Genomic DNA, 56,081 nt, shown 5'->3' on the forward strand with positions numbered 1-56,081 from the left:
CGCGCGCAATGCTGGAAGCGCACGGAGAGGTCAGTGCGATATATCCGCTGCTGAAAATGGCGTCGATGGTTGGGTCATACCTGCCCGGTGCGCCGGGTGGCCTGTTCGCACCGTCACTTGCGATCGGCGCTGGCATTGGCAATACGCTGCATCTCGCGTTAGGTCAGATGGAGCTGCCGATGCTGATCGCGCTCGGCATGGTGGGTTACCTTGCCGCTGTTACGCAAAGTCCGATTACTGCATTCGTTATCGTGATCGAGATGATCAACGGACACGAACTGGTCCTTTCGCTGATGGCGACAGCGCTGATCGCGAGCCAGGTGTCCAGACTTTTTGCACCGCCGCTGTACGAGGCGCTATCGGAACGCTACGACGCCACAGCAGCCTGACCCCAGGTCTCAGGCGGATGCGCCGACCTCCGGACTCAGGGTTCTGAACGTAAGGAGGGATATAAAGGACTTTTACCTTCAGATGAGTGCGCCCGGCAGGGCGCACAAGAAAAGAGGGCCAGCAGATGGCTGCCGGCCCGAAAGATTCCAGGCAATCCGAGGGCCTACTTTGCGCCTAAGAACCTGAGATGATCATAGCATGCCATATTTTCCCTAAGGAAGGCTTAAGTGCAATAAAAAATAGCCAAGGCGCGCACGATGCACCCAAAAAGCCATGAACGATCGTAAAACAGGGCATCGCAGGCGCATCTCGTCATCAGAGAAATCCACGAGAAGAATGAAGCTGTAATAGTGTTGAATGAGCATGTAATCGTCGATCAGGATCGGTGTGAGTTTGTATGCAAGATGTTTTATGAAGTATCTTTTTCATATGGAATGCAAACGAAATCCTGTCGTGATAAAGAAAACGATTACCTATCAAATAGGCATGCTTCAACGACGAATTCTCTCGACGATTCTGTTGCGCAACGACTGTCGTCAATGTAAATTATCGGCGCATCATCCGGCTGATGTTATGTTCCATTAGCAATCCAAATTCCATGATGATTGTTCATCGCTCAGCAACGTCGGCTGAGTGTCGAACAAGAGGCATGTAAATGTCTGAGAATATGGCTGAACTAAAGTAGAAGTCCGTCAAAGCAAAGCTGAGCGAGTTCCGTTTTTCGACAACGACCTCGTCGCGACAGGGGTTTTCCGGGTATCAGAGGGACTTGATCGGTGTAGCTAAAAAAGTCGCTTCAGCGACGACAGGCTGGTCAGAGGGAGTTTTTTCATCGTGCCGGGATAGAGGCGTCCTTGGGAGGGCATTCAGCTTGCCCTTTGGCGATGAAGTCGCCGCCGGGGCATGCGCGGTGTCTGCTGTACGAACGTTTCATTGAATCTGCTGTTGTGCCGGTTTGGTTGTTTGGGCGGCGCTGCAATACGTGTGGCACATGCGGAGTGACGTCCCTTTGTATTGCACTACGTGCATTGAGTGCTTCTCGTCATATGTCTGAAATCCGATGTGTGTCGTATGCAGCATCGGCAAAGGCGAGCGCCGTCCTGAACGATCTTTCGTGTACGACTGTAGTCACGGGCGTCGGCTGCTGGCCGGCAAACCCAGGTGTCAAGCAAATACGAAAAAAGTACTTGTGCGCCGATGGCCGTTCATGCCGTCGCGCACATGGACCACGGGCCAGTAGAGATCATGAAAATCGGGTATGCGAGGGTATCAACGGATGAGCAATGCGTGGATTTGCAGATTGCCGCACTGGAAGCGGTCCGCTGTGACTGCATCTTCAAGGACGAGGGCATTTCAGGCACCCGCTTTTCCAGACCCGGGCTGGATAGCGCACTGAAAACCTTGAAGAAAGGCGACACGCTCGTGGTATGGCGGCTGGACCGCCTCGGGCGTTCGCTGTCGAAGCTCGTCGAGCTCGTCGACGAACTCGGCAGGCAAGGTGTGCAATTCGCATCGTTGACCGAATCCATCGACACGTCATCGTCGGGGGGGACGCTGCTGTTTCACATCATGGCCGCATTGGCGCAGTTCGAGCGCACGCTGATCGGCGAGCGCACGCGTGCCGGCATGCATGCGGCACGGGCACGCGGCAAGCATGTCGGGCGCAAGCGTACATTGACCGAGGAACAATGTGTCGAGGCGCTGGAACTGCTGTGCTCGAATCCGACCGCACACGTCGCCGAGCGTTTCAACATCCATCCGAGGACGCTGCAGCGCAGCCTGCGCAGAATGAGCGACACGCTGTCGGAGGCAGGCGAAGCGGGGTTCTGAGTCGAGTCATATTATTCGTGATAGATCTCGATCCGGTTACGCCCCCATTCTTTCGCGAGATAAAGCGCCTTGTCTGCACGCGCAAGAGCCTGGTAAGCACCCACATCCGTCACTCGCATATTGTCGATGCCGATGCTGACGGCGATAGCGACGCGATTGTCGCCGTCAATCAGTGGGGTCTCCGTGGCGCGCCTTTGTACACGCTGCCCGAACGCAACCGCTGCCTCAATATCCGTGCTGGGCAGTACAACCGCGAACTCTTCGCCGCCGAGCCGCCCTACAATGTCGGCCGGCCGCACCTCCAGACATAGCAGTTTAGCAAAGTGAATGAGCGCGAGGTCGCCAAGCGCGTGTCCCCAACGATCGTTGATCGCCTTGAAATGATCGAGGTCGAACATCAGGACTGCTGCATCCTGGCTTTCCCTACGCTGGACCCGGACAAGCTCCGCTTCGCTTTGATTCATGAAGTGGCGGCGGTTAGGGAGTTGTGTCAGATGATCGATCGTTGCCAGTTCGTGTAGCTCCGCCTCAATGCGTTTGCGTTCGGTCAAATCCATAATAAATCCATGCCACAGCGTGCTGCCGTCAGGCAGCCGACGCGGCCGAGCATCGCCCTGCCGCCATTGCAGGCCTTGCCGAGGCAGTCTTACACGATATTCCAGGTGCCATGGCGTCAATTTTGTGGCCGACTCGAGCAACGATTGCCGATACATGGCGAGATCGCGCGGGTCGATCCGCGCTTCAACTGGGTGAGAACTGTGCGCGACCTGTTCCGGCATCAGCTCATAAATATCTCGAATACCATCGCTTGCATATGAAAAGAAACCGCGCCCGTCGAGCGATTCCTCATATTGAAAAACAAGACCCGGAACCTGATCGGTCAGATTCGTGATCAGGCCAACACTCTTCTGCAATTGTGTGGCTATTTCGCGTGCAGCGGTAATGTCTGTGGTCGTACCGACCATGCGTCGAGCCCGCCCATCGAGATCACGGCTGACTACCTTGCCGCGGCTACAGATCCACTTGTAGGTACCGTCCTTGCATCGAATGCGGTGCTCGACTGAATAGCTATCTGTCCTGCTTTCAAAGTGCGCCTGCATCGTCGCTTTCACATGCTCGAGATCATCGGGATGCAGACGCAGATACGCATCCTCAACCTGGTTGCTAAGCTCGTGCGGCTCGTAGCCAAGTATCGCCTTCCATGCGGATGAATAATGAATCTCGCCAGTGACGACATTGCGGTCCCAGATACCAGTTCCACTTCCTGTCATCGCTAGCGTAGCCAGTTCCTGAGCCGCCTCCAGTTCGGCTATGCGATTGCACAACGCGGTCTCCTCCTGGGCTCGGACAAGCGCCTGCGCAGCCAGCACCGCCAGGTCGCGTAAAAAGGCGCGTCCGAGTTCGTCGAGAGTCAGAAATACGTCATCGAGCAGGTACAGAGCGCCCAGATAGTTTCCACTGGCGTCGCCGAGCGCGCAGGCGGCGAGAAAGCGTGGCAATCTCACCGGGACGCCCTGCCAGTCGATGCAAAACCTCTGGTCGGTAAGTGTGTCCAGGACGACGATAGTGTCAAGCCCGGTTCCCATTTGAAGGCTCGAAGCGAACAGGTCGGGCGGAAGCGCATCGGGCAACGTACCGTCGGCTGCCAATAGACACTGCCCCTGAGAATCGGACAATGTGATCAGCACGGTAGCAACGCGAAAGTGTGCCCGCGCGAGGCGAGCAAGTACGTCACATGCCGGGCTTGCCATCAGCGGCGGCATGTTGCAGGCGGAGCGTCTATGGGATGCAACCGTGTCGCAGTTGGAATCGATTGTCAGCATACGAAACTGTCATTCCGTGATGATCATGGACAAACACAGCCGTTCAATTCATGACTGCGCGGTAAGGCAGGTTGAGGTATGGAATCGCCTTTGCCGTCTGTAGCGCACGAGAAGGCCGCCAGATCGGCTTTTCGCTACGCCGATTGTGACAAAAAATAATGGCGAGTGCCAATTGCATGCCCCTGCATCGGCTTTACGCGGTCACCCCCTTTGTGGGTCGTTAGTTGTCCATTGCCGAGCAATATCTACGAACCGTCGTGCGATCAATCCCGAAGTTACGGACGAGCTGACTCCGGTTCTCACCAGCGTCGAAACGTTGCCTTAACTCGGCCTGCTGTTCAGCCGTGATTGGGTTTGCGTCCCTGATACTTACCGCCTTCAAGGCGCGCTCGGGCGATCCCCTCCCGTTGCCGTGCCTGACGGGTACCATTTTCGAACTCGGCGAACGCCGCAAACATCGTCAGCGCCAGCTTGCCCGCCAGCGTGCCGGTATTGAACTGCTGCTGAAGGATCACAAGCCGCTCGTCGCCGCGTCGGCGAACTCTTTTTCAACCCTGTAACCGGCCGCGGCGATAGCCTGCCGCTGGTTTTCAACCGTCTGCGCGGCAGTGGATACCCTCAAATATACGATGACGTTCATACGCTGCCTTCCCGTGAGGTAGTTTCCGAAGCGCTCACGAAAATAGAGAAACAGATGCACTGGTCTCGGCTTAGGACGTGCTTTCCGGGATACAGTGCGGTTGCCATGAATCCAGTACGCCCGCTGCAATCTGCGATCAGCCCGGTCGCCTTCCGGAGGTCCCTTGCGAACCATCGCTGGAAGTAGTCGAAAACCTCTGCCCGCCATAGTGCAAACCGGTTGGGATAGACGACCACATACTCCGGCATAACCAGATCGCAGACATATCCGCCTGACAGCCAACGCGGGGCCGAGTCGAATTCGACAAGCCAGTCCCGATACTGATCGACCGACACAGAAACGCCGATGCTCGCGACCGAAACAAAGAACGACAGTACTGAGTTCAGGTTGCCAAAGCGCACTTCCATGCTGGTACGGGTGCGCCTGACTACCGTGATCGCGCCGAGCATTCCGGCGTGCCGATTCGCCCACGCGAAGAAAGTCCGGCGACACTCAACGTACAGCACCTGCTCTCGGCGAGCCTCGGAAACCTTGCCCTCGAAACGGGAATGCTTGACGTGCTTTCGCAGGCAGCGCGTCGATGACTTCGTGTGGCAGGCTCGCTTTGCCCGGTATCGACGCATCATCAGCCGCTCAAGAAGCCGAGCCTTCAGGGATTGCGTCACGGGCCTCATGTCTCATGTGCTCCGGGCAGCGATTGATCGGTGCGGCCTGAACAGTCAGGCACATAATCCGCCGTGTAGCGCCGGCATTCGACCGATAGGACGTGGACGTGCAACAGCATTTCGCCGAGTTCGACAAGCAGCCGGCCTAGCGCCGCCGCGTGCGTAGCGCTGACTTCGCCGCCTTCGATCTGCCGCACCGTACTGGCCTGGAGCAGTCCGATTGCCGAAAACCCGCCATGCACGATCTGCAACGCGAGCTCGGCGGATTCCGCAAAACCCACCAGCAGATCAGGATCGGCTTCGGCGTAATCGGGCTCACCGGATGCCGTAACGGGCAAGGACGGCAGTTGACATAGCAGGTCGCGTAGTGGTCGCCGGATCAGGTTCATGGAGGCCGCAGCAGGCGATACCGGGAACGGTGCCATTCAGTACTCCTCCGGGAACAACATCGTCGTCACGCTACGGTCTGCTTCGGTAATCACCCATACGCGCTTCCCAGCAATGTCGTAACTCGACAGGATACGCGCGCCGTGCTGGACTGCGAGGCAGTTCGCTCGCGCGTCCTCGGCTGGCACCATGCCCCAGTCACCGCACGCATGGCGCTTGAGATAAGGATCGGCGGCGATACCGTGGTGTTCGAGATGGGTCAGTACGCCACGCGTCGCGACGATCTGCCCGAGCCGGAAAAGCGGCCGAGCCGGCTGAAGCGAGCACAAGCTCCCCAATTGGCTAGGAGTACGTGAGGATGAGCAGTTGCCAGACATGAAATGCTCCATTGGTGAAAAGAAATGCACTCGCCGCCGGAAAACACCTACGCCGTAAACGACACGAGGCCGAAGTGCGTTTGCACTTCGGCCTCGATACGAGCGTGATCGGCAGCGGGAAAAGATGGCGCCGTTACGCGCCGACTACTGCGACAGCAAACTGATAACTACCCGCCTGATTACAGCGGCTCAATCGGATGATTGTGCCGGCAGTTGATCGGGCAGGTCATGAGCGAAATACTTGACGCCGTTGGGCCACGCGCCAGGATGTGAGCTGAATCCGCGCCTCACTGTCGAGTGCAGATAGTTGTGGCCACCGGCCTGAGTGATTTCCGGCCCGCTTTCCCGAATTCGCTCCAGCGTGACACGGGCTTCAGGGCGAACGATCGCAATATGCCCGGGGCGGTGCGGATCGGGCGACGGATAAGCAACCACTACGAGCCTGCCAGAGTTGGCAAGCGCCTGAGCCTGTTCGGGGCTATCGACCTGCCACCAGCCGACATCCCGAGCCGTACCGCTGGCGAACCACTCGGTCTGTGCCGTCGCCAGTAGCTTCGTGCTGTGGTACGGCGGGCGCAGCATGTATATGCCGAGACGCTTTCCCATTGCCGCCGCAAACGCCGAGCAATGCGTGTCTTTGTGGTCGATTCTCACGAAGACAGCCTCGTCGTTCGGCGACAGGTCGGGCTCGCCGGAATCCCACGCGACATGCGTGCTTTTCTGCCACAGGCGCTCCACGTTCGAGGCATCGAGCACGTCGAGAATCTGCTGCGCCCTCGGCGTGATCGGACCGCAGCATGGCCCCTCCTGAGCAATGGAAAGCGGCGCAGGAATCGTAGTCTGCTGTCGGGACACATCCGACGGAGCCGTGCAGGCACTCGCAGCCAGAAGCACTGCAGCGCCGATCAACCTGGGAAGCGATTCGATCACGGCTTGTCGATTCCAGCTCATTTGCCTCCTACTTGCCTTTGAAGCGCCTCAAACGTCGCGGTTCTGGCGTCGCCCATCAGATCGCTCACGAAGTTCCGGAACGGGATATCTGCCGGTATGGTGCCGTATTTTTCATTCGCATCTGCCATCCGATGGGATATCAACGTGATTGCCTCATTGGTGGTTATGCCATACATGTTATCCGCCCCGACAGTCTTCACTCTTGCCCGCACCCATTCATGAAGCGTCCAGTCCGACATGTCGGCGGCCATGCACTTCAGACCAGCGTTCATGAATGACTGGTGATACCTGCTCGGAGCATCGGGCAGAAAATTCCCGTAGCAGGCGGCAACCGTCGTGTTTGCCTCGGCGAGACCCTTTTCCGGATCCGGTTGCGCCAGAAAATGCGACACCACGAGATTGGCGGAATCCTTGATTGCTTCCAAGCCCAAAGGGGAGAAGCCGGCCGCCGAGGCTGAGCCCACGATCACGGACATCGCCAATCCCAAGGCCGACGCATGAAATATGTTTTTCTTCATTTTTTCAGATCCAAAATTAAGGTACCAGCCCCTCGAAGAAGCTATTTGGGGGCGCGACCATGACCGGCCGCGCCCGCCGTCACCTCACCACCACTCCTTTCGCCCGAGCACTCGCCTGCGGTAGTAATCGACGTTCGCGCATTGCTTGAACATCACGGCCGACACGATCCACAGAAAGTTGTCGACGGGCACATTCAGCGAGTCGCCGGCCATGCCCAAGATGACGTCGATTACCAGCGCGAGGAGCGATAGCGTGATGGCCTTGCGCCACATGCCGAGGTACAGGTAGTAGAACGGCCCGAACACGAACGCCCACAGGTTCGAGGTAATGAGCCATTTCTCCTTGCCGGTGAGCTGCTTCGCCTCCGGCCAGCGCCACCAGCGGGCGCGCTCGCCGCCCGCCTTCTCGATGGCGTCAAAGCGTTGCAGCCACTTGTCCGATAGGCCAGCCAGATTGTCGACGGCCGGCTCCGGTGCGGCAGACTCCGATTTTCCCGGCGGGTTCGTGGGTGTAATGGGCAGTGTCGAAGGGGGAACCGCGACCTGCTTGCCGCAACCGCTACAGAAAGCGGCGCTTGCGCCCAGCTGCGTCCCGCATTGCTCGCAAAATGCCATGAAGGTGATCTCCTGATGGATCGCGACACGCCACCGGATGGCAGCGCGTAGGTCAGATAGGCGTGTGCAGATTAGCGACCGAGCGCAAGGCGACAGGCGCGAGTCTTCTCGCCGTGCCAGTTCGTCAACACACCATCGGCCTGAAACGCTGGCTGCTCCGTCGTACCGGCAAACCGCCCGGTAAAGACAGTGGCCCACGCGTGCTGGGCGTCGGCATACTGCCCGATGCCGCTCAGCTGTAGCGTCAGATCGGCTGCAACCGTACCCGCGAGAACCTCGCGATAGGGATGTTCGCCGTGCGACTGGCGAACGAGCCGCGCCTGTCCGTTGCGGATGGTCAGTCTGACGCGACGGGACCAGGCATCCGGGTCGGGCACCGAGCCCGAGCCACCGTAGGGACCACATTCATAGGTGCCGTACCAGTCACCTTCGAGGTCCGCCAGCACCAGCGTCCGGTTCTCCGGCCGCGGTGCGAGCGTTGTCGCCAATGTCGGCGTCTGCACTGGCGCGGTTGCTGGAGGCGGCGACGCTTTGGCCGCTGCCTCCTGCCCAGCGCGTCGTGCAGTCGCCCGAAGCTGTTGAGCCCGCGTGCTGGCGGGATCGAGCAGCAGAACGGCTTCGGCAGTCGCGACGGCATCGCCGTACTGCGCGTGGCGGTACTGGTCCTGCGCCTTGCGCAGCAGCAGTTGCAGCTTGGCGGCCTGATCGCTGCCGGCATCGGCCTGCTTCGGTGATGCCTCACTCGCACCGGTCACGGGGACACTTGACGCTGCCTCCGGTGATACTGGCTGCGATACGACCGACGCCGACGCTGCGACCGCTGTCACGCTCGCGGCACTGGCCGCGTCAGCAGCCGCGACGCTGGCCGCATTTTCGACCGGGCTGGCTATCGGGGCAGGATCGCTCGTTGCCGACGCTGGGGCAACAGCGGTCGCCGAAGCCTGAACATTGGCGACGTCATCCGAATGCGAACCGCCGCCCCGGAACAGCGACAGGACGAACAGGTTGAGGCGGTGGAAGATGCTTTGCGTACGGCCTGCCTCCCCGTTCCCGGCCGGCGGGCCCGCGTCAGCGTCAGCTGAACTCGCCTCCAATGCAGTAGCCGTCGTGTCGTCTATCGGAGCGAACTGGTCGTAGATCGACCGGTCCCGTGGGTTGGGCGGCGCCGTGTTCAGATGCCACCCCTGCTCGCTCTGGACGAAAACCCGGTCGCCAGTACCCTGATAACTGCGTGGTAAAGGCGCCTGCTCCTGGCTAATCGCTACGGCAAGGGGAAATGCACCGTAAAAACAGGGGTCGCTGGTATCGCCTAACGTCACCGCTGCGACGTGCTGTGCATCCGTCTGGCTCACGTTCGCGCCATGTCCGGTCAGTACGGCGAGGTCTTTCAAGGTCAGGACAAACGAATACGAAACCTCATAGCCGTCCGCATTCGGCGCTCCGTCGATGCGCCGGACACTACTGAGCGTCCAGAGCGGACACTCCCCGTACCGCTCCTGCAACGCGGTCTTGACGTCCGCCAGATCGGGCTTCAAATGGTCCTCGCCGCTACAGCCCCCCAAAAGCGTGGTAACTGCGATAGCCGATGCGATAACCCGAAGTCCCGTTGCTGAAATATTGGCATGCATGTTCTTGTGAGCGATCGACGCTCCCCCGTTTGACCGTCGATATTTTCACGGCCTGATTAACACTATAGGTTTGGTCGAGGCGTACTTTACCCCGAAATCAAACTCAAAGTGTGTGGTTTTGGCTGAGCGGTGCCGGAACACTTGCGGCATGTCCAACCCAACGCAAAAGTGTGGTGCCCAGCGCCTGTTCGCGGCCAACATGCGCCGCATCCGCAAGGCGAAAGAGCTGACCCAAGAAAAGGTCGCCGAGGCCGCCGACCTTCACCCGAATTACGTTAGCTCGGTCGAGCGCGGCGAGCGCAATATCTCCATCTGCAATATCGAGCGGATTGCCAGGGCACTCAACGTGCCGATGGCGGCGCTCGTCGCCGAAGACGGCCAATAGCGGCCGACGGTTACTTGCCGCTTCCTCCCCTGGTGTTCATCGCGTGAATTCCGATAAACCATGTGCCGCCGATACCCTTGAAGTTGGTGCGGACACGGTCAGCCGGTTTTTGCCACGGCGCGGGGTCCAGGGCGTACTCGATGGTCGTGCCCGAGGCGTGAGACGCCTTCGCCCTGTGAAAGAGGATGTGTCTGCCTACATCCATCGACTCGTGGTAATCGACCATCAGAAAGGCAACATCGGGGATGTCCGCCACGCGGGCGACCTCCTTGTAGACCGTCGCCACAAATCCAAGCTGGGCGAGAAGCGCAGCGATCAGCGTCTCATCGAGGTAGTACGGTCCGCGCGCTGGATGCCTCGTCTTCGCGATAGCAATATCCCTCACCTCTTCGATCTTCTTGCCCGAGAGCATCGCGGCGCACGCGAAAACGTCATCGAAATCGTTGGTCTGCGCCACGAATGGAAACGCGGGCGTGAAGGTCGTCGGCGTGCTCTCGACTCCGGTTGGAAGGACAGGCATGGATCAGGCTCCTGAAAATGCAAAAAGGAAGCGCGCAGCAACGCCTGCCTGGCGGCATCGGACATTTCGGGCAGATCAGAGGGAGAAGAGTGAGGCGAGAATCCGGCAAATTTCCTGCGGATTCGCTCAGGCATGCGCTGCGGCGCGAGCGGCGAGCCGAAAACCGGTATATGAGCGGTTTTTCAGCCGTATCGTCATTTTATCAGGGCCAAATCACACCCTCAACAGCCATTTAACTTTGGTCAGGCGCGCCAAAAAACCGAATTTTCGGTGAGATCAAGCAGAAAAGATCAAAATTTCACAGCGCCCCCTCCCTCAACCCAGTGAGTCCGCACGCTTTCGGACCGCGTCACGCGTAGACAACGGAAGTGCGAAAAATTCGCCTTCGTCTATTTCTACCCACTCCTTCGTGAACGGCAGATAAAGCCGGATGATCCACGTACTGCCTTCCTTGCGTCCAGCGTACGGGTGCAGGATCTCGCCGTCCGCGCGCACTCGGTCGAACTGTAGCAGACGTCTTCTCGGGTAGCGCTCCCTATCCAGTTTTTTGTCCATCATCCGGCACACCACCTCGTGCGGGAAACCCGGATGGCCTGATGATTGGTGCTCATCGAGCGCGGCAAGGATGTGTGCATTTTCGGTCAAATGCGCGCCTTCCAGTTCCGCCTCATCGAGCACTACTTCTTCGACCATATACGGAGGACCGGCATACCAACGAGGATCGTCTTCGACGAGTCGAATGGCGGTGACCGTGCGGGTGCCCACATCCGTGCAGCGCCACCAGAATGCGCCGCAGATGAACTCCTGGCCAATATGAAATTCAGATGGCTTCATGATTGCTCGCCTTCGCTCCCAGATCGCCGGTCATCCTTCGCGACCCGGATTACGATATCGCCAACATCAAATGGCCGATGGACTCAGCAGCAGGTCTCACCTTGATCTCGATGTCATAGCCAAGCCGGTTCAGACAATCCATCAACTTGCGTTCAGACAGGTTGGCAAAATTCCCGCGCAGCATGGCCGACACCTTCGGTTGGGCAATACCCATCCTGCGCGCGGCCTCTTCCTGCGTTAAACCAAGCGTACGTACGGCCCTGGTGATCTCGATCACCAGACCAGATTTGATCTTGAGTTTTTCTGCGTCGGCCAGGTCCAGGTCGGCAAAGACATTGCCAGAACTGGCCTCAACCTCGATACCGTCAATGACCCGATTTTTCATCTCGTAGCTCCTTTGCTATCGCCTCGGCAACCTTTAGCCTTGCGCGAATGATCTCCATATCCTCCTTCGGAGTGGCAATTCCACTCTTGCTTTTCTTCTGGAAGCAGTGAAGGACGAACACGGCCTCCTCAAATTTCACGGTATAGACAGCACGGTACGTACCGCCGGCGTCATCCTCGACGACCTCGAGAACACCTGCGCCGCCAAAACCCTTCAATACCTTAGTCGCACCATGTTGATCACCGCGCTGCGCGAAATCGAGGGCATGGCCGAAAAACTTCCGCACATCGACGGGCAGCGCGACAAGATCCTTTTTGCTGCTGCCGATCCAGACAAGTGGTTTTTCCGAGGTTTTCATGGCGAAAATATACCATAAATGGTATAAATCTGCAAGCCAGCGAACTCCCTGCCGATCGCAAACAAGAAGGAGAGCCCCGGCCAGCCAGCGTCCACCATCGTCTCGCTACAGATACCGCCAGACGACGGTATTTCTGACGGTATACGCACGGCTTCGCCTGACCTTGCCTATATGGGACAAACGTTTACAGCCAGACTCAACATAATTGCGCGATACGTGGAGCGGATGCTCTCGACGTCTCAGGATAACGAATCGTTGAAGTGATTCGTTTCCGGTGAGCCGGCGCGCTGCTCCCGGCTCATCGAAATCCCCCAAACTGACCACGGTCCAGCAACGCCCGCATTTCTGACGATACACGACCATCCCCCGTGGTTCGTATATCGTCACGCCATCAGAAGATGGCCTCTTCAACGCATCTCATCTTGCGCCCCCTGGCGCAAGCGGGTTGCGGCAAGAAAAGGCCGTCGAAGAACTTCTCCATCAGCACCCCATATCTTCCCCGCTCAATCTCGAGCAAAACTTGCAACGCAGTAAATTGATTAGGAAACCAGATAAACAGGAGCCTGTTTTTTGTCTCTTTGTCAGATAGTCGGACTTGCGATCCGAAGCCGCTTCGCCCATTCAGAAAACCACTGGTGAAACAACGGCATAGCGGAAAGCGTAAACATCAGGAATACCGACATAAGCCTGTATCGCGCGTATCGCGGAGCGAATCAAACGCTCAACACAATCTACGAAATATCCCGTCAAATATCTCGTCTACACCGTCACATTCGCGTCAATCGCGATTCGTATGCTTGCGCTCCTTAACGACCCCAACAGGCACAAGCATGAGAATCGACCACCCTCTCCGGAAGCAACGACACCTCATGCGAACCGGCGCCACAGTTTGCGCATTCGTGCTCGCAAGCGTGCTTGCCGCCTGCAGCGGATCGGGCAACAACAACACGCCAAGCGCGTCGAACAGCACGACGCCCGGCAATGGACAAAGCGCAACCGCTTCCACTCCCAGCGCGTCGACCCAGGCCAACCGTGTCCTCGTGATCGGCCTCGATGGCGCGACGTATAACGCGGTGCAAGCCGGGATCGCCAACGGCACGCTGCCCAATCTGTCGAAACTCAATATCGGACTGGCCTATAGCGGCGGCATGGCCGCCACCAACAACCAGACGCCGAATCTGGATACGCCGTCATGGGCCACGCTGCTCACCGGCAACTGGGCCGAAAAGCATCAGGTCTATAGCGATGCGCCGAATTCGCTGATTGCCGGCAGCACGATCTTCGACACGATCAAGGCCAACGGCAACGGCCTGAACGGCGCAGCCGTGGCATCGAGCGGACTGGCTCAAATGCTCTCGCCGATCCACAGCGACGGCAATCTCGATACCTTGACGGACTGCTCGCAAAACTCATCCGTCGCGCATTGCGTGACGGACGGCGCGCTGGCGCTGATCGGCAACGCGAGCTATGCAACCGTCGTCGCGCAATATCACGACGCAGAAGACGCTTCGGAAAACTACGGGCCGAATTCCACGCAATATCTGAGCGCCCTGCAATCGCTCGATGCGAACGTCGGTCAACTGGTGGCCGCCACGCAGCAGAATGCCGGTAGCCAATGGCTCGTTATCGTGACTTCCGGGCACGGCCTGAGCGCGAACGGCAGCGACGACGGTCTGCCGCTCGAACCCGAATCGACCGCGTTCATCGGCATGAACCAGCCCGCGAATGCAGCCGGTGCCAGTGTCGGCGCCACCGTGCCGCCCACGCTCAGTGGCTTGTACTCGTATGCGAGCATCGCCGATGTCACGCCCACGATCCTGTCCTTTCTCGGGCACGCACCGAGCGCCGCGAACTATCTGCTCGATGGCGCGCAACTGCTCGGCGCGAGTCCCGTCACCGACCTCACCGCGACGATCAATTCGAACAACACGTCGGCAGTCAACGTGACGCTCAATTGGATCGCGCCGTCGGGCGAAGCCATCACGATCTACCGCAACGGCACGCAGATCGCCTCGCTGCCCGCAGGCACGGCCACGTATACGGACCACGGTCTGGGATCGTATCTGGTCGCAACGGGCGCCTATCAGCTTAACTACACCGTGGTGGCCGCCACCGCACCGACATCGCTCCTCACGACATCGATCTCGTATGTCGTTCCCGTACCGCTGACGGTCTCGACCACGGGCCTGCAGGAGTACTATCCGATGGGCTCGACGAATCTGAACACGACGCCCGAAACGGACTACTTCAACAACAGCACGCTGGCGCCGTTCAAGCCGGACCTGATCGCCAACGGCGTGAACAATGCCGGCACCGCCTATCCCGACCCGTTCGGCGGCAATGCGCTGGAAGTGACGCCGGCCAATGTCGACGCCGCCAGTTACGACGGTTATCTGCTCGCGCCGAACAGTCCCTCGCTCGACGTGGTGAACCAGGCCATCCAGTCCGCCGCGCTCACCAATGCGCCGACGAGCATGGCCACCGGCGGCGCGTTCACGATCGGCTTCTGGTACAAGGCGCCGGTCTGCCCCGATTCGGGCGGCGTGCCGATCTTCGGCAACAAGAACGGCTATGCGACCTCGGGCGCCGAACCCGGCATTCTTCTCGGTTCGTTCGGCTGCGGCTTCGATTTCGTGTCGAGTGCGCAAAACAGCTCCACCTACCGGTCGGATACCAAGACCTCGCCCGGCACCTCGTACTCGGCCGGCAACTGGCTCTATGTCGCGATGGTCATGAACCTGAACCAGTACGAACTCGACAACGCCGGCGATGCGGGTTCGGCCCAGATCCTCTATCTCTGCGACCCGGCCGTCAGCTCGACGAACTGCACGAAGATCTCGACCACCGTGCCGGCCGCGGTGTTCACGGCCGGCTTGCTGAGCGGTCTGAACGGCGTGAACAGCAACACCAGCGAGATCGGCTTCGGCATGGGCGAGGACGGCACCGGCCTGTTCGCGAAAAACAAGGGCTATGCGATCAACGCGGCCGACTACGTGCCGATCGCCTTCTCCGACGTCTCGATGTGGACACGCGCGCTGAGCCAGAGCGAAGTGCAAAACCTCTATCAATCGAAGGTTCCGCTCTCCACCCTGCTGTCGAAGTAAACAACAACGCGCGGACGACCGGTCCGTGCAGCACACGAAGGGCAAGCATGGAAACACCTGCTTGCCGCTCTCGCCGCGCGGCCGGACGTCCCCGATCACCACGCGCCGAACCCCTTCATCGAATCCGACAGTCATCATGAAATCCAGCGCAATCGCGTCACTCAGCAAGCTCCTGGCCGGGGGAAGCCCGCCGGCTTCCCTGCCCTTCGCGCCCGCCACGCGCACACAGCGGCGCCTGCTGCGAGGCGCGTGCGCGCTCATGATGGCGGGTGCGCTCGCCGCATGCAGCGGCGGTGGCAACAGCGGCGGTGGCGGCAATTCCCAGGGCAGCAGCGGTACCTCGGGCACCTCCGGAACGTCGGGCACTTCAGGAACGTCCGGAACCTCGGGCACGCCCGGCAACACCACGCCGACCAACCGCGTGCTGCTGATCGACCTCGACGGCGCGACCTACGCCGCCGTGCAGGCCGGCATCGCCAACAACACGCTGCCGAACCTCGCACACTTCGGCATCCAGCTCGCCTATAGCGGCGGTGTCGCGGGCGCGGCCAGCCAGCAGCCGAATCTCGACGGACCGTCCTGGGCCACGCTCCTGACCGGCGCCTGGGCCAACCGCCACCAGGTCTATTCGAATGCGCCCAATCAGGCCGTTCAGGCCGGCACGCTGTTCGACATGACCAAGGCGGCCGGCAGCGGACTGAACGGCGCGGTCGTCGCCGGCAGCAGCCTCGCGCAGATGCTCGCGCCGATCCAGACCAGCGGCCATCTCGACACGCTCACGGACTGCTCGCCCAGCACGACCGCCGCCGATTGCGTGACGAGCGGCGCCCTCTCGCTGATCGGCAAGCCGGCCTACTCGACGGTCGTGGCGCAGTACGGCGACGCCGAAACCGCGGCGAACGATTTCACCGCGAGTTCGGCGCAGTATCAGAACACGCTCGCGCAACTCGACGCCGACGTCGGCCAACTGGTCAACGCCACGGCCGCCGCCTCGGGCAGCCAGTGGCTGATCGTCGTGACGTCCGGGCATGGTCTCAATGCGAGCGGCAGCGCGGACGGTCTCGCGCTCGAACCGGAATCGACCACCTTCATCGGCATGAACCAGAGCGCCAATACGGGGACCGCCAACCTCAACGCCGCCGTGCCCGCGTCCGAGGCGGGGCTGTATGCGTACGCCAGCATCGCCGACGTCACGCCGACGCTGCTGTCCTTCCTCGGCGCATTGCCGTCGGCGGCGAACTACACGATGGACGGCGCGCAACTGACGGGTGCGCAGCCCGTGACGCAACTCGCGACGACGATCAACCAGAACGACACGACATCGGCCAACGTGACGCTCAACTGGACGGCGCCGTCGGGCAGCGCGCTCGCGGTCTATCGCAACGGACAGCAGATCGCCTCGCTGCCCGCCGGCGCGACCACCTACACGGACACGGGCCTGTCGCAGTACCTGATCGCCACGGGCGCCTACCAGCTCAACTATGCGGTGAGCGCCGGCAGCGCGCCGCGCGCCGTGCTCTCGCAGCCGGTGTCCTTCGTGCAGACGCCGAAGCTGTCGGTCTCGACGACGGGCCTTCAGGAATACTATCCGATGGGCTCGACGAATCTGAATACGACGCCCGAAACGGACCACTTCAATAACAGCACGCTGGCGCCGTTCCAGGCCGATCTGATCGCCGCCGGCGTGAACAGTGCCGGCACGGCCTACCCCGGCCCGTTCGGCGGCAACGCGCTCGAGGTCACGCCGGTCAATCTCGACGCGAACGGCTACGACGGCTACCTGCTCGCGCCGAACAGCCCCTCGCTCGACGTGGTGAACGAAGCGATCCAGTCCGCGTCGACCACCAATTCGACGACCGCGGCAAGCGGCGGCGCGTTCACGATCGGCTTCTGGTACAAGGCGCCGGCCTGCCCCAATGCGGGCGGCGTGCCGGTCTTCGGCAACAAGAACGGCTATGCGAGCTCCGGCGCGAAGGCGGGCCTCGTGCTCGGTTCGTTCGGCTGCGGCTTCGACCTCAACGTCGCGGACGGCACGAACCGCACGGACACCACGGGTTCGCCCGGCCATCCGTACAGCGTCAACACGTGGATCTATGTCGCGATGGTCGGCAACCTGAATCGCTACCAGCCCGATAACGCCGGCGACACGGCCAACCAGATCATCCTGTACCTCTGCGACCCGAACGTCAGCGGCAGCACCTGCACGGGCGTCCCCGCGACGATCTCTTCCAGCATGACGATTTCCGCAATCAACGGGGTCAACAGCAACACCAGCGAGGTCGGCTTCGGCTTCGGCGAGGACGGCACCGGCCTGTTCTTCAAGAACAAGGGTTATGCGATCAACGCGGCCAACCTCGCGCCCGTCGCCTTCTCCGATGTCTCGATGTGGAACCGCGCGCTGAGTCCGTCCGAAGTCCTCAATCTGTTCGAGTCCCAGGCACCGCTGTCCTCGGTTTTGCCGCAATAAGGAGCTACAGGCATGACTACCCTCTCTCTCACCGTTTTTTCCCGGGCCGGCCTGCGCCTGTGCGGCCTGACCGTCGCCTGCGCCGCCGCGCTGGCGATGGCCGGCTGCAGCGGCGGAAGCGACAGCAACGCGCCCGCCGCCGCGGCCAACACGTCGACCAGCGGCACCGCCGCGACGCAAACCGCAATCGTCGCGGCGCCCGCGTCGGGCCCTTGCGCGGCGAGCGGCACGACGGTCATCCCGACGCCGGGGCTCAACACCCAGCTCGACTGCGCGCCCTGAACCGGGCCGCCGATCCGCCGGGGCCGGACTGACAATGTCCGTTTCCGGCACGCCGTCCAACGAATCAACCGTATCAACCAGAGAGTCATCATGACCAGAATGGACCGCCGCAGTTTTCTGCGCTCGATGGCCGCGGGCATCTCGCTGAGTGCCTTGCCGCCGGTCATCCAGCGCGCCCTCGCGATTGCGCCGAACAACGCCACCGGCACGATCAACGACGTCGAGCACATCGTCATCTTCATGCAGGAAAACCGCTCGTTCGACCACTTCTTCGGGCTGCTGCCCGGCGTGCGCGGCTTCAGCGACCGCCTGACGATTCCAACGGTCAACGGCTCCGTCTGGAACCAGACCGGCGTCTCGGGCACGCGAATCCAGCCGTACTACCTGAACCCGAGCCTCGGCGACGGCGTGGTCACGGGCGGCGATCACGGCTGGGCCACCCAGCATTCGTGCTGGAACAACGGCGCCATGTACGCATGGCCGCAAGGCAAGGGCGCGAACCAGTCGATGGGCTACCTGAGCCAGAACGAACTGCCGTTCTACTGGGGGCTCGCAAACGCGTTCACCATTTGCGACCACTATCACTGCTCGGTACACGGCCCGACCTTCCCGAACCGCCTGTTCCTGCAGACCGGCACCAACGGCGCGGTCGCCAACCAGCTGGTGTGCGACACGCAGACGTCGACCCTCGTGCTCGCCGCGCCGACCACCACCGACCTGACGTGGACGACCACGGCCGAACGCCTCGCCGCCGCCGGCGTGAGCTGGAAGGTGTACTGGTATCCGCCCGATCCGGCGGTGACCAACATGAATGCGGCATTCCACAACTTCCGCGTCTGCAACCAGCAGCTCAACACGGCCTACGGCACCAACGCGACGTATACGCCGGCCATGGACGCGGTCAATCCGCTCGCCCCCGGCATTGCCAATACGATGCCGGACGGCGGCTTTCTCGCGTCGCTCGCCAACGACGTCGCGAACGGCACGCTGCCGCAGGTCAGTTGGGTCCATGCACCCGAAGCCTATTACGAGCACCCGGGCTCGTCGTCGCCGGGTCAGGGCGAATGGTATTCGCAGCAGCTGCTCGAGATCCTGACGTCCAACCCCGAGGTCTGGAGCAAGACCGTTCTCCTTATCAATTACGACGAGAACGACTGCTTCTTCGACCACATGCCGCCGCCGTGCGTGCCGTCTCCGAATGGCTCGGGCGGCTATTACGGCAAGTCCACGGTATCGACGGAATACGAGTACTTCACGATGTCGTCGGCCGCGGCCGATCCGAACTCGCCGAGCGGCGCCGTGATCGGCCCCGGCGTGCGCGTGCCGATGCTGGTGGTCTCGCCGTGGAGCGTGGGCGGCTACGTGAATTCTCAGGTGTTCGACCATACCTCGACGCTGCGCTTCATCGAGCAGCGCTTCGGCATCGAGGAAACCAACATCACGCCATGGCGTCGCGCGGTCATGGGCGACATGACCTCCTGCTTCAACTTCCAGAATCCGGTCACGGTGGTGCCGACCCTGCCCGCGGCCCCCACCCAGGCCGCGGCCAACGCGCTCTATGCGAGCCAGGACGCAGCCGGCGCGGTGCCGGCCATCACCTACGGCAGCGCGGCCTTGCCGACCCAGCCGCAGATGCTGCGCCCGTCGAAGGCCCTGCCGTACCACCTTCATACGAGCGCGAACGTCGATGCGGCAAGCGGCTCGGTGTGGCTGATCTTCAGCAATACCGGCACGCAGGCGGCGGTCTTCCACGTCTACGACAAGCTGAACCTCAACAACCCGCCGCAGCGCTACACGGTGGAAGCCGGCAAGGAAATCTCGGACGCGTGGGCGGCCGTGAAGAACAACGCCGGCAACTACGATCTGTGGGTGTGCGGCCCGAACGGCTACAACCGCGAATTCACCGGCAACGTCAACGACATCGCGAGCGGCGCCAATCCCGAAGTACGCGTGTGCTACGACCATCAGAACGACGCCGTCTATCTGACGATCATGAACAGCGGCTCGGCGGCCATCACCGTGACTGTCGCGGCCAACGCCTACCGGACGGATGGCCCGTGGACCTATACGATCGACCCGGGCATGCAGGTCGAGCCGTACTGGACGCTGTCGGATCAATACAACTGGTACGACTTCACGGTCACGGCGCCCACCGCCGCGAACGGATCGGGCAACACTAACTTCATGCGCCGCTTTGCGGGCCGCCTGGAAAACGGCCAGGACGGCGTCAGCGATCCAGCCATGGGGGTGGCCGTGTAAGCGGTAGTCGGCGGTTCATGCACGAAGAGAGCCCGGGAGCGCGGCATCGCGCCCCCGGGCTCTTGCATTTGCACAGCCGACATCCGCGTGCCGCCGCGCATCGGCGCCGGACGTTTTACTGATCGACCACGAACCCGTCGAAATGCGGACGCATCGAAATCGGCTTGACGAGCGGCGGACGGATTTTTTGCGCGTCGGGCAGCAGGTTCATGCCGAGCCCCGGCCCGCTCGGAATATCGACGAAGCCCTGCTTGGGCAGCGGCACCTGATCGACGATGTCGCTTCCGAGGTGCTTGCCGGTCGACTCGAATACACCGGCCTCGAAGCCCGTTGCATATTCCTGAATCGCGAAATTGGGAATCGCCGCGGCGATCTGCAGGCAGGCGGCGAGCCCGATCGGCGACAGCGGATTGTGCGGCACGACCTGCACGTGATGCGCTTCCGCCATCGCGGCGACCTTCTTCGCGCCCGTAATGCCGCCGCACACCGCGACGTCGACTCGCGCATACTCGACCGCATTGCGCGCGAGCAGCGCCTGGAACTCGTAGATCGTGCAGAAGCGCTCGCCGGTGGCGATCGGCACGCGGATGCGATCGGCGACACGCGCCATCGCGTCGGCGTTTTCCGGGCGAATCGGATCTTCGACGAACATCGGCGTATCGACTTCGATGCCATTGGTGAATGTCACCGCCTCGGCCGGCGTCAGGCGGCGATGCAGCTCGACGAGCAGATCGACGCGATCGCCGACGACTTCGCGCATGCGGTGCACATTGTCGATCGCATCGTGCATCTTGCGGATATGGGTCTTGAAGTAGACCTGATCGTTGCCTTCGTCGAGGAACGGATTGATGTGGCCGAACGCGTTATAGCCCGCTTCCATCTTGCGCTGGCATTCTTCGAGCACTTTCTCGATGCTGCTTTCGTAGATGTGCCCGTAAATGCGCGCCTTCTTGCGCGCCGGGCCGCCGAGCAGTTCGTAGATCGGCACGTTGAGCGCCTTGCCCTTGATGTCCCACAGCGCGATGTCGATGGCGGAGATCGCCGCGTTGATCGCGAGCCCCTGGAAGTAGCTGAAGCGATGCATGACATTCCAGTGATGCTCGATGTCGAATGCGCGCTTGCCGACCAGATATTCGGCGAAACGCTGGACCGCGGTGCCGGCGGCTTCGATATGCCCCCAGATGCCGGCTTCGCCATAACCCGTGATGCCTTCGTCCGTGTCGATGCGCACGAACATGAACTGGCCGACGTGCAGCGGCTCAACCTTGGTGATCTTCATTTCCACTCCTATGTTCACGACCCTCGGGTCTCCGAAAAGCTCGATGTGCTTGATGGGTTTGATGGATCGGCGAATCGACCTTCGCCTATAGCGAAGCGGCCGCGGCGGAACCCGCCTCCATACCGCTGCCGTCTTGCGGTTCTTCCAGCGGACGCCCCTTCGTCTCGGGGCCGAGCGCGACGGACACCGCCGTGATGACGCCGAGCGCCACGACATACCACGCCACCAGATGCGGCGAACCCTCTCCGACGGCCAGCAGCGCGACGGCGATCATCGGCGCGATGCCGCCCGAGATCGGCGAGGTCACTTCGCGAGCCAGCGAAAAACCGGTGTAGCGCACGCGGGACGGGAACATCTCCGCGAGCCAGGGGCTCTGCGCCGCGGTCATCATCGTCTTGGCGAGCGAAGACACGAGGAACAGTCCCGTATAGATCCAGACCAACTGGCCGCTCTGGAGCATCGCGAAGAACGGGAAAATCGCGATGCCGGAGATCAGCGCGCCGCCCATGTAAACCGGCTTTCTGCCGATGCGGTCCGACAGCCAGCCAAACAGCGGCACCGTGATGAATTGCAGCGCGGTACTCCACATCAGCGCGGTCACGATCGTGTCGCGCGACATATGCAACTGCTGCGTGACATAGACGATCACGAAGGACTCGTAGATGTACGCCAGCGAGTTGTCGCCGAGACGGGCGCCCCACGCGCACAGCATCGGCCGCAGCGAGGTTTTCAGCACTTCGGTGACGGGTGAGCGCACCACCGCGTTGTTGCGGCGCAATTGCTCGAACACCGGCGTTTCCTTGAGCCGGCTGCGCAGTAGCAGACCGAGCGCCACGACGACCGAGCTCAGCAGGAACGGGATGCGCCAGCCCCATGCCTCGAAACTGCCTTTCGACATCGACGAAGACGCATGGAACGCCACCAGCGACATCAACAAACCAAGCGCCACGCCCGTATAAGGCAGCGAGCCGTATAAGCCGCGCCGCTTCGCGGGCGCGTATTCGATCACCATCAGCACCGCGCCCGCGTATTCCGCCCCCGAGCCGAGCCCTTGCGCCGCGCGCAGCACGCACAGCAGCAGCGGAGCCCATACGCCGACCGCGGCGTAGGTCGGCAGCAGACCCATTAGCGTGGTCGAGCCGCCCATCAGCAGCAGCGTAATGATGAGCACCGCCTTGCGCCCGATGCGATCGCCGAGACGCCCGAAGATGACACTCCCCGCCGGCCGCACGATGAAGCCGATCGCGAAGCTCGCGTAGGCCAGCAGCGTGCCGGTGAGGTGGTCGAATGAAGGGAAAAACAAATGATTGAAGAGCGTCGCTGCCGCCGTGGCGTACAGATAGTAGTCGTACCACTCCACCGCCGTTCCCACGATCGCGCTCAGGGTCGCATTCCGGACCGCTCGCCGGATTTCCGGCGTCATACGTGCCGCACTTTCCACGTATCACCTCTTTCTTGATGTACGCCGCACCGACGCGACGCACTGTCTCTCTCCATCGGGGCCAGCGCCCCCATTTCCCGGATTCGTCCCTCCGCCGGCGATGGCCTAGCATTCGGAAACGTTTCCGGAAACGTTTCCGAATGCTAGGCGTTATAAAATGCCGTGTCAAGAGGAGAAAAAACGATGAGTGACAACATGCCGGGCGATCCGAAAGCGCGACCCGGGATCAAGGCCGTGGCGGCGTTGGCGGGCGTCGGCATTGCGTCGGTGTCCCGCGTGCTGTCGGGTCAGCCGGGATCGAGCCCGCAACTGACGCAGCGCGTGCTGGAAGCGGCCCGCACGCTCGGCTACACGCCGAACGCATTGGCGCAGGGCCTGCGCCGGAAGACGACCCGCTCGATCGGCTTCGTCGGCTCGGACATCACCAACCCGCTGATCGCCTCGATCGTGGGCGGGGCCGAGAGCGTGCTCAGCGTGGCGGGGTTTTCCGTTCTGCTAACCAATTCGGGCGGCGTGGCGAGCGTGGATGCCGAACGGATCGAACTGCTGATGCAACGGCAGGTGGACGGCTTCATCGTGCTGCCGGCTCTCGAAGACGATCCGGCCACGCTCGCGGCGCTGCGAGCCACCAAGGCGCCGATCGCGCTGATCGACCGGACCTTGCCCGCGGACATTCCGGCGCATTACGTGCTGTCGGACCATCAGCGTGGCATGGGCGATGCCGGGCGCTATCTGCTCGAAAGCGGACATCGGCGCATCGGCCTCGTGGTGGGGCGCGACGTACGGCCGACGCGGGAGAGAATTCGCGCCATGGAAGCGGCCTTCGACAGCTTCGGCGTGAAGCGCGACCTGATCGTGCATCACGGAACGCTGTCGCCAGAACACGGCAAAGTGGCGCTCGATGACATGCTCTCGGCCAAACGTCCGCCGAGCGCCATCGTGCTCGGCGGCAACCAGTTGCTCGAAGGAGCGCTGGAGTCGGTTCATCGGCTCGGCTTGCAGCTCGGCACCGATCTGTCGCTCGTCAGCTGCGACGACGTTCCGCTGAGCCGGTTCCATCAGCCCGCCATCGCAACCGTAATGCGCGACGCTTCGCTGCTTGGCGCCAAAGCCGCGCAGATCCTGCTTGCGCACCTCGAAACGCCGGGCGAGCCCGAGACCGTGAATCTCCCGACCTGGTTCGAAGCGCGTCCGAGTTGCGGCCCCCATGACGCCCCCGCCCCGGTGCGAACGAAGTCGGCCAGAAAGTAGACAGCCCGTGTAATCCAGTCATCAGGAAAGGCCCAGCGCGGGCCGACCCGCTGCCAGTCGGCTAATCGGCCTATGTCGTCCGGCGGAGGCGACTTGGCCACGCGCGTGGCGTAAAATACGCGCTTTCCCGAAAAAGTCTCCCCCAACATGACGCTCGCCTCCACCCAAGAGATCATCGCCGAACTGAAAGCCGGCCGGATGGTGATTCTCGTCGACGAAGAAGACCGCGAAAACGAGGGCGATCTCGTGCTCGCCGCCGAGTTTGTCACCCCGGAAGCGATCAATTTCATGGCCCGCTACGGCCGTGGCCTGATCTGCCTGACGCTGACCCAGGAGCGCTGCAAGCAGCTGAACCTGCCGCTCATGACGTATCGCAACGGCACGCAGTACGGCACCGCGTTCACGGTCAGCATCGAGGCGGCCGAAGGCGTGACCACCGGCATTTCGGCGGCCGACCGCGCCCGCACGATCGCCACCGCGGTCGCGCCGGAAGCGAAAGCCGAGCACATCGTGCAGCCGGGCCACGTGTTCCCGATCATGGCCCAGCCCGGCGGCGTGCTGGTGCGCGCCGGCCATACCGAAGCCGGCTGCGACCTCACGGCGCTCGCGGGCCTCGCGCCGGCGGCGGTGATCTGCGAAATCATCAAGGACGACGGCACGATGGCACGCCTGCCGGACCTGCTGGAATTCGCTAAAGAACACAACCTGAAGGTCGGCACGATTGCGGATCTGATCCACTACCGCAGCCGCACCGAATCGATCGTCGAGCGCATCTGCGAGCGCACCATGCAAACGGCGCACGGCGCGTTCCGCGCGGTCATGTATCTGGACCAGCCGAGCGGCCAGCCGCATCTCGCGCTCGTGCGCGGCACGCCGAGCCCCGAGCACGACACGCCGGTGCGCGTGCACGAGCCGCTGTCGGTGCTCGATCTGCTCGAAGTCGGCGAATCGACCCATTCGTGGACGCTCGACGCGGCCATGAAAGAGATCGCCGAGCGCGACCTCGGCGTGATCGTGCTGCTCAATTGCGGCGACTCGAAAGACCATCTGATCGACGTCTTCAAGGCGTTCGACTCGAAGGAAAAAGCCGACGCGCTCAAGCGCCGGCCGGTCGATTTCAAGACCTACGGCGTCGGCGCGCAGATTCTGCGCGAACTCGGCGTCGGCAGGATGCAGGTGCTGTCGAATCCCCGCAAGCTCGGCAGCATGTCGGGTTACGGTCTCGAAGTCACGGGCTTCGTGCCGATGCCCGGCAGCAAAACGCAGGCCCCGCAAGGCTGATCGCGCCCTCCACGCGCCCACTCATCAACTACGGAATTCACATGGAAATCGGACAATACCAACCGAATCTCGACGGCGACGGACTGCGCATCGGCATCGTCCAGGCGCGCTTTAACGAACCCGTCTGCAACGGCCTCGCGGACTCCTGCATCGAAGAACTCGAACGCCTCGGCGTGACCGGCGAAGACGTGCTGCTCGTCACGGTGCCGGGTGCGCTGGAAATCCCGCTGGCGCTGCAAAAGCTCGCCGAAAGCGCGCAATTCGACGCGCTGATCGCGCTCGGCGCGGTGATTCGCGGCGAGACGTACCACTTCGAACTCGTCTCGAACGAGAGCGGCGCGGGCATCACGCGCATCGGCCTCGACTTCGGCATCCCCGTCGCGAACGCGGTGCTGACCACCGAGAACGACGAGCAGGCTGTCGCGCGCATGACCGAGAAGGGTCGCGACGCCGCTCGCGTGGCCGTAGAAATGGCCAATCTCGCGGTCGCGCTGGAACAGCTCGGCGGCGACGACGAGGAAGAAGACGAAGACGACGAGGAAGAGGCATGAGGAGCGCACGCCGACGCTCCCGCGAACTGGCCACGCAGGGGCTTTACCAGTGGCTGCTGTCGGGCTCGCCCGGCGGTGAGATCGACGCGCAGCTGCGCGGCGCGCAAGGTTACGACAAGGCCGACCACGAACATCTCGACGCGATCCTGCATGGCGTGATGCGCGACTCCGAGACGCTCTCCGCCGCGATCGCGCCGTGCCTCGATCGCCCGATCGAACAGCTCTCGCCGGTCGAGCGCGCGGTGCTGCTGGTCGCCGCGTTCGAACTGAAGAATCACGTCGACATTCCGTACCGCGTGGTCATCAACGAAGCGGTCGAGCTGACCAAGACGTTCGGCGGCTCGGACGGCTACAAGTACGTGAACGGCGTGCTCGACAAGCTGTCGGCGCAACTGCGCGCCACCGAAACGCAGGCGGCTCGCAAGAGCTGAGCGCGGCGCACGCGGGGCCATGCCATGCCATGCAGCGGGCCCCTGCCGCGCCTCACTGCCCAGGGCGAAGAATCTCGATCGCCCGCCCGGACGCCGCTTCGCCCCTCGATGAGCGCATCATCGGCTGGGCGAAGCGGCGTTCTGCTTCTGTTTCTGTTCCTGAACCGGATCTGACCGTATGAACTCCGTGACCGAACCCCTCGTGCGGCTTGCCGCGCGCGTCGACGCCATCCAGCCTTTCTACGTGATGGAGCTGGCCAAGGAGGCCGCGCTGCTCGAACGCGCGGGGCGCGACATCATCCACATGGGCATCGGCGAGCCCGATTTCACCGCGCCCGAGCCGGTCATCGAGGCGGCCGCGAATGCGCTGCGCCGCGGCGTCACGCAGTACACGAGCGCGCTCGGCCTGCACGCGCTGCGCGAGGCGATCTCGGCGCATTACGCCGGGTTCTACGGCATCGACGTCGATCCGGCGCGCATCGTCGTCACGGCCGGCGCGTCCGCCGCGCTGCTGCTCGCGTGCGCGGCGCTCGTCGATCGCGACGACGAAGTGCTGATGCCCGACCCGTGCTATCCGTGCAACCGCCATTTCGTGATCGCCGCCGAAGGCAAGCCGGTGATGGTGCCGAGCGGCCCCACCGCGCGCTTCCAGCTCACCGCCGCCGACGTCGAGCGCCTGTGGGGCGAACGCACGCGCGGCGTGCTGCTCGCTTCACCGTCGAACCCGACCGGCACGTCGATCGAACCGGCCGAGCTGGAGCGCATCGTCAAGGCCGTACGCACGCGCGGCGGCTTTACGATCGTCGACGAGATCTACCAGGGCCTGAGCTATGACGCGCAGCCGGTGTCGGCGCTGTCGTTCGGCGAAGACGTCATCACCGTCAACAGTTTCTCGAAGTACTTCAACATGACCGGCTGGCGCCTCGGCTGGCTCGTCGTGCCGCCCGGGATGGTCGGCGCGTTCGAAAAACTCGCGCAGAACCTGTTCATCTGCGCGTCGGCGCTCGCGCAGCATGCGGCGCTCGCCTGCTTCGAGCCGCAAACGCTCGCGATCTACGAGGCGCGGCGTCTCGAATTCAAGCGGCGCCGCGACTTCATCGCGCCGGCGCTCGAATCGCTCGGCTTCTCGGTGCCGGTGATGCCCGACGGCGCGTTCTACGTCTACGCCGATTGCCGCGGCGTCGCGCATCCGGCCGCCGGCGACAGCGCGGCGCTCACGAAGGCAATGCTGCACGATGCCGGCGTCGTGCTGGTGCCAGGTATGGATTTCGGCACGCATGCGCCGAGGGAGTCCATCCGGCTGTCGTATGCGACCGCTTATCCGAAGCTCGAAGAAGCGGTCGAGCGGCTCGCGAAGCTGTTCGGGCGGTCTTGAGAATTCTGGCTCCGGGTGAGCGTCACACGACCACAACCCGGCCCGACTGGATGCCCAGACGCAAAAAAGGACACCTCACGGGTGTCCTTTTTTGTGTGTCAGCCGGAGCTTGCCGGCCAACCGAAGCACGAGTCTCGACAGCGCCGAACTCAAGCCCCCATTTCAGACGCCGATGCCACATGGCGCGTCGCATCGTCCTGTTCGGCCGGTTGCGTGTGCACCGCCGGCGTCGTCGGCGTCAGCGCGTGACCGGTTTGCAGCGTCACCTGCACGCGCTTGCCGTTGCCACCAGCGGCAGCGGCCGCCGGATTGGCCGACGCGGTCAGGACCGGCGCCTGCGGCGCATTGATCGGCACCTTGCGGCCGCGGGCGACGTCGCGCAGACGGCCGCGCTCGGCCATCACCTTGGCGCCGTAGCCGCCATCGTCCTGGCTGGTCGAGCCGACGTAAAGGCGCAGGCCGCCCGCCAGCGAACCGCCGCGCGCGATGCAATCCTTCAGCACCAGCGCGCCGACCTTGATGTTCGCGAGCGGTTCGAGCGCCGCGCCCTCGCCGCCGAAGTACTGGAATTTGTCCGAATGCACCTTGGACATCACCTGCATCAGGCCTTGGGCGCCGACGCCGCTTTCGGCGTACGGGTTGAAGCCCGATTCGATCGCCATCACCGAGAGCAGCAGCAGCGGATCGAGGCCCACTTCGCGGCCGGTGTCGAACGCGGCTTTCACGAGCTCGCTGACGGGCTCCTGAGCGACGCGATAACGCCGCGCCAGATACGACGCGACCAGATCCTGCTCGCGGCCCGAAACGAGCACGCGGTCGTCGCGCGCGTCGGCGGACACGCGTTGCGAGGGAATCAGGCGGGCCAGTGCGCTGACGCTTTGCATCGTGCGCGGGTCGAGCCCGTTCAGCGTCGCGACGCCCATGCTGTTGGAGCTGGGACCGTCGAAAGCACTGTCGAAGCTTGTATTGCTGGCGGTCAGCGTCGTGCCGCCGTCGTTCGCGGCGTCGCCATTGCCCGGCGAGTTGGCCGACAGCGTCTCGTCGGCGGACGCGCCGGCAGTTGCCGGCGAGCCGATCGACGGCAGCGGATTGCCCTGCAGCAGGCGCGCGGGGCCTGCCTGGACGGCAGCGGAAATAACCGGCATCAGCCGCGCGGCGAGCACGCCGCGCCAGGTCGGCATCAGCCACAGTGCGAGAGCCAGCACCACGGCAAGGCCGCCGACAATGCTGAACAGGTGATGACTCAGTCGCGTCCCGCGACGCAGCGCACCACGTACAACCTGTGCAATGCGCTCATCGGGACGCCACGATAACCAGGCGTTCATTCAGATCTCCCATCTTGCATGATCCGCGAACGCCGCCGGAGGGAACAGGCGGTGCTACGTGTTCGCAGAGTCAGGACATCGCGTGCACTGTCTGGTTGGGCAGCAGCGACGTCGGGAAAACGGCAAATACCGTTGGTGGGGAGCCATCTCAAAAAAAGCCTGCATGCAGGCCAGGCTCCCACGCGAAAAACCAGCGTTCATCGACGCTGGCGAGGACTTCATAAGGCCGTTCGTACCCTGCGGGGAGCGGAAACGGTGACGCGTTGCGTCTCAAGGAACCGGGGGCAGCGGTAAAAAGGTTAATGCCCCTCAACCAATGTGGACGGATTCTATGCACGGTTTTATAGATCGTCAACACTATAGAATTCAAAAATTATAACTATTTGTAATTATGAACCGCCCTGAGAGGGCTGGGAACCGCGTGGAATACGCGTTTTGGGATATCTCACCCTGGCCGTTTCGGCTAGGCCATCTGGCTGATCTACGTGCGCCGGCCAACGCAGGTAAAATCGACAATCGCTTTGGCCGGGGCAACCCGGCACGCCGCCGGTTTTTACCGCCGGCTGCCGCCCCCTGTGCCGTTATTTACCTTGCATACTTGCCGCTCGCGCGGCCCCTGAACCGTCACAGATGAAATACAAAGACCTGCGCGATTTCATCGGCCGCCTCGAAACGATCGGTGAACTGCGCCGAATCTCGCAAAAGGTGTCGCCGAACCTCGAAATGACCGAACTGTGCGACCGCGTGCTACGCGCCGGCGGCCCCGCCCTGCTGTTCGAGAACACCGAACGGCATGCGTTTCCGGTGCTCGGCAATCTGTTCGGCACGCCGCGCCGCGTCGCGCTCGGCATGGGAATCGATGCGCAGTCCGGCGACGGCGACACTGCGGCGCTCGAGTCGCTGCGCGATGTCGGCCGTCTGCTGTCCGCGCTGAAGGAGCCGGAGCCGCCCAAGGGGCTCAAGGATGCGGGCAAGCTGCTCTCGCTCGCGAAGGCCGTGTGGGACATGGCGCCGAAAACGGTCAGCGCGCCGCCCTGCCAGGAGATCGTCTGGGAAGGCCACGACGTCGATCTCGCCCGCCTGCCGATCCAGACCTGCTGGCCCGGCGACGCCGGCCCGCTGATTACATGGGGTCTGACCGTCACGAAAGGCCCGAACAAGAGCCGACAAAACTTAGGCATCTATCGCCAGCAGCTGATCGGCCGTAACAAAGTCATCATGCGCTGGCTCGCGCATCGCGGCGGCGCACTCGATTTTCGCGAGTTCGCGCTGCGCAATCCGGGCCAGCCATATCCGGTGGCCGTGGTGCTCGGCGCGGACCCCGCGACGGTGCTCGGCGCGGTCACGCCGGTGCCGGACACGCTGTCCGAATACCAGTTCGCCGGGCTATTGCGCGGCGGACGCACCGAACTCGCGCAGTGCCTCACGCCCGGCGTCGATGGTTTGCAGGTCCCCGCGCGCGCCGAGATCGTGCTCGAAGGCTTCATCTATCCGCAGGAGGGCACGCCCTCGCCCGCTCCGGCAGGCGCGCCGCCGCGTCCGTCGAAGGGTGCCTCGGCCATGTACGAACATGCGCTCGAAGGCCCGTATGGCGACCACACCGGCTATTACAACGAGCAGGAGTGGTTTCCGGTCTTCACGGTCGAGCGCATCACGATGCGCCGCGACGCGATCTATCACTCGACCTACACCGGCAAACCACCGGATGAACCGGCGGTGCTCGGCGTCGCGCTGAACGAGGTGTTCGTGCCGCTGCTGCAAAAGCAGTTCACCGAAATCACCGACTTCTATCTGCCGCCCGAGGGCTGCAGCTACCGCATGGCGATCGTGCAGATGAAGAAGAGCTATCCGGGCCACGCGAAGCGCGTGATGTTCGGTGTGTGGAGCTTCCTGCGACAGTTCATGTATACGAAGTTCATCGTGGTCGTCGACGAAGACGTCAATATCCGCGACTGGAAGGAAGTGATCTGGGCAATCACGACGCGTGTCGACCCGACGCGCGATACGGTGCTCGTCGATCGCACGCCGATCGACTACCTCGATTTCGCGTCGCCGGTGGCGGGGCTCGGCTCGAAGATGGGGCTCGACGCGACCAACAAATGGCCTGGCGAAACCGACCGCGAATGGGGCCGCCCGATCGTCATGAACGACGCGGTCAAACAGCGCATCGACAACCTGTGGAGCGAGTTGGGCCTCTGAGCCGAGCCACTCCGGGTTGGGCCTCCGGGCCGCGCCTCGCACAACAAACAACGGAATGGATGGAGCGGTCGCCCGGATGCACGCCTTCTCAATGATGTCGGACGGATTTTTTCTGTCGCTGTCGCTGTGTCTCGACATCGGTCTCGTCAACGTCGCGATCATTTCGCTAACGCTGTCGCACGGTTTCCGGCCGGGCTTCTGGCTCGGCCTCGGCTCCTGCGTCGGCGACCTCATTTACGCGGCGCTCGCGCTCGCCGGCATGGCCGCGCTGCTGCAATTCGAGTCGGTGCGCTGGGTCGTGTGGATCGGCGGCGCGGCGATCCTGCTGTTTCTCACGTGGAAGATGGCGCGTGAAGCCATGTTTCCGGCCACCGCCCCCGCCGTCGCCGGCGAAGGCGACGCCCGTGCGCCGCATCTGTCGGCGTGGCGCGGTTTTCTGCGCGGCGTGCTGCTCGCGGTATCGTCGCCGTCGGCGATCCTGTGGTTCGCCGCGGTCGGCGGCGCGCTGATCGCAAAGGCCGGCGCAACGAGCCCGCAGACCGCATTCGTCTTTCTTGCCGGCTTCTTTCTCGGCGGGCTGTGCTGGACGCTCTTTATCTGCGGGCTCGGCAGTCACGGGCGCAAGCGCGCCGGCGCGGGCTTGCTGCGCGCGTGCCATGTGTTGTCGGCGCTGCTGTTCGCGTATTTCTCGTACAACGTGATCGTCAACGGATATCACGATCTGATCGTGCAAGGCGCCGCGCACGTGGCAAGCTGAAGCGTCCCTCAGGCAGATAAAAAAACGGCTCGCGAGGCCGGTTCGGCTTGCGAGCCGTTTCAGGTTTCACCGCGCCCTGGCGCGGCGCTTATGCGAGATAGCCTACGCGAGATACTGCGCGAGCTTCGGCAGATCGACATTGCCGCCGCTCACCACCACGCCGACGCGCTTGCCCTTCACCGGCACGATGCCGTTCATGACCGCCGCCGCCGCGAGGCAACCGGTCGGCTCGACGACGATCTTCATGCGCTGCGCGAAAAAGCGCATCGTCTCGATCAGCTGCGCGTCGCTGACCGTTTCGATCCGCGCGACGAGCTTGCGGATGATCGCGAACGTGTAATCGCCGAGATGCGTGGAGGCGGCGCCGTCGGCAATCGTGCGCGGCGTGTCGATATGCACGATCTCGCCGCGCGCGAGCGATTGCTGGCCGTCATTACCGGCTTCCGGCTCCACGCCGATCACCGTGCAGGCCGGGCTCAGCGCCGCCGCCGACAAGGCGCTGCCGCCGATCAGCCCGCCGCCGCCAAGACACACGAACAGCATGTCGAGCGGCCCGGTCTCGTCGATCAGCTCTTTCACCGCCGCGCCCTGCCCAGCGATCACGTGCGGATGATCGTACGGCGGAATCAGCGTCATGCCGCGCTCTTCGGCGAGCCGCCGGCTGATCTCCTCGCGGTTTTCCTTGTAGCGGTCATAGGTGATCACTTCGCCGCCGTAGCCCTTCGTCGCGGCGACCTTGGCCTCGGGCGCATCGTGCGGCATCACGATCGTCGCGCGGATGCCCGCGAGGCGCGCCGACAGCGCGATGGCCTGCGCGTGATTGCCCGACGAAAAGGTCAATACGCCCGCCTTGCGCTGCTCCGCGTCGAAATGAGAGATCGCGTTATAGGCGCCGCGAAACTTGAACGCGCCCATACGCTGGAAGTTTTCGCACTTGAAGAACACGGACGCGCCCGTGAACTCGTCGAACGTGCTCGACGTCAGAACAGGGGTACGGTGCGCGACGCCTTCGAGACGCGCGGCGGCGTCGAGGACATCATCGAAAGTGGGAGCGGGAAGCGCTTGCATCGGCGAGATTCTCCAGAGCGGTGGCGAAACAGCCATTTTCCCAGCTTCGTCGATGCTTTGGAACGGCACTTCGCCGGCGCGAGCACCGAGGTAAGCGCGAAAGCGCAAGCCAACGCGGCAATAAAAACGGCGTAACCCGGCCCGAGGCCGGCGTTACGCCGTCGATATCCTGACTGCCTCGCTGCGATTAGCGGCGATAGTAGCCGTGACCGTAGTAACCACGGTAGTAGCCGTGACGATAGTACGGGCGGCCGTACCCGTAGTAGCCGCCCACGACCACCGGCGGCGGGGCGACGACGACCGGCGCATACACCGGCGGGGGCGGCGGCGCGTAATAGACCGGCGGGGGAGCCGCATACACGGGATACGCCGGCGCGATCGGCACCCCAATGCCGATACCGACGGAAACGTGCGCTTCGGCGGCCCCGGCAAGTCCCAGGCCGAGTGCGGCTGCAACGACAAACGGAACGATCTTTTTCACTTTTCTTCTCCTAGCGCGGCCTGCCAAGGTCGCCGACTGCGCATGCCTCGCATGCTTTAAAACCAATGTATCGAAAAAGCCCCGGTCTATCTGTTCGCATTTGTTGCAAATTGCAATTGGCGGCGCGAACGGTGCTGACGACACCCGCAAACGCACGCGCGAAGGCCCTCGCGAGACGGACAAAACAGGCTAAAAATCAAGAAGTTGGACGGGGCCAGGCGGCTGCGCCCCGGATAGGCGGCCGCGGCGGCAATCCTGAATTCACGTTTCAGTAATCTTTGATTACAAATTCGCTTCAATCCTGACAGCGGAAAAAATTGCCCATAAAAAATGCCCGGCCGATCCATCAGGCGGGCATTTTCTCACCTGCGCGGGCCGCGCGCCTAGCCGACCTTCACGTACACGAATTCGCGGGACACGTTCGGCGGAACGTAGGCGCCGCTGATCCGCACGCGCGGCGTCAGGCGCTTTTTCTGATCCCACCAGCGACGGCGTTGCGCGCGCGTCAGGAACCGCAAGTGTTTTCGGTAAGCAAAAATATTCATTCCGACTCTCCCGAATCTGACTGCAAACAAAGTACGAAAGAAGTACGAAACAGCAACGGCCAAACCGGCTCGTGAACCGCTCATCCGGCTCCTCGACGCGAGGAGCCCACTCGAGCCCCATTCTGAGCAGTTTTCGGACCTGCGAGCGCGGCGCCGCCCGATGAAGGGCCGCGCCCGCCATATGGCGCGCCAACTGAGCCGCCGAAACGCGAGGGGCCGGATCGCGCCCCGGCTGGCGGATCGGCGATACTGCTGTTTTCCCGTTCAAACGATCCGTCAGGAGCACGCGACCATGTCCCAGTCTTCCTTGCCGCGCATCGGCTTCATCGGCGCGGGGCGGCTCGCGCGCTGCCTCGCGCTGAGCTTTTCACGCGCCGGCTACCCGGTTAGCGCGGTGGCGAGCCGCTCGGCCGATTCCGCGCGCCGGCTCGCCGCGCAGATCGAGCATTGCGCGGCATCCGACGATCCGCAGCAGGTCGTCGACGCCGCCGATATCGTTTTTTTAGCCGTTCCCGATGACAGCATCGGTACGACAGCGCACACACTCCGCTTCGCCGCCGCCCCCGACGCCGCGAGCCGCCACGGCAAGGCGCTCGTGCATTGCAGCGGCGCGTCGCCGGTGGAACTGCTCGCGCCGGCACGCGACCAGGGCGCGGCGATCGGCGGCTTTCACCCACTCTACCTGTTCGGCGGCGAGCCCGCCGACCTCGACCGGATCGCGGGCTGCTCGGTGACGATCGAGGCCGACGGCACGCTCAAGGACACGCTGACCGCCCTCGCCGTCGCGTTGCGCTGCCATCCGCTGTCGATTCCGCCAGGCAGCCGCATGCTCTATCACGGCGCGGCGCACTATGCGGCGAGCTTCGCGCTATGCAGCCTCGCCGAATGCGTCGCGCTGTGGCGCACGCTCGGTTTCGCCGAAGACGACGCGCTGCGCGCGCTGCTGCCGATGCTCGCCGGCACGATCGAGACCGCGCGCGACAAGGGTTTGCCCAACGCGCTCGCGGGCCCGGTATCGCGCGGCGACACCGGCGTCGTGCAGAAACAGCTCGCGCTGTTCGAAGGTCTCGGCGGCGACCACGCCGCGCTTTACGGCCTGCTGACGCGCCGCGCGGTCGCCCTCGCGCAACGCCGCACGAGCCCGCCCGCCACGATTGAAGCGATCTCCGAAGCTGTGGAAGAATCGCTGAGCCGCTCGCTGAATCGGGCCGCGGCAGGTGCAAGCGTCAAGTAAGCCGTGATAATGTGACGGCCGGCAGGCACGGCGCGAAGCAGCGGCGCACGGGTGCCGCGCTTCGGGATCAACAGACGAGAACGCACAATGATCAAGGTCAGCATCCTCTACCCGTATCGGGAAAACGGCCGCTTCGACATGGACTATTACTGCGCCACGCACATGCCGCTCGCGGCGAAGCTGTTCGGGGCGGCGCTCAAAGGCTGGTCGGTCGACGCGGGCCTTAACGCCGGGCCGCCCGGAACGCCGCCGCCGTACGTGGCGGCCGGTCACTTCCTGTTCGACAGCGCGGAGGACTTCTATAACGTATTCAAGCCCGCGTCCGAGCCGTTGCTGGCGGACATCCCCAACTACACCGACGGCGGCAACGGCACGATCCTGATCAGCGAGGTGCGGGTTTCCGTGTGATGTCGCGCAGACAGCGGGGAAGCGGCGGCGCGCAATGAGGCCGCCTCCGCGTGACGCAGGGCAACATCGCGCGACGCACCACATGCCCGGCTCGCGCGGCCATTCGCAACAAACGCTGTACGACGCGCCGTTTCGCAAGAAAGACGCGTGCAATTCCAGATCAACCGCCGGCGCGCTCCGATCGGGCGACGCCGGTAGCCCGCGGCCGGTCGGCGGCCGTCATCAGAAGCATAAGGACACAAGATGTTTGGCGATATCGCCCGTTTTCTGCTCAATACCGTCTTCACGCTATTCGGCGCGGCGCTGCTGTTGCGCGCGTGGTTGCAGGTCGTGCGCCTGCCGCCCTACAACCCGGTGTCGAACGCCGTGATGCAAGCCACCAACTGGATCGTGCTGCCGCTGCGGCACATTCTGCCGAGCACGCGCAACATCGACTGGGCAAGCGTCGTAGCAACGCTGATCGCGGCGATCCTCTACGTCGTGCTGATGGTCGTTCTGACCGGCGCGGACCCGCGCGCGCTCGTGCCGACGCTGCTGATCGTCGCCGTGCTGACCGCGATCAAATGGGCGCTGAATCTGATCATCTGGATGACGATCCTGATGGCGCTGCTGTCGTGGCTCAATCCGCGTTCGCCCGCGATGCCGATCCTGTATCAGCTGACCGCGCCGTTTCTGAATCCGCTGCGCCGCGTGCTGCCGCAACTCGGCGGCATCGATCTGTCGCCGATCCTGCTGTTCGTGATCGTGCAGGTACTGCAGATGGTGGTCACGCGGGCGGCGGTGCAACTGACCTATTTCGTGATCTGAGCTCGCTGCCGCAGATAAAGGTTGTTGAGAACCAGCGCCGACGCCGTCAGTGCCGCGCCCAACACCTGTGCTTTGTTTGGAACGACGCCCGCGAGTGCCGACACCACGAAGGTGGTCACCGGCACCACGTCCATGAACAGCACGCCGTTCATCGGCCCGAGGGTCCGGTTGCCGGAGATCCAGCACAGGATTGCCACAAAGCCCGCAATCGGCCCCATGTAAATCAGATGCGGCGTGACCGCCCGTAGTGCCGCGAACGTGGGCGCGCTGACGACGCGCGTCACGACAAGCAGCACGTTGACGCCGACGATCGTGCTCAGGCCGAGCCACGTCGTGATCGTCGTGTACTTGAGCGCCGACCAGCGGGTGAAGTACGCGGAACCGAAGGTGTAGATCACCCAGCAAAGCGCACCCAGCACGATCAGACCGCTTGCCGCGTAGTGCTGCGGCTCGAGCAACGCCGCCCTCAGGTCGCCGCGCGTGATGACCAGTGCGACACCGGTGAACGAGATAACGACACAGACCAGTGACGGCAGCGGGGGCGCGGACCTGCGCACCAGCGCATTGACGAGCAAACCCATCATGGGCTGCGTCGCCATCATGATCGACGCGTTGAGGGCGCCCTGCTCACCGCTGAGTTGCTGCCCGAGAAAGACAAACGAACCAAAGCCGCAAAAGCCGACCGACCCGAGCAGCCAGGCAATCGGCAACGACTCGCCGTCCGCACGAAACGCAACCGGGCCCTCGCGGTACAACAGCAGTAACGCGAGGGCCACGCCTGCGATCAGGTAGCGGAGCGAAGTAAACGTAAAAGGGTCGATGCGACGCAGTGCATCGGTCATGACGGGAAACATCACGCCAATCAGAATGGTCGCGACGAGGCACGCGGCCACGCCTTTCCAGTATCGTGCAGAAGGCGCAGCGGAAGCCGAAGCAGTCGACGTATTCATGAATGATCGTTCTCAAAATAGACAGAGACTTCGGCGGCAACCGTTTGCGCGGTAGGCCACCGGCTAGCTAACGTACCTGGGAATGCTTTACGTCAATGCGCGCAATGCCATATCCACGATCGAGGCGAGCGCGACCTCGTTCATGTCGACTTTGCCGAGCACGCGTATTCCTTGCACGATGCAAAGTAGAAAGCGGCCGACTTCCTCGGCGTCGAGATGCCGGTCAAATTGACCTGCCTGCTGGCCTCGCGCTATCGCGAGACTGAACTGTGTGGCGATGCGCTGCAACGTCGCTTCGATATGCGGACGCAGAACGTGGTCGCCCGGCAGAAGTTCGATTACGGCGTTGGTAATGAAGCAGCCGTGCCGCTCTGAGAGATTCGCGCTCACCCGGGTGTAATGCAGGAGCGCTTCGCGAAGTGCCTCGCGTGGCGGCATGTCCGCAGCCAACTTTTCCTTCAGTCGCGCAACCGCGCCGTCCGCATAACGATCGAATGCCGCGACCAGCAAGCCATGCTTGTCGCCGAACGTTCTATACAGGCTGCCTCGAAAAACGCCGGTCGCCTCGCACAGCACGTCGACAGGAGTCGCGTGATAGCCCTGCTCCCAGAATACGCGCGCCGCCGCGTCGACCGCGTGGTCGACGTCGAATTCTCGTGGCCGTCCGCGTTCGGCGGCACGGTGAGGACGATGAGGACGATGAGTATCAGATCGATTCATGCAAACGATAATAGGACTATTCAGTCTCAAAATCAACGTCCAAAAAATTTCCTGCATTGCTTCAGTCAATTCGCGAATCGGGTCGATGGTCAGTGACGTGAAATCGTTGTAGTGTTGAATCCCGTCCAGGCGCGGACGATCGCGGCAACGCTATTCATTCAGTCGCAACGGTCTGCACGAAATTAAAAATTCATCACGGCGCAATCCGATCGTAAGCAATGACGCGCGACGTCATCGAGGCCAAAGCAGTGCCTGAGCAATACGCCGTATCGAACAACCAGAAGCAACGGGGTTTCAGATGGATCTATCGACCGAGCGGTACGAAGAAATCGTTCACCTGCTATACGAGGCAGTCACGGAACCCTCAGGATGGCCAGGCTTTTTTACGTCACTCGGTGAGGCTATCGAAGCCAGCGCGGTTTACATAAGTGACATGCCGCGCGATTCGCGTGAGCACATTGCATTGCATGACCGGCCCCAGCGAGTCGCGACGGTAATGGACACATGATGGTCAAAACGGAAAGAACGACTCCGGCGAGGACATCGGCGAGATCATGCCCGCCTTGCGTCGGCGTGGACGCAGTGAGTATTAGATCGAGAAGAGTCACGAGCCAGAACAGGCATCGAACCCGACGAAGCGAGTCAACAAATATGACGGCCAACGCCGTGTGAAAAGGCGGCAGCGATACCCGTTTCGCACAACAGCTCGACCGGTACTCAACGGACACGCTTCGTGCGAAGAGGCCGGCAAAGATTACTCGACACACCTGAACCTGCCCCTTGTTATGATTCATCGATTACCAATCAATGAATCGTTACCGCCATGCCTATTCCCGGGTTTCAGGAACTCATGCTGCCGCTGCTAAAGCTAGCTGCCGATCAGAAAGAGCACCGACTACGTGACGCCACCGAAATGCTGGCAATTGCGTTTGGATTGACTGACGACGAGCGGAACAAAATGCTTCCTAGCGGCACATTCCCTGTGTTCGACAACCGCGCGGGTTGGGCACGCACCTACCTGAAACAAGCCGGACTGCTTGAATTGCCGAGGCGTGGTTATTTCAGGATCACACCTCGCGGACTCGAAATGCTCGCACAGCAGCCTGCGAGGATCGACATCCCGTTGCTGAATCAATTCCCGGAGTTTGTCGCCTTTCGACAGAAGCGAGTTGACTCAACCCAGAATGAGCCGAGTACCGACCCGCTGGTTCAGGACGCGCCTACCCCGGCTGAGACCACGCCGGAGGAATTGTTTGCTCAGGCGTATCAGCAGTTGCGATCCAATCTTGAGGCGGAACTGCTCGACCAGATCAGGAACGCGACGCCCGCGTTCTTTGAGCGTCTGGTCATCGATCTTCTGGTAGCAATGGGGTACGGCGGTTCGCGCCAGGACGCGGGAAGCGTTCTTGGTCAGAGCGGTGACGGGGGCATCGACGGAACCATCAAGGAAGACAAGCTCGGCCTCGATGTGATTTACGTGCAGGCCAAGCGCTGGGACAGCACGGTTGGACGCCCCGAAATCCAGAAATTCGCAGGCGCCCTGCAAGGCCAGCGAGCCAATAAAGGGGTATTTCTCACCACGTCGAACTTCAGCCGTGAAGCCCGTGATTACGCAAGCGTTATCACATCGAAAATCATCCTCGTGGATGGCGCTCTGCTGGTGAAGCTCATGGCCGATCATGGCGTGGGAGTGTCGACCGCCAGCACCTACGAGATCAAGAAAATCGATACGGACTATTTCGAGGGCGATTCGATCTGAACGCAGAAGGCCCCGTTCAATCCCCCCATGAAGCCACAATGCTCGGCGATCGAAAACCAAAGCCAGCAAAATCACAAGCAATGACAGCATGAGCACGCCGAGCAGTGACCGTCTCCACGCCAGCGCCCAAGCGACACCCCTGCCCAAACCACCAAAATCCCTGTAAAATCGCGCATTCTGCGGGCGTCGTATAATGGTAATACCCTAGCTTCCCAAGCTAGAGCCGTGGGTTCGATTCCCATCGCCCGCTCCACTTTCCGGCTGAACATTCAGCGGAATCCAGCAAGAGCCGCCTCCCTGAAGGCGGCTTTTTTGTAGTGACATGGCGGACGAAGCGCGCCGCCAGCATCGCTGGCCATCCCGCAAGCCGCAGCGCGCTGCATATGCCGGATCCGCGCTTGGCCGCGGCGCGCATCGGCGGCAAACAGCGCACGACTCGCCACGCAGGCCGTCAGGCCCTCACCCTTGCAGCACATCGACGATGATCCACGATCCCAACGACTCCGGCCTGCCGGACGAACTCCCGGCGCCCAGCGGCAACCACACGTCCCATGCGGATAGCGCCGACAACACGCTCGACGACGCACACGACACGGAAGGCGCGAGCCCGGAAGAAGCACTGCATCGCCGCCGCATCCGCAGCTTCGTCACGCGCGCGGGGCGCGTCTCGACCGGTCAGCGCCGCGCGCTCGACGAGTTCGGCCCGCGCTTCGTCGTGCCCTTCTCGCCGCAGCAGCCCAACTGGAGCAGCGTGTTCGGCCGCGCGGCGCCGCGCGTACTTGAGATCGGCTTCGGCATGGGCGCGACCACCGCGGAAATCGCGGCGCAACGTCCCGGCGACGATTTCCTCGGCGTCGAAGTCCACGAGCCCGGCGTCGGTGCCTTGCTGAAGCTGATGAGCGAGCAGTCGCTCGCGAACATCCGCATCATCCAGCACGACGCGGTCGAAGTGCTCGAACAGATGATCGCGCCGGACAGCCTCGACGGTGTGCATATCTTCTTCCCGGACCCGTGGCACAAGGCGCGCCATCACAAGCGCCGGCTGATCCAGCCGAAGTTCGTCGCGCTGCTCGTGTCGCGCCTGAAGCCGGGCGCGTATCTGCATTGCGCGACCGACTGGCAGAACTACGCCGAGCAGATGCTCGAAGTACTCGGCGCCGAGCCGCTGCTCGATAACACCGCCGACGGTTATGCGCCGCGGCCGGACTATCGTCCGGTGACGAAGTTCGAGCGGCGCGGTTTGCGGCTCGGCCACGGCGTGTGGGATCTCGTGTTCCGCAAGCGCGGCGCGGCGTAAAGCAAACGCGCGACGGTCATTCGCCGCCGGCAACGCAAAAAGGTCCGCATACGCGGACCTTTTTTACATGGCGCAAGCGCCGGATAAAGCGAAATCGCAAACCGCGGGCGATAACCCTCAATCCCCCCAGCCCAACCCGCCGCTATAACCGATCAGCAGAATCAGCAAACCGAAGCCGATCCTATACCACGCGAACACCGTGAAGTCGTGCGACGCGACGTAACGCAACAGCCAGCGCACGCAGATAAACGCGCTCACGAAGGCGGCCACGAAGCCGAGCGCGAAGCTGCCGAGCGCGTCGGTGGTGAGCAGGTGCCAGTCCTTGTACAGCTCGTAGGCGGTCGCGCCGAAGATGATCGGAATCGCGAGAAAGAACGAGAACTCGGTGGCGACGCGGCGCTCCAGACCGAACAGCATGCCGCCGATGATCGTCGAGCCCGAGCGCGAGGTGCCCGGGATCAAGGCGAAGCACTGTGCGAGACCGACCTTGAGCGCATCGAGCGCGCTCAGATCGTCGATGCTGCGCACCCGCACCGCCGCTTCGCCGCGCGCACGCTGGCGCGCCTCCGCCCACAGGATCACGACGCCGCCCGCGACGAGCGCGAACGCGACCGGCACCGGCGAAAACAGCGCCGCCTTGATCGACTTCTCGAACAGCAGGCCGAGCACGATCGCCGGAATCGTCGCAATGATCACGTTCAGCGTGAAGCGACGCGCCTCGGGCTTGCCCGGCAAGCCCACGATCACGCTGCCGATGCGCCGCCGAAACTCCCAGCACACGGCGAGAATCGCGCCGAGCTGGATCACGACGTCGAAGGTTTTGGCGTGGTCGTCGGAGAAGTCGAGCAGGCTGCCGACGACAATCAGATGCCCGGTGCTCGACACCGGCAGAAACTCCGTCAAACCCTCGACGACGCCGAGAATCAGCGCCTTGCAAGCCAGTAGCCAGTCCATCCGTGCCCCTTTATCGCGGTAGGTTGTCGCAACGATCGGGGCCCGCAGGTCATCCTCGGCATGCGCGGCCCCACCGGCCGCGCGTGCATGTCATTTTTCGACGATCTGCACGCGTATGCCGTTTGTAAGGATTGTGATTGTACCGGGTTCGTAGTGGACGCCGGCAAATTGCAGCTGCTCGGGCTTGAAGGTGTAGATCGGATAGTTGGTCAGCAGCTGCGTCGCGAGCAGTGCGGCCGCGGCGTTGATCTGCTGCGTATAGGCCTGTGCCTGGCCGTTCACGCTGACGTTATCGACGCTCGGCGATTTGAGGATCACCGAGCGGCTCGCCGGGTCGTACGCGAGTTCGCTCGACAGCGTGAACACGCCGTCCACCGGCTGTTGCAGGAACGGGCTCGCGAAGCGCGCATCGAGCTTCACCGAGACGCGGTTCGCATCGGGCAGCATGCCCACCACCGGGTTGCTCAGCGCGACGTCGAACACCTGCGACACCGTGCGCTGATACGGGAACTTGCGCTGCACCGCTTCCTGCACCTGCTGCTGCGAGAACGTGTAGTGCGACGGGATGAACGGAAACGTCGGGCTCGCGCAGGCCGCGAGCGACACGGTGATGCCAAGCGCGCCGCAGCCGGTCAGCGCCGCGCGCAGAAAGCGGCGCCGGGTGGGCGCTGCGAGTCGGGTCATGCGAAATCTCCTGGGGAAGGCTGGCGGGCCGTCGGCTTGGGTGGGCGGATGCGATGAACGCGGTTTCCTGGTTTCTTGATTGAGTATCGAAGTGAATAGCGGAAGCGAGCAGCGGGTCGAACGAAGCGCGCCACGCGCTACGAAGCGGACAGCGCCTGCGGCCCGGTTAGCACTTCGAGCCGGGTCAGCCATGCGAGCGCTGCGTCGCGATTCGCGCCGCACATTTCGAGCTGCGGCTGCAGACCCGAGCAGCACGCGGGCCGCTCGGGCTGGCCGAAAATCGCGCAACGCAGATCGTCGCCGAGCTGCACGCAGCGCACGCCCGCGGGCTTGCCGTTCGGCATCCCCGGAATCGGACTCGAAATCGACGGCGCGATACAGCACGCGCCGCAATCGGGACGGCACGCGTGCCCGGCCACCCGAAACGGAGATTCGCGCGTCGCGGGATCGCTCGCTCCGACACTCGCCGACCCGGCGCTATTCAAACCTTCCATCACGTCATTCCTGAACTCGAAAACCGGCACCGCATTACCAGACCCGCATTGTGCCATCGCAATCCCGGGCGGCCTTTTTTGCATTTTCGCGCGGGGTCTGAGTGGGCTTGAGCCGATGCCGACGCTACGCGGCGAGCGAAAGCAACTGGCTTGCTCGTCGGACGATTTTCGGCCATAATCTGCGTCTTCCTCACGCGCGGTCATTCCGCTACGCGCGCTGCAGAATCTGCCCAGGTGGTGAAATTGGTAGACGCAGGGGACTCAAAATCCCCCGCCGCAAGGCGTGCCGGTTCGATTCCGGCCCTGGGCACCATTAGCATGTAAAGCGAAGATAGGTAATGCCCACAAAACCCGCTACAGCAAAGGCTTAGCGGGTTTTTTGTTGTCTGCCGTTGTAAAGCAATGAATGCTGACAATAGGCGCCATTCTGGGGCATGTCGCTACACTGACGTTTTGACCGGCGTAAATGTCCCCATGAATCGCAACCTATGGCACTGACCGACGCAGTCAGTGGTATCTGGCTCGTTTCCGGGCCTTCCCAGCGGGAGATACCACCATGCCGCTCACCGATGTACAGGTTAGGACCGCTCGCTACAACCCCGAGAAAACCGGCAATCCCCTCGCAGACGCCTAACCTGCACTCCCGCACCACCGTCGACAGCGAAAAATATCGCACGCCGCAAAATGCATAAACAATCAGCGATGCTGACGATACAAAAAACAACCCACACCGAAAAAATCGCGCATGCCGCGAGCCGAGCCTCTCCCGCGACATACCTATCGGCGCTTACCGGCTCGCGGCGCCCACCCCACCCCGCGCAACCTCGCGCCGACGCTTGACCACATAACCGCCCCACATCAGCACGAGCCACACGGGCACGAGCCATACCGACACCGACAACCCCGGCGTCATCGCGAGAATCACGAGGATCAGCGCCATGAACGCGAGGCAGATCCAGTTGCTGACCGGGAACCAGAACGAGCGGAACACGAGCGTTTCGCCGGCGGCCAGCATCGCTCTGCGCGACTTCAGGTGCGTGAGGCTGATCAGCGCCCAGTTCAGCACCAGCGCCGCGACCACGAGCGACATCAACAGGCCGAGCGCTTCGGCCGGAATCAGGTAGTTGATGATTACGCACGCAAACGTCGCCAGCGCCGACAGACCGATCGCCAGATACGGCACGCCGCGGCGGTCGACCTTCAGCAGCGCGCGCGGCGCGTTGCCCTGCTCCGCGAGACCGTAGAGCATGCGGCTGTTCGCATACACGCCGCTGTTGTACACCGACAGCGCCGCGGTCAGCACCACGACGTTGAGCACGTTGGCGGTCAGCGTCGAGCCGATCTGCGAGAAGATCATCACGAACGGGCTGCCGCCCACCGCCACCTCGTTCCACGGATACAGCGACAGCAGCACCGCGAGCGAGCAGATGTAGAAAATCAGAATCCGCACGATCACCTGGTTGACGGCCTTCGGAATGCTCTTCTGCGGCTCGGCGGCCTCGGCCGCCGTAATGCCGATCAGCTCGAGCCCGCCGAACGAGAACATGATCACCGCGAGCATCATGAAGAGCCCATGAAAGCCATGCGGGAAAAAGCCGCCGTGGCTCCACAGGTTCGCGACCGTCGCCTGCGGGCCGCCGTGACCGCTCGCGAGCAGATAGCCGCCGAACACGATCATGCCGATCACCGCCGCGACCTTGATGATCGCGAACCAGAACTCGGTTTCGCCGTATGCCTTCACGTTGGCGAGATTGATCGCGTTGACGATCGCGAAGCACACCAGCGCCGACACCCACGACGGCACGCCCGGCCACCAGTAATGCACGTAGGTGCCCACCGCGGTCAGCTCGGCCATGCTCACGAGCACGTAGAGCACCCAGTAGTTCCAGCCCGACAGGAAGCCCGGAAAGTCGCCCCAGTATTTGTAGGCAAAGTGGCTGAACGAGCCGGCCACCGGCTCCTGCGCGACCATCTCGCCGAGCTGGCGCATCATCATGAAGGCGATCACGCCGCCGATCGCGTAGCCGAGAATCATCGACGGACCGGCCGCCTGCAATACGCTCGCCGAGCCGAGAAAGAGACCCGTGCCGATCGCGCCGCCCAGCGCGATCAACTGGATGTGGCGATTCTTGAGCCCGCGCTTCAGGCCTTCCTGCTGTTGTGTACTATTCATTGCGCCTTGCCGTGTGGAAACCGTTGTGTCCGGACCGCTGTCTCCGGTCCCCTGTATCGGGGCCCATTGCCCGGCCAGCTGTGGTTGCGGTGACGGCTTGGCCCGGCAAAACCGGTAATGTTACCTTGGCCGATATTCCTCAGACATTCGTGGCAACCCGCGTTGGTTCAGCACCGCACCTAAGCGCGAGGATTGTGATTGTCGCCGCGATAGGGCTTCGGTATGTTGCCGGAGTCGAACTCTCAGCCCGCGGAGATTCAGCATGTTGCCCAAACGCCTGCTTTGCGCCGCCGTTCTGTCTCTCTGCTTCGCGAACGTAAGCGCGCTCGCGCAAACGGCGCCCGACGCCGCATCGGCGGAACAGCCACAGCCCTCGGCCGGATCGCCGTCCGGGAACGAGCCCGCAGACCAGGCCGCGCCAGCGGCTCCGGTGGCGACGGCCCCGCCGGCGCCCGCCGCTCCCGCTGCCGCTGCCCCTGCAAAAGACCAGCCCGCCGCCGCGCCACTCGCCGGCCCGGTGCGCAACATCGTGCTCGTGCATGGCGCGTTCGTCGACGGTTCGAGCTGGAACGGCGTCGTCGCGAAGCTGCAGCAGAAGGGCTATCACGTGACGTCGGTGCAGAACCCGCTCACCTCGCTCGCCGACGACGTCGCCGCGACCCGCCGCGTGCTCGCGCGCGAGCACGGTCCGGTGCTGCTCGTCGGGCATTCGTGGGGCGGCGTCGTCATCACCGAGGTCGCGGCGAATGCGCCGAACGTCGCGGGGCTCGTGTACATCGCGGCGATCGCGCCGGAACTGCACGAATCGGCGATGGACGTGATGAAGCAAGGCACGCCGATGCCCGCCAGCCAGAGCATCAGCAAGGATGCGAACGGCTTCCTGTGGGTCGATCGCGCGCGCTATCGCGCCGACCTCGCCGCCGACGTGCCCGAGAACGTCACACGCGTGCTCGCGGCCGCGCAGGTGCCGATCGCCGCGCAGGCGTTCGACGAAGCGGTCGATCAGGTCGGCTGGAAAGATAAACCGTCGTGGTACGTGCTGACGACGAAGGACCGGGCGGTCTCGCCCGCGTTGCAGAAAGCGCTCGCCGAGCGCATCGGCGCGAAGGTCGTGCCGGTCGCGTCGAGCCATCTGGCGCCGGTGTCGCACGCGGGCGCGGTGGCGGAAGCGATCGATCACGCGGCGCGCGAGCTGAGCCGTCAGCAGTAGACGCTGCCGGTAACGGTCCGCATCGGCGCAGCGTCGGCACGGGACCCTCCCTTGTCATGCGGAAGCCCGGCGTGACAGCACCGGCCCTCTGTGCTTGCCCGCGCCCGACGATGAGCCTCGCCGGGACAGGCAAGCGTGCTACACGCTCACGGGATCAAACGGCAACGTCACCTTGCCATGCGCGTCGACGGTAACACAGCCGCTGGGTCCGCCTGCTCGGGAATTTCAGCAAGGCGCGCCGCGGGCGACACGACAATAATCAGCGCCTGCACGAGAAACGCGAGCGCGGCCGCGACGAGGCATGCGTCGATGCTCCAACGGGCGCTGAGCGCCGCGCCGAACAGCGCGCCCACCGGCCGCGCGCCATAGGTTGCGGTGCTGATGAGCGCCGAGACGCGGCCCATCATGCGCTCGGGCGTGATGGCCTGACGCAGCGTCGTCGAAGCGACGACCCACAGGATCGGTCCCGCGCCGAGCAGAAAGAAGCTCGCGAGCGCGAGCCAGAACGATGGCGCGACGAGCGTCGCGACCATCACGAGCGAAGCGAGCAAACCGCACGACGGACCGATGACGAGCAGGCGGCCGAACGCGAGACGCCGTGCGATCGCGGGCGCGGCGAGCGCACCGCATACCATGCCGACGCCATACGCGCCGAGCGTCACGCCGACCATCGAGGCGCCGAGCCCGAGCCGATGCACCGCATACGGCACATACACCGCTTGCAGGATAAAGAAGCCGAGGTTGAAGAACACGGCCGTCAGCAGCATCGGCAACAGCAAGGCATCGCGCAGCACGAAGCGCGTGCCGTCGCGCAGTTCCAGCATGAAGCGACGCGGCGGCACGGTGTCGCGCGGCGGTTCGCGCAGTCCCGCGAGCAACGCGACGGCCAGCGCCGACAATGCGGCCGCGCCGCCGTAGGCCCAGCCCGCGCCGATCCAGCCGACCAGCAAGCCGCCGAGCGCCGGCCCCGCCGAATACGCGATACTGCGCGCGAGTTCGAGCCGGCCGTTGGCATTCGCGTAGGCGGCGCGCGGCACGATCGACGGTACCAGCGACGGCGCCGCGACGTTGTAGGCCACGGTGCCGGTCGCGGCGACGAAGCCGAGCGCGGCCAGCAGCGGCAGGTTCAACGCATGCGTGAGAACGAGCAGCAGCACGCAGAGCATCGCGAGCACGCGCACGCTTTCGGCAAGTGTCATCAGCACGCGGCGCGAACGGCGGTCGGCCCAGACGCCGAGCGGAATCGACAGCAGCAGGAACGGCAGCGTCTGCGCGGTTTGCAACAGACCGGTATCGCGCGCGCTGGCGCCCAGCGCGAACACCGCGACGAGCGGCGCGGCGGCGAGACTGATCTGCTCGGCCGACTGCGCGCACAGATTCGACCAGGCGAGACGCTGGAATGCGGCGGGCAAGCGGCTCGCCGCGGCAAACGAAGACGATGAAGACGTGGCGGGCATCGGCCAACTCCGGAGTTCATGACGAGACGTTCATCGTCGCCGCCCGGCCGTCGCGCCGCGCTCCGCTTCTTGCGGTGTTATTCTTCGCTCGCCATGAATCTCGAAAGCATCCTCTTCACCCAAGGTTTCGGTTCGCGCCGACAATGCCGCGCCCTGATCGGCGACGCGCGCGTGAGCATCGACGGCACCGTATGCACCGATGCCGACGCCGACTTCCCCGTCGCCGACGGCACGTTGCGCTTTAACGTCGACGGTGTCGAATGGCCGTATCGCGAGCACGCGTATCTGCTGCTGAACAAGCCGGCCGGCTACGAATGCTCGCGCGATCCGCAGCATCATCCGAGCGTGTTCAGCCTGCTGCCGCCGCCATTCGCCGAGCGCGGCGTGCAGTGCGTGGGCCGCCTCGATCAGGACACCACGGGCCTGCTGCTGCTCTCCGACGACGGCAAGTTCGTGCATCAGTTCACGTCGCCGAAACGCAAGGTGCCGAAGCTCTATGTCGCGACCACGCGCCATCCGCTCGACGATGCGCAACTGGACGCGTTGCGCGGCGGCGTGCTGCTGCACGGCGAAACGAAACCGAGCGCCGCGCTCGACGCGCAAGCGCGCGATCCGCATACGCTCGCGCTCACCGTGCTCGAAGGCAAGTACCACCAGGTCAAGCGGATGATCGCGGCATCGGGCAACCGCTGCGAAGCGCTGCATCGCGAGCGGATCGGCGGACTCGTGCTGCCCGCGACGCTCGCGCCCGGCGCGTGGCAATGGCTCGACGAAGCCGACCTCGGTTCTTTACGGAGCGGGTAAACCACGGCTGCGCCACGATCGCGCTGATACTGTCCCCATAAGCCTTTGATGCGCCGGGAAAAAAGCCCGCGCACATCGTGGTACATCGTGGTGCACCGCACAGACGGCGCTGCGCCGCAGCATGCCGTTCCTTTCATGCCGCCCTATACTCGTTTAAACAAACGACTACAAAGATTTTCAAGGAGGGGCGCCATGCATATCGACAGCACGAACGCGATCTCGCAGGCGATGATTGCCTTTATCTGCTTTGCGCTGCTGCTGATCGGCGGCTTGATGGTCATCATGCGACGGCGGCATACGTATCATCCGGGCCTGATCGGCGCCCTGATCGGCGGAATGCTGTGCTTCCTGCTGCTGGAAGTACTGCCGACGCTGACCTGAAGCGAGCGGACCGCGCGGGTGACGCGGAGGGTCGTTGCACGCGGGCAAGCGCCCGATGCAACGCGACGGGTCAGTGTTTTCGCGAGGGCAGCGATATCTCGCACCCTGCCCCTACGCGCCCTTCGCCGCGTCCCGCAAAAAATCCTCGACGCTCGGATAACGCAAGCGCACGCGCAGCTCGTCCTTGAGACGCCGGTTCACGAGCCGCCTCGATTCGCGCATGAAGGACAGCAGGCTCGGATCGATCTGCTGCTCGGCCTGCGCGCGCGTGATGCGCGGCGCGCGCGCGAGCCCGAACGTGTCGGCGACGAGATCGAAGTACTCGCCCATCTTCAGCGACGAATCGTCGGACGCGTGGATCACGCGCGCGGGTTTGCCGTGCGTCGCGAGGCGCACGAGGATCGCGGCGAGATCGTCGGCGTGAATGTGATTCGTGTAGACGTCGTCGGCCGCGTTGAGCGCCGGCGTGCCCTTCTTGAGCCGCGCGAGCGGCAGCCGGTTGCGCGCATAGATGCCGGGAATCCGCGCAATGCTTGCCGTCACGGCGCCGCGCGCGGTCGCGCGCCGCAACTGCCGCTCGGCCGACACGCGACGTTTCGCGCGCGCATTGGCCGGCCTGACGGCACGCGTTTCGTCGATCCACGCGCCGCCGCAGTCGCCGTAGACGCCCGTCGTGCTCGCGTAGACGATGCGCGACGCGCCGCGCGAAGCGGCAGCCCGGCGCACCCTGTCGGGTACAATACCGGCTGCTTCAGCGTCCAGAAATGAAGCGCGCGCGCGGCGCATGCGCGCGATCGGCGCGACGGCGGGAATCCACGTACAAGCGCGCATGCCAGCGCCCATGCGGCGCACCTGACCCGCGCTGCCGAGCGTCGCCAGCAGTGCGCGAGTGCGGCGGTCGTCGTCACCTGACTTCTGTGGCGGCGCGAGATGCAGCACGGTCGGCGCGAGACCCGCGAGCCGTTTGAGGCTGCGGCGCTCGTCGAGATCGCCGACGAGCGGCGTCGCGCCCGCGGCGCGCAGTTCGGCGCAACGCGCGGCATGGCTCGTCAAGGCGAAGACCCGCGCGCGCGGTTGCAGCAAGGGCACGCAGCGCAGGCCGACGTCGCCGCATCCTACGATCAGCACGCGCGGGCGGCGGAAATTTCGTGTCGCTTTCATGGTGGACGCATTGTAGCCGTCACACACAACAGGTACCGCGCGGTCAATGCGCGCGGGTCCGCTAACGATTCCGATTTTTCGATTCGAACAACGCTATGGCATTTAACGTCACGCTCCGGCAAAGCGGCCGGCAGTTTCAGGTAGAACAGGACGAGCCGGTGCTCTCCGCCGCCCTGCGTCAAGGTATCGGCCTGCCGTACGGCTGCAAGAACGGCGCGTGCGGTTCGTGCAAGGGCACCGTGGTGAGCGGCGAGGTCGAGCAGCGCGCGCATTCGTCGTCGGCGTTGTCGAACGACGAAAAGACGCGCGGCATGGCACTGCTGTGCTGCGCGACCGCGTGCTCCGATCTCGAAGTCGACATCCGCGAAGTCGCCGGCGTCGGCGACGTGCAGGTCAAGAAGCTGCCGTGCCGCGTGAACGCGATCGAGCGCCGCGCCGACGACGTGGTCGTCGTAAAGCTGCAACTGCCCGCCAACGAACGTCTGCAATATCTGGCCGGCCAGTACCTCGAATTCATCCTGAAGGACGGCAAGCGCCGCAGCTATTCGATGGCGAATGCGCCGCACGCCGAAGGCCCGATCGAACTGCACATCCGCCACATGCCGGGCGGTGCGTTCACCGATCACGTGTTCGGCACGATGAAGGAGCGCGACATCCTGCGCTTCGAAGCGCCGCTCGGCACGTTCTTCCTGCGCGAGGATTCGGACAAGCCGATCGTGCTGCTCGCGTCGGGCACCGGCTTTGCGCCGCTGAAGGCGATCGTCGAACACGCGGTGTTCAAGAACATCGCGCGCCCGATGACGCTCTACTGGGGCGCGCGCCGCAAGAAAGACCTGTATCTGCTCGAACTTGCCGAGCAATGGGCGCGCGAAATTCCGAACTTCAGGTTCGTGCCGGTGCTCTCCGAACCCGATGCGAGCGATGCGTGGACGGGCCGTACCGGCTTCGTGCATCGCGCGGTCATTGAAGACCTGCCCGATCTGTCGGCCTACCAGGTGTATGCGTGCGGCGCGCCGGTGATGGTCGAATCGGCGCAGCGCGATTTCACGCAGCATCACCAGTTGCCGGAAGACGAGTTCTACGCAGACTCGTTCACGAGCGCGGCCGATCTCGCAAACGCGGTCTGATCCGGCGCACGGCGTGTTCATGGCGCGTTGAGTCCGCGCGGCGCAGCGCGGGTTCAACGCGGGTCCAGCGTGAACCCAGCGCGCGGAACATGTCAGCATCAAGGCAGAGACTCAAAAATCCGCCTCGTTGCGATGTCATGCAAATTCATGGTTTACACCGGCGCTTTTCTTATCGTATTCTTTCGCGCATGAACCGCATCCAGTCCGAACTCCGACGTCGCCGCTCGCCGCTTCCTTAGGGACGCCGCTGGCTTCGTCACGGATTCGCGCCGCACACGACACTGGGCGCAAGCAGTTCGAATCATGAAAGCCACGGCATGCCGTGGCTTTTCTGTTTTTCCAGCCGCGCTTTTTTTGCACCGGCCGACCCGTCATATCGATTCACCGTGCTTTTTTACCCTTTGCCTGGAGCCTGCCGTTATGAATTTCAATGAGTACCCGATCGATTCGCTGATGTACATCACGAACCGGCCCGACGTCGTGTTCACGCACGGCAAGGGCTCGTGGATTTACGACAACAACGGCAAGCGCTATCTGGATTTCATTCAGGGCTGGGCGGTCAACTGTCTCGGCCACTGCAACGACGGCATGATCGAAGCGCTGAACCACCAGGCCAAACTGCTGATCAACCCGTCGCCGGCGTTCTACAACGAGCCGATGGCGAAGCTCGCGGCTCTGCTCACGCAACACAGCTGCTTCGACAAGGTGTTCTTCGCGAACAGCGGCGCCGAGGCGAACGAAGGCGCGATCAAGCTCGCGCGCAAGTGGGGCAAGAAGCACAAGGACGGCGCGTTCGAGATCATCACGTTCGATCACGGCTTCCACGGCCGCACGATCGCGACGATGTCGGCAAGCGGCAAGCCGGGCTGGGACACGATCTACGCCCCGCAGGTGCCGGGCTTCCCGAAGGCGGACCTCAACGACATCGCCTCGGTGGAAAAGCTCATCAACGCGAAGACCGTCGCCGTGATGCTCGAGCCGATTCAAGGCGAAGGCGGCGTGATTCCGGCCACGCGCGAATTCATGCAGCAACTGCGCGAGCTGACGAAAAAGCACAACCTGCTGCTAATCGTCGATGAAGTGCAAAGCGGCTGCGGCCGCGCGGGCACGCTGTTCGCGCATCAACTGTCGGGCGTCGAGCCGGACATCATGACGCTCGGCAAGGGCATCGGCGGCGGCGTGCCGCTCGCGGCGCTGCTCTCGAAGGCGGACGTCGCCGTGTTCGAAGCAGGCGACCAGGGCGGCACCTACAACGGCAATCCGCTGATGACCGCGGTCGGCTACTCGGTGATCTCGCAGCTGACGGCGCCGGGCTTCCTCGAAGGCGTGCACGCGCGCGGCGAATATCTGCGCACGAAGCTGCTCGAACTGTCCGAGGAGCGCGGCTTCCTCGGCGAGCGCGGCGAGGGTCTGCTGCGCGCGCTGCTGCTCGGCAAGGACATCGGCAACCAGATCGTCGAGAAGGCGCGCGAGATGCAGCCCGACGGCGTGCTGCTCAACGCGGCGCGTCCGAACCTGCTGCGCTTCATGCCGGCACTGAACGTGACGACCGAGGAGATCGACCAGATGCTGGCGATGCTGCGCTCGGTTCTCGACTCGCTGTAATCCACGCGAACCGCACCGATGACGACGCACACGACGCTATCGATCCGCTGCTTCGACACGAGCGATACCGAGGCGGTCGTCGCGCTGTGGCAGGAAGCGTTTCCCGAGTACCGGGACGTGACGAGGCCGCAGCGCAATCCGTATCTGTCGATCGAGAACAAGCTCGCGACGCAGCCGGAACTGTTCTTCGTCGCGGTGCTCGATGCGCGCATCGTCGGCACCGTGATGGGCGGTTATGACGGACACCGCGGCTGGCTGTATTCGCTCGCGGTCGACGCATCGCTGCGACGTCACGGCATCGGCACGCGGCTCGTCGCACACGTCGAAAGTGCGTTGACGAAGCTCGGTTGTCCGAAGCTGAATCTGCAGGTGCTGTCGGCGAAAGCCGAGGTGCGCGCCTTTTACGACGCGCTCGGTTATCGCGCCGATGCGGTAATCAGCCTGGGCAAGCGGCTCGGCAAATTCGCGGACGCGGCGCCGGCCGGTTGAACGTGTCGCGCCGGGCGCGGCGTCCTCTTCGCGCCTGAACGAAAAAGGCCGCATGCGATCGACAACGCATGCGGCCTTTTCTTTATCGCCGTAATCGGCGACGCAGCCGGGTTGTGGAACCCGGCGTCTTTACCCGCCTATTCGCCGAGATAAGCCGCGCGAACCTTCGGATCGTCGAGCATCTGCTTCGCGTCGCCCGACATCGTGACCAGCCCCGAGTCCATCACATAGCCGCGATTCGCGGCCTGCAACGCGAGACGCGCGTTCTGTTCGACCAGCAACACGGTCATGCCTTCGTCCGAAATCGAGCGCACCACTTCGAAGATCTTCTCGACCATGATCGGCGACAGTCCCATCGACGGTTCGTCGAGCAGCAACAGCTTCGGCCGCGAGATGATCGCGCGCGCCATCGCCAGCATCTGCTGCTCGCCGCCCGACAGAGTGCCCGCGTATTGCGAGGCGCGCTCCTTCAGACGCGGAAAGAAGCCGAACATGCGCTCGACGTCGGACTTGATGCCGTCGGCGTCGTTGCGCAGGTAAGCGCCCATCTGCATGTTCTCGACGATCGACATGCGCGCGAAGATGCCGCGCCCTTCCGGCACCATCGCGAGACCGCGCTTCAACAGCTCGTGCGCAGGCAGGCCCTTGATCGACTGGCCCATGTACTCGATGTCGCCGGCCGCGTACGCCTTCAGACCCGTGATCGCCTTCATCGTCGTGGTCTTGCCCGCGCCGTTCGCGCCGATCAGCGTGACGAGTTCGCCCTGGCCGACTTCGAGGTCGATGCCCTTGACCGCCTGGATGCCACCGTAGTTGACCTGCAGGCCCTTGATTTTCAACATTGCTTGCGTCGTGGACATCAGTGGACTCCCGCACCCAGATAAGCTTCGATCACCTTCGCATCCTTCTGCACGTCCTGCGGCAGACCTTGTGCGATCACCTTGCCGTAGTCGAGCACGGTCATCTGGTTGCACAGACCCATCACGAGCTTCACGTCGTGCTCGATCAGCAGGATCGTCCGGCCGTCCGCGCGAATCTTGTCGAGCAGCTTCGTGAGTTCGACCTTTTCGGTCGCGTTCATGCCGGCCGCCGGTTCGTCGAGCGCGAGCAGCTTCGGATCGGTCGCCAGCGCGCGCGCGATTTCGAGGCGGCGCTGGTGGCCGTACGACAGATTGCGCGAGGTGTAGTCCGCGTACTGCGCAATGCCGACATAGTCGAGCAGTTCGATCGCGCGCTCCTTGATCTCGCGCTCTTCCTTGCGCTCGCCCGGCGTCTGGAACACTGCGCCGAGCAGGCCGTGTTTGGTGCGCACATGACGGCCGACCATCACGTTCTCGAGCGCGGTCATGCCGCCGAACAGACGGATGTTCTGGAACGTGCGCGCGATGCCCGCCTTCGCGACCTGATAAACCGCGGTCGGCGTGTACGCTTCGCCGTCGAGCTTGAACTCGCCCGAATCCGGCGTGTAGAGGCCCGTGATCACGTTGAAGAAAGTCGTCTTGCCGGCGCCGTTCGGGCCGATCAGCCCGTAGATCTCGCCCGCGCGAATCTGCAGGCCGACCTCGGAAAGCGCCTGCAGGCCGCCGAAGCGCTTGTTGACGCCCTTCACCGACAGACGGATCGGCGCGTTGTTGCTTACGTTATCGCTCATGTCTTTTTCTCCACCGCGGCCTTATACGCGCACCGGCTTCTTGCCGTTGCGCTTCGCCAGCTTCGCAATCCTGTCTTCGTGTTTCGGCGCGGGCCACAGGCCTTCCGAGCGATACAGCATGATGACGACCATCGCGAGACCGTACAGCAACTGACGGATCACTTCGGTATCGACGATTTCATGGCCGAAGATCATGTTCTGCAGCGGGCCCATCGTCGAGCGCAGGAACTCGGGGAACACCGCGAGCAGCACCGCGCCGAGAATCACGCCGGGAATATGGCCCATGCCGCCGAGCACCACGCAGGCGAGCACCA

The 56,081-nt window shown here is 63.2% G+C and carries 56 protein-coding genes and 2 tRNA genes (2 of these 58 cut by a window edge); 27 read left to right on the top strand and 31 right to left on the bottom strand.

Annotated elements, in window-relative coordinates:
* A protein-coding gene (locus GXB81_RS03725; RefSeq protein WP_205988407.1) for a chloride channel protein crosses the window boundary here: on the top strand, window positions 1-389 show its 3' end. The gene continues 943 nt to the left of window position 1, outside the view; 389 of the gene's 1,332 nt are visible here — the last part of the coding sequence; the start codon falls outside the window, past its left edge; its stop codon occupies window positions 387-389.
* Window positions 390-1,635: 1,246 nt separating this feature from the next.
* Complete coding sequence (locus GXB81_RS03730) at window positions 1,636-2,220, top strand: recombinase family protein (protein WP_205988408.1); 585 nt, start codon at window positions 1,636-1,638, stop codon at window positions 2,218-2,220.
* Window positions 2,221-2,231: 11 nt separating this feature from the next.
* Here GXB81_RS03730 and GXB81_RS03735 read toward each other — a convergent pair whose 3' ends face one another.
* The 10 genes from GXB81_RS03735 to GXB81_RS03780 all read right to left on the bottom strand — a co-directional run bounded on the left by GXB81_RS03735 (window position 2,232) and on the right by GXB81_RS03780 (window position 9,824).
* Window positions 2,232-4,043: a sensor domain-containing diguanylate cyclase gene (locus tag GXB81_RS03735; RefSeq protein WP_205988409.1), complete on the bottom strand. Its 1,812-nt coding sequence runs from the start codon at window positions 4,041-4,043 to the stop codon at window positions 2,232-2,234.
* Between the two features lie 338 nt (window positions 4,044-4,381).
* Window positions 4,382-4,558 (bottom strand): recombinase family protein, encoded by a 177-nt coding sequence (locus GXB81_RS03740; RefSeq protein ID WP_205988410.1) that lies wholly within the window; start codon window positions 4,556-4,558, stop codon window positions 4,382-4,384.
* Window positions 4,555-4,683 carry a recombinase family protein gene (locus GXB81_RS03745; RefSeq protein ID WP_205988411.1) on the bottom strand — a complete coding sequence of 43 codons (129 nt, stop codon included), beginning with the start codon at window positions 4,681-4,683 and terminating at the stop codon, window positions 4,555-4,557. The genes GXB81_RS03740 and GXB81_RS03745 overlap by 4 nt, the downstream gene beginning before the upstream one ends.
* The gene (locus tag GXB81_RS03750) at window positions 4,680-5,348 is read right to left on the bottom strand and encodes a hypothetical protein (RefSeq protein ID WP_205988412.1); all 669 of its coding nucleotides are present in this window, start codon (window positions 5,346-5,348) and stop codon (window positions 4,680-4,682) included. Before GXB81_RS03750 ends, GXB81_RS03745 begins: the two co-directional genes overlap by 4 nt.
* Window positions 5,349-5,353: 5 nt before the next feature.
* Window positions 5,354-5,773, bottom strand: coding sequence for a hypothetical protein (locus GXB81_RS03755; RefSeq protein ID WP_205988413.1), 420 nt, complete (start codon window positions 5,771-5,773; stop codon window positions 5,354-5,356).
* Entirely contained in the window at window positions 5,774-6,112 is a 339-nt protein-coding gene (locus tag GXB81_RS03760) for a hypothetical protein (RefSeq protein WP_241016225.1), read from the bottom strand.
* Window positions 6,113-6,301: 189 nt separating this feature from the next.
* Window positions 6,302-7,063: a hypothetical protein gene (locus tag GXB81_RS31315; RefSeq protein ID WP_241016226.1), complete on the bottom strand. Its 762-nt coding sequence runs from the start codon at window positions 7,061-7,063 to the stop codon at window positions 6,302-6,304.
* Window positions 7,060-7,581, bottom strand: coding sequence for a hypothetical protein (locus GXB81_RS03770; protein ID WP_205988414.1), 522 nt, complete (start codon window positions 7,579-7,581; stop codon window positions 7,060-7,062). The genes GXB81_RS31315 and GXB81_RS03770 overlap by 4 nt, the downstream gene beginning before the upstream one ends.
* An 84-nt stretch (window positions 7,582-7,665) precedes the next feature.
* Window positions 7,666-8,196, bottom strand: coding sequence for a DUF2628 domain-containing protein (locus GXB81_RS03775; protein ID WP_205988415.1), 531 nt, complete (start codon window positions 8,194-8,196; stop codon window positions 7,666-7,668).
* A gap of 71 nt (window positions 8,197-8,267) precedes the next feature.
* Entirely contained in the window at window positions 8,268-9,824 is a 1,557-nt protein-coding gene (locus tag GXB81_RS03780; RefSeq protein ID WP_205988416.1) for a hypothetical protein, read from the bottom strand.
* A gap of 148 nt (window positions 9,825-9,972) precedes the next feature.
* On the opposite strand from GXB81_RS03780, the gene GXB81_RS03785 reads away from it, so the two are divergent.
* Window positions 9,973-10,209, top strand: coding sequence for a helix-turn-helix transcriptional regulator (locus GXB81_RS03785; protein WP_205988417.1), 237 nt, complete (start codon window positions 9,973-9,975; stop codon window positions 10,207-10,209).
* Between the two features lie 10 nt (window positions 10,210-10,219).
* Here the strand turns inward: GXB81_RS03785 and GXB81_RS03790 are convergent, their stop codons facing one another.
* The 4 genes from GXB81_RS03790 to GXB81_RS03805 all read right to left on the bottom strand — a co-directional run bounded on the left by GXB81_RS03790 (window position 10,220) and on the right by GXB81_RS03805 (window position 12,306).
* Window positions 10,220-10,729: a hypothetical protein gene (locus GXB81_RS03790; RefSeq protein ID WP_205988418.1), complete on the bottom strand. Its 510-nt coding sequence runs from the start codon at window positions 10,727-10,729 to the stop codon at window positions 10,220-10,222.
* Window positions 10,730-11,044: 315 nt separating this feature from the next.
* On the bottom strand, window positions 11,045-11,563 hold the full coding sequence (locus tag GXB81_RS03795; protein WP_205988419.1) for a hypothetical protein: 519 nt from the start codon (window positions 11,561-11,563) through the stop codon (window positions 11,045-11,047).
* 49 nt (window positions 11,564-11,612) lie between these two features.
* Window positions 11,613-11,948, bottom strand: coding sequence for a helix-turn-helix transcriptional regulator (locus GXB81_RS03800; protein WP_205988420.1), 336 nt, complete (start codon window positions 11,946-11,948; stop codon window positions 11,613-11,615).
* Window positions 11,929-12,306 carry a type II toxin-antitoxin system RelE/ParE family toxin gene (locus tag GXB81_RS03805; protein ID WP_205988421.1) on the bottom strand — a complete coding sequence of 126 codons (378 nt, stop codon included), beginning with the start codon at window positions 12,304-12,306 and terminating at the stop codon, window positions 11,929-11,931. Before GXB81_RS03805 ends, GXB81_RS03800 begins: the two co-directional genes overlap by 20 nt.
* 869 nt (window positions 12,307-13,175) lie before the next feature.
* Here GXB81_RS03805 and GXB81_RS03810 point away from each other — a divergent pair.
* From GXB81_RS03810 to GXB81_RS03825, 4 genes are all read left to right on the top strand, one after another.
* Window positions 13,176-15,410: an alkaline phosphatase family protein gene (locus tag GXB81_RS03810; protein ID WP_205988422.1), complete on the top strand. Its 2,235-nt coding sequence runs from the start codon at window positions 13,176-13,178 to the stop codon at window positions 15,408-15,410.
* Between the two features lie 136 nt (window positions 15,411-15,546).
* A complete protein-coding gene (locus GXB81_RS03815; RefSeq protein WP_205988423.1) occupies window positions 15,547-17,877 on the top strand; it encodes a hypothetical protein in 2,331 nt (776 codons plus the stop codon).
* A 12-nt stretch (window positions 17,878-17,889) separates the two neighbouring features.
* Window positions 17,890-18,159, top strand: coding sequence for a hypothetical protein (locus GXB81_RS03820; RefSeq protein ID WP_240159170.1), 270 nt, complete (start codon window positions 17,890-17,892; stop codon window positions 18,157-18,159).
* A gap of 90 nt (window positions 18,160-18,249) precedes the next feature.
* On the top strand, window positions 18,250-20,418 hold the full coding sequence (locus GXB81_RS03825) for a phospholipase C, phosphocholine-specific (RefSeq protein WP_205988424.1): 2,169 nt from the start codon (window positions 18,250-18,252) through the stop codon (window positions 20,416-20,418).
* Between the two features lie 115 nt (window positions 20,419-20,533).
* On the opposite strand, the gene GXB81_RS03830 is transcribed toward GXB81_RS03825, so the two are convergent.
* Together GXB81_RS03830 and GXB81_RS03835 are read right to left on the bottom strand one after the other, a co-directional pair.
* On the bottom strand, window positions 20,534-21,697 hold the full coding sequence (locus GXB81_RS03830) for a mandelate racemase/muconate lactonizing enzyme family protein (RefSeq protein WP_167046481.1): 1,164 nt from the start codon (window positions 21,695-21,697) through the stop codon (window positions 20,534-20,536).
* A gap of 85 nt (window positions 21,698-21,782) precedes the next feature.
* Window positions 21,783-23,120 carry an MFS transporter gene (locus GXB81_RS03835; RefSeq protein WP_241016232.1) on the bottom strand — a complete coding sequence of 446 codons (1,338 nt, stop codon included), beginning with the start codon at window positions 23,118-23,120 and terminating at the stop codon, window positions 21,783-21,785.
* Window positions 23,121-23,321: 201 nt separating this feature from the next.
* On the opposite strand from GXB81_RS03835, the gene GXB81_RS03840 reads away from it, so the two are divergent.
* The 5 genes from GXB81_RS03840 (at window position 23,322) to GXB81_RS03860 (ending at window position 28,027) form a co-directional block, all read left to right on the top strand.
* A complete protein-coding gene (locus GXB81_RS03840; protein WP_167281596.1) occupies window positions 23,322-24,389 on the top strand; it encodes a LacI family DNA-binding transcriptional regulator in 1,068 nt (355 codons plus the stop codon).
* 147 nt (window positions 24,390-24,536) lie between these two features.
* Window positions 24,537-25,670: a bifunctional 3,4-dihydroxy-2-butanone-4-phosphate synthase/GTP cyclohydrolase II gene (gene ribBA / locus GXB81_RS03845; protein WP_167046472.1), complete on the top strand. Its 1,134-nt coding sequence runs from the start codon at window positions 24,537-24,539 to the stop codon at window positions 25,668-25,670.
* A 41-nt stretch (window positions 25,671-25,711) separates the two neighbouring features.
* On the top strand, window positions 25,712-26,221 hold the full coding sequence (ribH, locus tag GXB81_RS03850) for a 6,7-dimethyl-8-ribityllumazine synthase (RefSeq protein WP_167046470.1): 510 nt from the start codon (window positions 25,712-25,714) through the stop codon (window positions 26,219-26,221).
* Window positions 26,218-26,652: a transcription antitermination factor NusB gene (gene nusB / locus GXB81_RS03855; RefSeq protein WP_167046467.1), complete on the top strand. Its 435-nt coding sequence runs from the start codon at window positions 26,218-26,220 to the stop codon at window positions 26,650-26,652. Before ribH ends, nusB begins: the two co-directional genes overlap by 4 nt.
* A 178-nt stretch (window positions 26,653-26,830) precedes the next feature.
* A complete protein-coding gene (locus tag GXB81_RS03860; protein WP_167046465.1) occupies window positions 26,831-28,027 on the top strand; it encodes a pyridoxal phosphate-dependent aminotransferase in 1,197 nt (398 codons plus the stop codon).
* 149 nt (window positions 28,028-28,176) lie between these two features.
* On the opposite strand, the gene GXB81_RS03865 is transcribed toward GXB81_RS03860, so the two are convergent.
* The gene (locus GXB81_RS03865; RefSeq protein WP_205988426.1) at window positions 28,177-29,352 is read right to left on the bottom strand and encodes a lytic transglycosylase domain-containing protein; all 1,176 of its coding nucleotides are present in this window, start codon (window positions 29,350-29,352) and stop codon (window positions 28,177-28,179) included.
* Window positions 29,353-29,982: 630 nt separating this feature from the next.
* Here GXB81_RS03865 and GXB81_RS03870 point away from each other — a divergent pair.
* Window positions 29,983-31,551: a UbiD family decarboxylase gene (locus GXB81_RS03870; protein ID WP_167046459.1), complete on the top strand. Its 1,569-nt coding sequence runs from the start codon at window positions 29,983-29,985 to the stop codon at window positions 31,549-31,551.
* A 76-nt stretch (window positions 31,552-31,627) separates the two neighbouring features.
* The gene (locus tag GXB81_RS03875) at window positions 31,628-32,308 is read left to right on the top strand and encodes a LysE family transporter (RefSeq protein WP_167046457.1); all 681 of its coding nucleotides are present in this window, start codon (window positions 31,628-31,630) and stop codon (window positions 32,306-32,308) included.
* Window positions 32,309-32,410: 102 nt separating this feature from the next.
* Here the strand turns inward: GXB81_RS03875 and GXB81_RS03880 are convergent, their stop codons facing one another.
* From GXB81_RS03880 to GXB81_RS03890, 3 genes are all read right to left on the bottom strand, one after another.
* A complete protein-coding gene (locus GXB81_RS03880) occupies window positions 32,411-33,376 on the bottom strand; it encodes a threo-3-hydroxy-L-aspartate ammonia-lyase (RefSeq protein ID WP_205988427.1) in 966 nt (321 codons plus the stop codon).
* Between the two features lie 187 nt (window positions 33,377-33,563).
* Complete coding sequence (locus tag GXB81_RS03885; protein ID WP_167046451.1) at window positions 33,564-33,857, bottom strand: hypothetical protein; 294 nt, start codon at window positions 33,855-33,857, stop codon at window positions 33,564-33,566.
* 383 nt (window positions 33,858-34,240) lie between these two features.
* Complete coding sequence (locus GXB81_RS03890; protein WP_167046448.1) at window positions 34,241-34,402, bottom strand: hypothetical protein; 162 nt, start codon at window positions 34,400-34,402, stop codon at window positions 34,241-34,243.
* 292 nt (window positions 34,403-34,694) lie between these two features.
* Between GXB81_RS03890 and GXB81_RS03895 the strand changes: the two genes are divergently transcribed.
* The 3 genes from GXB81_RS03895 (at window position 34,695) to GXB81_RS03905 (ending at window position 36,851) form a co-directional block, all read left to right on the top strand.
* Complete coding sequence (locus GXB81_RS03895; RefSeq protein WP_205988428.1) at window positions 34,695-35,636, top strand: DUF2520 domain-containing protein; 942 nt, start codon at window positions 34,695-34,697, stop codon at window positions 35,634-35,636.
* Between the two features lie 87 nt (window positions 35,637-35,723).
* A complete protein-coding gene (locus GXB81_RS03900; RefSeq protein WP_167046442.1) occupies window positions 35,724-36,044 on the top strand; it encodes an EthD family reductase in 321 nt (106 codons plus the stop codon).
* A gap of 243 nt (window positions 36,045-36,287) precedes the next feature.
* Entirely contained in the window at window positions 36,288-36,851 is a 564-nt protein-coding gene (locus GXB81_RS03905; RefSeq protein ID WP_167046439.1) for a YggT family protein, read from the top strand.
* Here GXB81_RS03905 and GXB81_RS03910 read toward each other — a convergent pair.
* A complete protein-coding gene (locus GXB81_RS03910; RefSeq protein ID WP_346777775.1) occupies window positions 36,836-37,744 on the bottom strand; it encodes a DMT family transporter in 909 nt (302 codons plus the stop codon). The two genes, GXB81_RS03905 and GXB81_RS03910, sit on opposite strands and share 16 nt — an antisense overlap.
* A 144-nt stretch (window positions 37,745-37,888) precedes the next feature.
* The gene (locus GXB81_RS03915; protein ID WP_205988429.1) at window positions 37,889-38,521 is read right to left on the bottom strand and encodes a TetR/AcrR family transcriptional regulator; all 633 of its coding nucleotides are present in this window, start codon (window positions 38,519-38,521) and stop codon (window positions 37,889-37,891) included.
* Between the two features lie 850 nt (window positions 38,522-39,371).
* Here GXB81_RS03915 and GXB81_RS03925 point away from each other — a divergent pair.
* From GXB81_RS03925 to trmB, 3 genes are all read left to right on the top strand, one after another.
* Window positions 39,372-40,280 (top strand): restriction endonuclease, encoded by a 909-nt coding sequence (locus GXB81_RS03925; protein ID WP_240159168.1) that lies wholly within the window; start codon window positions 39,372-39,374, stop codon window positions 40,278-40,280.
* A gap of 179 nt (window positions 40,281-40,459) precedes the next feature.
* A tRNA-Gly gene (locus tag GXB81_RS03930) sits at window positions 40,460-40,533 on the top strand.
* 228 nt (window positions 40,534-40,761) lie between these two features.
* Window positions 40,762-41,577: a tRNA (guanosine(46)-N7)-methyltransferase TrmB gene (gene trmB / locus GXB81_RS03935; RefSeq protein ID WP_205988431.1), complete on the top strand. Its 816-nt coding sequence runs from the start codon at window positions 40,762-40,764 to the stop codon at window positions 41,575-41,577.
* A 117-nt stretch (window positions 41,578-41,694) separates the two neighbouring features.
* Here the strand turns inward: trmB and GXB81_RS03940 are convergent, their stop codons facing one another.
* The 3 genes from GXB81_RS03940 to GXB81_RS03950 form a co-directional block, all read right to left on the bottom strand.
* Complete coding sequence (locus tag GXB81_RS03940) at window positions 41,695-42,531, bottom strand: undecaprenyl-diphosphate phosphatase (RefSeq protein ID WP_167046421.1); 837 nt, start codon at window positions 42,529-42,531, stop codon at window positions 41,695-41,697.
* Between the two features lie 90 nt (window positions 42,532-42,621).
* On the bottom strand, window positions 42,622-43,215 hold the full coding sequence (locus GXB81_RS03945) for a DUF1439 domain-containing protein (protein ID WP_167046417.1): 594 nt from the start codon (window positions 43,213-43,215) through the stop codon (window positions 42,622-42,624).
* A 137-nt stretch (window positions 43,216-43,352) separates the two neighbouring features.
* Window positions 43,353-43,709 carry a YkgJ family cysteine cluster protein gene (locus tag GXB81_RS03950; protein ID WP_241016227.1) on the bottom strand — a complete coding sequence of 119 codons (357 nt, stop codon included), beginning with the start codon at window positions 43,707-43,709 and terminating at the stop codon, window positions 43,353-43,355.
* A 228-nt stretch (window positions 43,710-43,937) separates the two neighbouring features.
* Here GXB81_RS03950 and GXB81_RS03955 point away from each other — a divergent pair.
* A tRNA-Leu gene (locus tag GXB81_RS03955) sits at window positions 43,938-44,022 on the top strand.
* Between the two features lie 474 nt (window positions 44,023-44,496).
* On the opposite strand, the gene GXB81_RS03960 is transcribed toward GXB81_RS03955, so the two are convergent.
* Window positions 44,497-45,882, bottom strand: a complete 1,386-nt coding sequence (locus GXB81_RS03960) for an amino acid permease (RefSeq protein WP_205988432.1) — start codon at window positions 45,880-45,882, stop codon at window positions 44,497-44,499.
* 262 nt (window positions 45,883-46,144) lie between these two features.
* Between GXB81_RS03960 and GXB81_RS03965 the strand changes: the two genes are divergently transcribed.
* The gene (locus GXB81_RS03965) at window positions 46,145-47,092 is read left to right on the top strand and encodes an alpha/beta hydrolase (protein ID WP_205988433.1); all 948 of its coding nucleotides are present in this window, start codon (window positions 46,145-46,147) and stop codon (window positions 47,090-47,092) included.
* Window positions 47,093-47,259: 167 nt separating this feature from the next.
* Here the strand turns inward: GXB81_RS03965 and GXB81_RS03970 are convergent, their stop codons facing one another.
* On the bottom strand, window positions 47,260-48,549 hold the full coding sequence (locus GXB81_RS03970) for an MFS transporter (RefSeq protein WP_205988434.1): 1,290 nt from the start codon (window positions 48,547-48,549) through the stop codon (window positions 47,260-47,262).
* Window positions 48,550-48,642: 93 nt separating this feature from the next.
* Here GXB81_RS03970 and GXB81_RS03975 point away from each other — a divergent pair, with 93 nt between their 5' ends.
* Entirely contained in the window at window positions 48,643-49,353 is a 711-nt protein-coding gene (locus GXB81_RS03975) for a 16S rRNA pseudouridine(516) synthase (RefSeq protein WP_205988435.1), read from the top strand.
* 192 nt (window positions 49,354-49,545) lie between these two features.
* Window positions 49,546-49,734, top strand: coding sequence for a hypothetical protein (locus GXB81_RS03980; RefSeq protein ID WP_167041188.1), 189 nt, complete (start codon window positions 49,546-49,548; stop codon window positions 49,732-49,734).
* 111 nt (window positions 49,735-49,845) lie between these two features.
* On the opposite strand, the gene GXB81_RS03985 is transcribed toward GXB81_RS03980, so the two are convergent.
* Window positions 49,846-50,895, bottom strand: coding sequence for an NAD-dependent epimerase/dehydratase family protein (locus GXB81_RS03985; protein WP_205988436.1), 1,050 nt, complete (start codon window positions 50,893-50,895; stop codon window positions 49,846-49,848).
* A 95-nt stretch (window positions 50,896-50,990) separates the two neighbouring features.
* Between GXB81_RS03985 and GXB81_RS03990 the strand changes: the two genes are divergently transcribed.
* The 3 genes from GXB81_RS03990 to GXB81_RS04000 all read left to right on the top strand — a co-directional run bounded on the left by GXB81_RS03990 (window position 50,991) and on the right by GXB81_RS04000 (window position 54,116).
* On the top strand, window positions 50,991-52,022 hold the full coding sequence (locus tag GXB81_RS03990; protein ID WP_167281626.1) for a CDP-6-deoxy-delta-3,4-glucoseen reductase: 1,032 nt from the start codon (window positions 50,991-50,993) through the stop codon (window positions 52,020-52,022).
* A gap of 420 nt (window positions 52,023-52,442) precedes the next feature.
* Complete coding sequence (locus GXB81_RS03995) at window positions 52,443-53,627, top strand: acetylornithine transaminase (RefSeq protein ID WP_205988437.1); 1,185 nt, start codon at window positions 52,443-52,445, stop codon at window positions 53,625-53,627.
* 18 nt (window positions 53,628-53,645) lie between these two features.
* Entirely contained in the window at window positions 53,646-54,116 is a 471-nt protein-coding gene (locus tag GXB81_RS04000) for a GNAT family acetyltransferase (RefSeq protein WP_205988438.1), read from the top strand.
* A gap of 137 nt (window positions 54,117-54,253) precedes the next feature.
* Here the strand turns inward: GXB81_RS04000 and GXB81_RS04005 are convergent, their stop codons facing one another.
* The 3 genes in view from GXB81_RS04005 to GXB81_RS04015 are tightly spaced (at most 21 nt apart) and all read right to left on the bottom strand, a layout consistent with a single transcriptional unit that may run on beyond the window.
* A complete protein-coding gene (locus GXB81_RS04005) occupies window positions 54,254-54,976 on the bottom strand; it encodes an ABC transporter ATP-binding protein (RefSeq protein WP_205988439.1) in 723 nt (240 codons plus the stop codon).
* A complete protein-coding gene (locus tag GXB81_RS04010; RefSeq protein WP_167041170.1) occupies window positions 54,976-55,767 on the bottom strand; it encodes an ABC transporter ATP-binding protein in 792 nt (263 codons plus the stop codon). The genes GXB81_RS04005 and GXB81_RS04010 overlap by 1 nt, the downstream gene beginning before the upstream one ends.
* Window positions 55,768-55,788: 21 nt before the next feature.
* On the bottom strand, window positions 55,789-56,081 hold the end of the coding sequence (locus GXB81_RS04015) for an ABC transporter ATP-binding protein (RefSeq protein ID WP_167041167.1). 877 nt of this gene lie beyond the right edge of the window; 293 of the gene's 1,170 nt are visible here — the last part of the coding sequence; its start codon lies beyond the right edge, outside the window; its stop codon occupies window positions 55,789-55,791.

The organism is Paraburkholderia sp. Ac-20336 (assembly GCF_017105025.1).
Classification (GTDB): domain Bacteria; phylum Pseudomonadota; class Gammaproteobacteria; order Burkholderiales; family Burkholderiaceae; genus Paraburkholderia.

Coding starts and splice junctions, on each gene's coding strand:
- GXB81_RS03900 (WP_167046442.1), top strand. CDS start 35,724: ATGATCAAGGTCAGCATCCTCTACCCGTATCGGGAAAACGGCCGCTTC.
- GXB81_RS04005 (WP_205988439.1), bottom strand. CDS start 54,976: ATGTCCACGACGCAAGCAATGTTGAAAATCAAGGGCCTGCAGGTCAAC.
- GXB81_RS03990 (WP_167281626.1), top strand. CDS start 50,991: ATGGCATTTAACGTCACGCTCCGGCAAAGCGGCCGGCAGTTTCAGGTA.
- GXB81_RS03860 (WP_167046465.1), top strand. CDS start 26,831: ATGAACTCCGTGACCGAACCCCTCGTGCGGCTTGCCGCGCGCGTCGAC.
- GXB81_RS03795 (WP_205988419.1), bottom strand. CDS start 11,563: ATGAAGCCATCTGAATTTCATATTGGCCAGGAGTTCATCTGCGGCGCA.
- GXB81_RS03880 (WP_205988427.1), bottom strand. CDS start 33,376: ATGCAAGCGCTTCCCGCTCCCACTTTCGATGATGTCCTCGACGCCGCC.
- GXB81_RS03925 (WP_240159168.1), top strand. CDS start 39,372: ATGCTGCCGCTGCTAAAGCTAGCTGCCGATCAGAAAGAGCACCGACTA.
- GXB81_RS31315 (WP_241016226.1), bottom strand. CDS start 7,063: ATGAGCTGGAATCGACAAGCCGTGATCGAATCGCTTCCCAGGTTGATC.
- GXB81_RS03915 (WP_205988429.1), bottom strand. CDS start 38,521: ATGAATCGATCTGATACTCATCGTCCTCATCGTCCTCACCGTGCCGCC.
- nusB (WP_167046467.1), top strand. CDS start 26,218: ATGAGGAGCGCACGCCGACGCTCCCGCGAACTGGCCACGCAGGGGCTT.
- GXB81_RS03975 (WP_205988435.1), top strand. CDS start 48,643: ATGAATCTCGAAAGCATCCTCTTCACCCAAGGTTTCGGTTCGCGCCGA.
- GXB81_RS03840 (WP_167281596.1), top strand. CDS start 23,322: ATGAGTGACAACATGCCGGGCGATCCGAAAGCGCGACCCGGGATCAAG.
- GXB81_RS03780 (WP_205988416.1), bottom strand. CDS start 9,824: ATGCATGCCAATATTTCAGCAACGGGACTTCGGGTTATCGCATCGGCT.
- GXB81_RS04000 (WP_205988438.1), top strand. CDS start 53,646: ATGACGACGCACACGACGCTATCGATCCGCTGCTTCGACACGAGCGAT.
- GXB81_RS03865 (WP_205988426.1), bottom strand. CDS start 29,352: ATGAACGCCTGGTTATCGTGGCGTCCCGATGAGCGCATTGCACAGGTT.
- GXB81_RS03835 (WP_241016232.1), bottom strand. CDS start 23,120: ATGACGCCGGAAATCCGGCGAGCGGTCCGGAATGCGACCCTGAGCGCG.
- GXB81_RS03730 (WP_205988408.1), top strand. CDS start 1,636: ATGAAAATCGGGTATGCGAGGGTATCAACGGATGAGCAATGCGTGGAT.
- GXB81_RS04010 (WP_167041170.1), bottom strand. CDS start 55,767: ATGAGCGATAACGTAAGCAACAACGCGCCGATCCGTCTGTCGGTGAAG.
- GXB81_RS03785 (WP_205988417.1), top strand. CDS start 9,973: ATGTCCAACCCAACGCAAAAGTGTGGTGCCCAGCGCCTGTTCGCGGCC.
- GXB81_RS03775 (WP_205988415.1), bottom strand. CDS start 8,196: ATGGCATTTTGCGAGCAATGCGGGACGCAGCTGGGCGCAAGCGCCGCT.
- GXB81_RS03895 (WP_205988428.1), top strand. CDS start 34,695: ATGTCCCAGTCTTCCTTGCCGCGCATCGGCTTCATCGGCGCGGGGCGG.
- GXB81_RS03770 (WP_205988414.1), bottom strand. CDS start 7,581: ATGAAGAAAAACATATTTCATGCGTCGGCCTTGGGATTGGCGATGTCC.
- trmB (WP_205988431.1), top strand. CDS start 40,762: ATGATCCACGATCCCAACGACTCCGGCCTGCCGGACGAACTCCCGGCG.
- ribH (WP_167046470.1), top strand. CDS start 25,712: ATGGAAATCGGACAATACCAACCGAATCTCGACGGCGACGGACTGCGC.
- GXB81_RS03805 (WP_205988421.1), bottom strand. CDS start 12,306: ATGAAAACCTCGGAAAAACCACTTGTCTGGATCGGCAGCAGCAAAAAG.
- GXB81_RS03945 (WP_167046417.1), bottom strand. CDS start 43,215: ATGACCCGACTCGCAGCGCCCACCCGGCGCCGCTTTCTGCGCGCGGCG.
- GXB81_RS03815 (WP_205988423.1), top strand. CDS start 15,547: ATGAAATCCAGCGCAATCGCGTCACTCAGCAAGCTCCTGGCCGGGGGA.
- GXB81_RS03970 (WP_205988434.1), bottom strand. CDS start 48,549: ATGCCCGCCACGTCTTCATCGTCTTCGTTTGCCGCGGCGAGCCGCTTG.
- GXB81_RS03995 (WP_205988437.1), top strand. CDS start 52,443: ATGAATTTCAATGAGTACCCGATCGATTCGCTGATGTACATCACGAAC.
- ribBA (WP_167046472.1), top strand. CDS start 24,537: ATGACGCTCGCCTCCACCCAAGAGATCATCGCCGAACTGAAAGCCGGC.
- GXB81_RS03980 (WP_167041188.1), top strand. CDS start 49,546: ATGCATATCGACAGCACGAACGCGATCTCGCAGGCGATGATTGCCTTT.
- GXB81_RS03965 (WP_205988433.1), top strand. CDS start 46,145: ATGTTGCCCAAACGCCTGCTTTGCGCCGCCGTTCTGTCTCTCTGCTTC.
- GXB81_RS03810 (WP_205988422.1), top strand. CDS start 13,176: ATGCGAACCGGCGCCACAGTTTGCGCATTCGTGCTCGCAAGCGTGCTT.
- GXB81_RS03755 (WP_205988413.1), bottom strand. CDS start 5,773: ATGGCACCGTTCCCGGTATCGCCTGCTGCGGCCTCCATGAACCTGATC.
- GXB81_RS03830 (WP_167046481.1), bottom strand. CDS start 21,697: ATGAAGATCACCAAGGTTGAGCCGCTGCACGTCGGCCAGTTCATGTTC.
- GXB81_RS03905 (WP_167046439.1), top strand. CDS start 36,288: ATGTTTGGCGATATCGCCCGTTTTCTGCTCAATACCGTCTTCACGCTA.
- GXB81_RS03950 (WP_241016227.1), bottom strand. CDS start 43,709: ATGGAAGGTTTGAATAGCGCCGGGTCGGCGAGTGTCGGAGCGAGCGAT.
- GXB81_RS03790 (WP_205988418.1), bottom strand. CDS start 10,729: ATGCCTGTCCTTCCAACCGGAGTCGAGAGCACGCCGACGACCTTCACG.
- GXB81_RS03820 (WP_240159170.1), top strand. CDS start 17,890: ATGACTACCCTCTCTCTCACCGTTTTTTCCCGGGCCGGCCTGCGCCTG.
- GXB81_RS03760 (WP_241016225.1), bottom strand. CDS start 6,112: ATGTCTGGCAACTGCTCATCCTCACGTACTCCTAGCCAATTGGGGAGC.
- GXB81_RS03940 (WP_167046421.1), bottom strand. CDS start 42,531: ATGGACTGGCTACTGGCTTGCAAGGCGCTGATTCTCGGCGTCGTCGAG.
- GXB81_RS03870 (WP_167046459.1), top strand. CDS start 29,983: ATGAAATACAAAGACCTGCGCGATTTCATCGGCCGCCTCGAAACGATC.
- GXB81_RS03825 (WP_205988424.1), top strand. CDS start 18,250: ATGACCAGAATGGACCGCCGCAGTTTTCTGCGCTCGATGGCCGCGGGC.
- GXB81_RS03875 (WP_167046457.1), top strand. CDS start 31,628: ATGCACGCCTTCTCAATGATGTCGGACGGATTTTTTCTGTCGCTGTCG.
- GXB81_RS03735 (WP_205988409.1), bottom strand. CDS start 4,043: ATGCTGACAATCGATTCCAACTGCGACACGGTTGCATCCCATAGACGC.
- GXB81_RS03800 (WP_205988420.1), bottom strand. CDS start 11,948: ATGAAAAATCGGGTCATTGACGGTATCGAGGTTGAGGCCAGTTCTGGC.
- GXB81_RS03890 (WP_167046448.1), bottom strand. CDS start 34,402: ATGAATATTTTTGCTTACCGAAAACACTTGCGGTTCCTGACGCGCGCG.
- GXB81_RS03960 (WP_205988432.1), bottom strand. CDS start 45,882: ATGAATAGTACACAACAGCAGGAAGGCCTGAAGCGCGGGCTCAAGAAT.
- GXB81_RS03745 (WP_205988411.1), bottom strand. CDS start 4,683: ATGAACGTCATCGTATATTTGAGGGTATCCACTGCCGCGCAGACGGTT.
- GXB81_RS03985 (WP_205988436.1), bottom strand. CDS start 50,895: ATGAAAGCGACACGAAATTTCCGCCGCCCGCGCGTGCTGATCGTAGGA.